This is a genomic window from Nostoc sp. NMS2 (assembly GCF_017115105.1).
Taxonomy (GTDB): Bacteria; Cyanobacteriota; Cyanobacteriia; order Cyanobacteriales; family Nostocaceae; genus Nostoc.
In genome coordinates, this window is record NZ_JABXKH010000125.1 from 1 (window position 1) to 55,222 (window position 55,222).

Here is a 55,222-nt window from a genome sequence, read left to right on the forward strand (position 1 = left end):
AAAATGAATACCGCTCTGGTGGTCGTCAAGTCTATTGGTACGAAGGTAAAAACAGCAGCGCGATCGTTGCTGAGTTCCACGCTCAGTTGATGCTGGGTAAAAAGTTGATGATGGCCAGCGATAGCAAGCGGTTTGTCAAAAAGTTGGAACGAGCGCTCAATGATGGTTCAGCAATTGATGATAACGACGAAACACCGGAATCAGCCGAAGACCGCAAGTTAAGGGTGTGGGCTATTCATTCCGAGAACAGTGGCAGTGAGGAGAATGTCATCTTTATCCGAGAGATTAACATTGCTATTAAAGATATCGACGCTTTTTTAATTACTCCCAGTCTCAGTTCAGGGGTTGACATTTCCAGCTATCATTTTGATGCCGTGTTTGGCGTGTTTCATGCTGTCTCGCAGTCGGCTACAGAATGCGCCCAGCAATTATGGCGGTATCGTCCAGATGTCCCCATGTACGTTTGGGTTGCTCCTCGTCCTCCATTTGGTTACGCCGAAACCAATGCCCGTCGCATTAAGGAAAAGATTCTCCAGAAGAATGAAATGACTGCCTTTCTCATCCGCATTAACCGAGAAACGGGCAAACGTGGTGCAGAGAAGGATTGGGCATTGGATACCTCTTGCCAAATTGAAGCACAGCGCAATTGGTCGATCAATAATCTTCGGGCTGATTTGCGATCGCTTCTGGAGGAAATGGGCAATACAATTATTCCTTTGGGCAACGCTGATGATGAAAGTACTTCGCGGTGGATGAAAGCGGCGGGTATTGCCATTGATGAGGAACATTACCGTAAAGTTGCTAACGCCAAAGATATTGACAGAAGGACTTACAACAGCAGGCAGCATCAGGATTATCTCAAGCCAGAGGAGGTGCTGGAGTGTGAGAAGTTTCGCATACAAGACACTTATGGCATGAGCGTAACCCCGGAACTGGTTGAGCAAGATGACGGGGGGCGGTTAATTAAAAAGATTGTCGCACTTGAAGCGATATTGGCCGCACCTGGGGAAATGGTCACTGATGACCAGGGGCGCGAGTTTATTCCACCGCCGGCTATTGTTGCCGAACGCGATAAATCGGAACGGGAGCGATTAGCCATTTGCACTGACTGGAGCAATCATTCTACCGCGTGGTTAATGCGTCATCGGCTGGGACTCAGGGCTGTGCTGGTGGATCTGATGGCTGGGGTTGAGATTAAAGGCGACGAAGCGATGATTCAGGCTTTGGCTGAGTTTTCAAAACGCAATGCATCTCATGTTAAGGGGATTCTCAATCTGACCATCCCCTTATCGGAGTCTCCGATGTGGATTTTGGGGCAGTATCTTTCACAACTTGGTTTGTCCACTGAATCGCGGCGACCGATGGAGGATGGGCAGAGGGTTAGGTATTATCGGCTCAATACTCTTGATGTCGAGTTTATCCAGAAGGTTCTGGAGTATCGTCAACGGCAGAGGGAGGAGAAGGAACGGAAGCGGCAAGAATCACTTGAGCTTCAGGCGGCACATAAAGCTAGGATGCAATCTCAATATGGGATTAACCCGCCGTCCACACCCCCCATTAATGAAGATGGAGATAATAATTGGGGGGGGTATGGACACAGAGGCAGAACTCAGTGATTCTTGGTGGGATAAAGTTAAATATTATGCTCGACTGGCGATTGAGCGGGTGGAATGCGGGGTTGATGCTGTGAAAGAATTACTTAGTACCCTAACCAGTGATGAGCGCTGTGGTGTGATGTTGGAATTCGAGGATGCTAGCCCAGACAGATTTGCTCAATTGGTGACAGATGCGCCGCAGTGGACTGAGTGGATGGCGTGAGAAAGTTGGGTAACGCAACGCTTTGTGTTGTTCCGTCAAAATTGAAGATGTCCACGCCTTGAGTTCTAACTGTGCTTAAATCTCAACCCTTAAATACTGATTAGACAGCTAGAGGTCTGTCTGCAAACACGATTTTATAAAGAAATTTTAAGAAATTAACATTCTTCAGAAAAGAAAAGACGTAATGCTGAAGTAATCCTCAAAAGTTCAGAATCAGAGATTTTGTAGTTTACACACACAAGCGTGTCTGAAAAGCTTACATAGCTTGCGTCTGTAATGTACTTCATCGATGTCGAAACCTAATTATTAGTTTTTCAATTTTTTGGAGGAGAGGATAATGTTGAAGTTCACCTGTTTGATGATTGTCGGGGCAGTATTGTCGATTAGTGCGCCCGCTGTCGCTGAAAGTCGTGCGGTTAATATCAGTATTGGCAGTATTGGTGGTGCATTAGATAATGGAGCTTTGAGAACAGTTCGTCAGATTATTGGGTTTGGGGTTGGCACTGGCACTGTTGATAAATTCATTGTATATAGTCCCAGTACCGGATCTATTCCCATCGAAGGAGGTTTATCTGCTTGTGCTGAAGCTGGCTTCGGCACAAGCAATACAACATTTAATGCTTTTATCCAGCAGTTGCGTTCAATTAATCCCAAACCTGGGACTTTCTACAATGTAGAACTTACCGCAACCTGCAAACAGAAATAAGCTAGAGCGGTAAAACTTGCTAGAGGTAGGTTAGAAGCATAGTAAACTCGTTTGATATTTTCTAAGACGCATACGTAATTAAGCCTTTAGTCTCACCTCTTCAGTTAGTTTTGCCGTTCTAGATAATATTTTATTTTTATTTACAACCCATTTTAATCATATCTGAAAGACTGGAAGAGGTTAAAGCTGAAAATGCACTACTGAGCCACACTGTACAAGGCGATGCGAGAGCTAAGTCATCAGCGATCGCGGTCGTTCATGTCAGCACAAAGTTATTCATCCTCATCTTCCTCCTCTTCATAATCTGCATAATCTGCATAGTCTTTCCCGTGTTGTTCGTACCACAAACGTTTGTTAGGTAAGTGTAGATAAGATAAAGCTTTAGAGGTTGCCCTTAAACTGTTATGATCTTGTTGACTTGACAGTGACTCAAAGCAAATTATCACTAACCACCACAAGCATGAAGATTTAAAACTACCTTTCCATCAAAACGCTTATGTATGCTTAATTTTGCCAGTTTTGCCGAAATTGATCTAGGCTCTTATTTTGGCAAAGGTCTTGATAAGAATGATCATTTTCCCAAACCCTGATTTTCAGTTAGGTATTTTCATTAATCTATAACTATTGAGAATCAGTTTGTAGAAAAAGTTACATTGTTTGGTTGTTTGAGAACTCACCGTGAAAATTTAGGGTATCTGTAATATCCACAGCTACACCATAAGAGTTTCGCCAATAACACTAGAGAAACAGAAAGCGGCAGCAGGATTACTGGCACTACCAATAAACTCGAAATTCTTTACGAACATATCTGTCGTTCCATTGTTTACTGTATAGAAGCCATTGCTATTGGCGCTACCTGAGACAGTGTAGGTTCCAGAGCCAAAGAGCAGCTTATCGTTGCCATTGCCCCCATCAAAGCGTCCAGTCCCAAATCCTTTGATGATGTCGTTGCCCGTTCCGAGAAGGTAAATGCTACTGTCATTCTGATTCTGATTACCAAAGCCACCAGTGAGAGCATCAATAATGTCGTCGCCAGCACCAGTATCGATAGTGCCGTCATTGCTGATGCCGGGTTGTGTTGTTACTAAGCTAATACCAGTAATAATATCGTTACCAGCACCAGTATTGATGGTGCCGCTGATGCCACTGCTGTCGATAACATTGGCGATGCCAGTGCTGCCGATACCAGTAATAATGTCGTTACCATCACCAGTATTAATGGTGCGGAAGTTAAAGATGCCAATGTCACTGCCTCCACTGCCAGTGATCCAGTCATCGCCAGTACCAGTATCGATGGTGCCGCTGTTAGAGATTCCAGTGGTAGCTGTGCCATTGCTAATGTTGGTGCTGCTTGTACCAGTGATTTTGTCGTCTCCAGCAGCAGTATTGATGCTGGAATTGATGTTGTTGAGGATACCGCCGTTACCAGTACCAGTGATTTTGTCGTTGCCATTGCCAGTATTGATAGTGCCTCCGCCTGTGTTTAATATGGCTACCTCATTACTACCAGTGGCAGTGATAGTGTCGTTACCAGCACCAGTATTTATAGTGCCGCTGTTATCGATGCCGCGTGAGTCGTCAATGCCAGTACCAGTGCCAGAGATAGTATCGTCTCCGTTTCCTGCATCAATAGTGCCACTGTTGCTGATGCCAGTCCCCGTCCCGCCTGACCCGCCGTTGGTGCCACTGCCGCCAGTACCAGTGCCAGAGATAGTATCGTCTCCGTTTCCTGCATCAATAGTGCCACTGTTGCTGATGCCAGTCCCCGTCCCGCCTGACCCGCCGTTGGTGCCACTGCCGCCAGTACCAGTGCCAGAGATAGTATCGTCTCCGTTTCCTGCATCAATAGTGCCACTGTTGCTGATGCCAGTCCCCGCACCGCCCTTGGTATCGGTGCTATTGCTGCCATTACCAGTGCCAGAGATAGTATCGTCTCCGTTTCCTGTATTAATAGTGCCACTGTTGCTGATGCCGTTGGCCATAGCAGTGCTGTTGCGGGTGTTGCCACTGCCGCCAGTGCCAGTGCCAGTAATGGAGTCATTACCGCTACCACCATCAATACTGCCGCTATTGCTTATACCTATGCCGATACCACCATTAATATTGCCAATGCCGATGCCAGTGATAGAGTCTTTGCCTCTGCCACCATCAATACTGCCAAAGTTTCTGATACCTATGCCGAGACCAGTACCGCCGCTGCCGATGGTGTTGATGCCAATGAGTGTGTCGTTTCCAGTGCCAGTATTGATGGTAGCGTCGTTGAGGATTTGGATTCCGAAGACACCACCTGTGCCAATGAGTGTGTCGTTTCCAGTGCCAGTATTGATGGTAGCGTCGTTGAAGATTTGGATTCCGAAGACACCACCTGTGCCAGTGATTGTGTCATTACCCCCTAATGTATTAACGGTGACACCTGAGAGAACCTGGATACCAGAAACATCAGTGGTATTGACAGTAACTATATCTCCAGAGTTAGTCCAGTAGCCTAACAAAGTCGAAGGGTTCGTGTCTAAGTACCAACCCAAGAGGTTTAAATCAACCGTGTTTGAATAAGTCATAGCTTGCTTACCGTAAAAGGATTAACATATTATTAAACTCCAAGGCTTATAAGCTTTACCATGTGGATGTTTCAGCGAAATGCAGGGATAGGATAAAAGAACCTCTTAATGGGCATTTCCGCAGAAACCGCTTACTACCTTATGTATATAAAATAAATTTGAAAGCTTGAATCAACACTTAATAACTACCAATAATTAAGTATTTGATACAATCTCTCGAAAGACATAGAAAAACACATGAATTTGCAATATTGCAACTGTTTTTGAATGAAGTAATACTAGCATACATAGGATTTTTCCGCTTATTACATATCAGGATGAAATTCTTATTTTCCCTAGCAATTATTTTTCAGGCACTCTAGATATATTTTGATTATTCGTAATGAACTCGAATTTAATCGTCCTCTTCATCTTCTTCCTCATAATCTGCGTAATCAGCATAGTCTTTCCCGTGTTGTTCGTACCACAAACGTTCTTCTTCTTGAGCCGCTTCCCTCTGTATTCTTTTCCTTTCGGCAATCTCCGCCTCTATTGCTTCTTGCTCTAACTTTGCCTTCTCAAACTTTTCTCGCTTCAGCCTTTCTTGTTCCTGGGTTTCTTGCTCTACCCTCTCCCTCTCAATTCTGATTAATCGCTGCTCGATTCGCCAACAGTAGAAATCCAAAGCCTTGCCCGTCGCGGCTCCGGTAACTGTACCACCGACTAAAAAGATCAGTCCAGTTTTCCAGCCTTGAATAGGGCCACCACTCAACTCCAAACTTTTTTGATTCAGCCACACCAGCACAGAGAAGACAAAAATTCCAACTACTGTGTTGATGAGCGCAAAAATTCTGGGTGTGATCTCAGTCTGTCGCAGTACCAGCCACTGTCCCAGCCAAAGTATTGCACCAAAGATGACAGCAGCGATCGCACTCATGACAACATGATCTGGATATCTGAACGGATCTAGTGTCATGTTGATAATCAGTGGCACAAATATCAGCGCACAGAGCAAAAAGCCAATTAATAAGCCAGCAACACTTATCAGGCTCCAGTAGCGACCAAGATAACCAAGGCGGAATTCCAATATCCACTCTTGTACGGGAAGCATTGTAATGTAAAACGCGATTCCTGCACTGACGTAATCGAGCATTGGCAGTTGTTTTACCCGTGTGTTGCTTTGTATTCTACACAAGTTTCTGTACGATTCCTCAAGCGCCCACGCCGAGGCAATCGCTTTGCGAGAAAGAGAGCGAAAATTATTGAACTGATAATCCAAATGAATCCAAAACAATTAGAAGGCTCCATTTTGAAAGCTGTCTCTGACGCGATTACAAGAGTTTGGGCAAGTGAAGAAAAAGAGTTTATTCAGAACGATTCAGAGCTACAAAATAAACTTGAACAATGGCTAAATAAAACATTTAAGTGATACTTGTTGGCATCCAGAAAACTATAGAATAGTCCGAGACTTAAGCACCCTTTCAAGCTTCAGTCAACCCATGAATTTCTTTGAAGATATTCCTTTTTGAAACTTCTTGTATGCGTCTGGCACTTGGTTACGAGGCTGGTAACGCTTCGCGTAACTTTTGTGAACATTACAAAAATTTCGGAGAAATACAATGGATATTCAATCAACACTTACCCAAGCTATTGAAGTTATTGTGATGAGCTTTGTTGCTCTGATGATTTTCGATTTTATTGACAGACTTTATGTTGTGCCATTACCAGCTATTACAATTGCACAATTCAATTCCAGTTCCGAATCCGCAATAACAGCAACTCAATTTGAGCCACTATCTAACACTGAAAAACTAGAAGTCAAACCTCAACAAATCCCCTTCGTTACATCACAGTTTGAGAAAATTTCTGACCCCTGGACATTAGAGCTAGAGCCTCACAACAGTTCTACCGAAACTCAACCAGTTATACTCCAATTCTCTTCACTAAGGCTGCTACCACCAGCAACAGGAGGACAACCAAAAGCTAGGGCAACCAGGAAATCCACCGCCAAACCAAAATCCACTACAACCAAGAAATCCAGCAAACCTACCAACAAAGCCGCGACTCCTCTTCGTTCTGACTCTGGCAAGAAGTCCGTGGCATAATCCACAGCTTGGTTTATCAGAAAGAGCGATGGCTGTGCCAACGCTAAGGGCGAACGCACCAATAGGACTGCGATTGCTTCTGAAGAGAAAAAATAAATTCCAACTCGCAATCAATAAAGCTCAATTTGCATTGGCGTAGCAACAAGCGGCTACGCCAATTTTTTGTGAAAATCAATTCCTTATACAGTCATGGTCAGCCTAATCGCTACACAAGGATGTCTCTTCGACCTGCAAACAGTTCTGGACTACGGGCAATCTGTTGTGAACGTTGCCCAAGAACTTGTTAAATTATTAATTGAAAATCGTCCTATCTCCACAAAAACTGTTTCTACCCAGATGAATCGTTACTTCAACGGCACAGCGGCACAGGGGAAGTGGCAGTGGAAGGACGGATACGAATCTGTAGAGGTTGCATTAATCTTATACTTGCGGCAAAAGGGGCTGTCAGAAAATCCCTTAGAGCAATTGCAACAACTGGAATCACTTTGCCCCACACATACCCGCCGCAGCGAGGAGCAACTAAAACTTCAGCAGTTCTCAACTCCATTGCCATTAGCCTACTTGATAGCGTTGGCGGGACAAATCAGCAGTAACGATCTTGTCCTTGAACCATCTGCTGGAACCGGGATACTTGCACAATTCGCCAAATTGAGAAATGCCAGCCTCATGCTGAACGAACTGGCAGAAGACAGAAGAAAAATCCTGCGGCGCTTATTCCCCGGTGTTCCACTATTCCAGTTTAATGCCGAGCAGATCAATGATTATCTTGCAGGGCAGACAAAGCCCTCTGTGGTGCTGATGAATCCACCCTTCTCGGCATCTCCAAATATAAGCAATCGCAACAGTGAAGCTACAGCCCGTCACGTCAATGCGGCATTACAGAGGTTGGTTCCGGGTGGGCGGTTAGTGACGCTGACTGCAAATTGGTTTTCACCCACCGCAAAACCTTGACTGGCAGCAAGCCTTTACCAAGATACAAGAGACAGCGCAAGTAGTGCTATCAGTGGGAGTCAACGGGAAAGTGTACTCCAAGCACGGGACGCAGATGGACACCCGGATTACCGTAATTGATAAAGTTCCGGCTGACTCCAGTGACATTCCTTGCATACATCAGACATTAGAACTTGGCGAAATCCTTCATTTAATTGAGCAACTTCCACAGCGCGAGCCGTGGCATCATTCTACTGGCACTGTTCAAGCCCATACCAGGAAAGTTGTTACATTACCAAAACGGATTGTAATCGCACAACCAGAACCAGTTTCAGAACTTTTAGATGTGGTAGTTCTAAATTATGAGCTTGTGGAGTGGAATGGTTCGGAGGGATTGAAAGATGCCCTCTACGAAAGTTACCGACCACAACGTTTGATAATCAAGGATGCTTTACCCCATCCATCCCTGTTGTGCGAAAGTTCAGCCCTAGCACTCGTTTCACCTCCCGCTCCCACATATAAACCATATCTTCCTCAACATATCGTTACACAAGGTTTGTTGTCCGAAGCACAACTTGAAAGCGTTATTTACGCAGGTCAGGCACACTCTGAACTTTTGTCCGGTTCCTACTTGGTGGATGATTCACTCGACAACGTGACAGTCGCGGCAAACAATGAGGAGAAGGCACTTAGGTATAGAAAAGGCTGGTTTCTTGGGGATGGCACAGGTTCGGGAAAAGGTCGGCAAGTAGCAGGCATCATTCTCGATAACTGGTGTCAAGGACGCAAGAAAGCCATCTGGATTTCCAAAAGCTCTGCTTTGATAGAAGATGCCCGACGTGATTGGTGTGCCTTGGGTGGTAGCGAAAACGACATTATCGACCTCGGCAATATCAAACTTGGTGATCCAATCCCCTTTTCGCAAGGTGTTCTCTTTGCTACATATTCTACCTTAAGATCCCAGAAGGGTGGTAAAAGCCGACTCAAACAAATCATTGAGTGGGCTGGCATTGAGTTTTCAGGAGCGATCGCCTTCGATGAATGCCACGCGATGGGTAACGCGATGGCACTTGAAGGTAAGCTGGGTATGGTCAAAGCATCAATGCAAGGTATTGTTGGGTTACGGCTACAAAATGCACTACCTCTTGCACGGGTTATCTACGTGTCAGCCACCGGAGCGACCAAAGTCTCAAACTTATCTTATGCGAATCGTCTGGGGCTTTGGCAGACTGGCGACTTCCCATTTACCTCCCGTGAAGATTTCGTGGAATCCATTGAAGTTGGTGGCATTGCTGCGATGGAAGTGGTAGCCAGGGATCTCAAGGCTTTGGGACTGTATCTGGCGCGGAGTCTCAGTTTTGAGGGCGTAGAATACCAAACTCTCGAAATTGAACTTACTCCTACTCAGGAAAGAATCTATGACAGTTACTCCGAAGCTTTCCAAATTATCCACAATAACCTTCATAAAGCATTAGAAGCTTGCAATATCTGTGGCTCAAAGACTTATAACCGTGCTGCGAAAATGTCTGCGATGTCTCTGTTCGAGTCGCATAAGCAACGATTCTTCAATCATTTGCTGACCGGGATGAAATGCCCAAAACTGATTAAAGCCATTGAGCAAGACATCACCCAAGGTCATGCTGTTGTAGTCCAGATAGTTTCTACAAATGAGGAACTATTGAAACGCCGACTTAATGAGGTTTCGCCCCTTGAATGGAAGGACTTGAATCTTGACCTGACTCCACGGGAATATCTCATGGATTATTTGATGAGCGCTTTTCCAATTCATCTCCATGAGATACATTCAGGTGAAGACGGGGAAGAACGTTCCGAACCGACTTTTAATGCCGATGGTTCGCCCGTTATTTCTCAAGCTGCACTTGGATTGCGTTCGGCACTGGTAGATAAACTTGCTAGTCTTGACCCTATCCCTGGCGCATTAGAACAATTGCTGTGGCACTTCGGTCATAAACAAATAGCTGAAGTTACAGGACGAAGCAAAAGGGTACTGAAAGACGAAGCTGGGCGTTTGTTTGTCGATTCACGCGGTGGTGGCGCGAATATTGCTGAAACCACCGCATTTATGTCTGACCAAAAGCAAATCCTTATCTTCTCTGACGCTGGCGGCACAGGTCGTAGCTACCATGCAGATTTGAACGCCGTCAACCGGAAACGGCGATCGCACTACTTACTTGAAGCCGGCTGGAGAGCAGATAACGCAATTCAGGGGCTTGGGCGATCGCATCGGACGAATCAAGCTTCTGCACCAGTGTTTAGACCAGTGACTACTAATGTCAGAGGTGAACGCCGCTTTATCTCTACGATTGCTAGACGGCTGGACAGTTTGGGTGCATTGACTCGTGGGCAGCGCCAAACTGGGGGCAATGGAATATTCGACACCAAAGATAACCTAGAATCCCAATACGCAGAGTACGCACTGTATGAGTTATTCAAGCAGATATTCCAAGGTCGATTTTACGAAGTGCCTTTAAGAAAATTTGAGGAAATGACGGGGTTATCTCTGACTTCAGAAGAAGGCGGTATGAAAATCGACCTCCCACCGTTGCGACAGTTCCTCAATCGCCTGCTGGCTTTGAGAATTGGGATGCAGAATATCATTTTTGAGAGGTTCGAGTTGCTGTTGAGTCAGCAGATTGAAACAGCGATCGCTCAGGGGATTTTTGAGGTCGGGGTAGAAATACTTCGAGCAGAACGCTTTACGGTTGTTAGCACAGAGACTGTTTATACTCATCCGGTTAGTGCTAGTACTACCAATTACTTGAAAATCGAACGAGTTCAAAAGGCTGACATTAAAACTGGTATTGAAGCGGTGGATTTAGCGACAAACTACCGGGGACGGCTAATGGTAAATGATAAGTCTAATAAGGCGGCTGTCTGCATTCCCACACACAGCATCTTTGATGCTGAAGGTGGAGTTGTACCAAGGGTTTTGTTGGTACAACCACAAAAAGAAATGCGCCTACCTCAAGAAAAGTTACAAGCCTCTCAATGGAGGGAAGTTTCAGTAAACGAGTTCGTCGCAACTTGGTCTAAAGAAGTTCAAGAATTGCCTAAGTTTACAACTGATTATATTCATCTTGTAACTGGCATTCTTCTGCCTATTTGGAAAACCCTACCAAACAAAAACAATCGAGTATTTCGATTGCAAACCAGCAATGGGGAGAAAATTCTGGGGCGAGTGGTTGATGCTCAAGATATTCGTACTGTTGCCGAACAATTGGGTATGAAAAATAAGCTGCTTTCTCCAGAAGAATTAGTTTATTTGGTACTGAATGAGCGGTATTCAGAGCAATTACCCGGAGGTGTAACTTTGCGTTGTTCTACTATTGCAAATGAGCGCCGTATTGAATTAGTCAATGCTTTATCGTTAGCTGACAGATTTGTGACTGTGGGATGTTTTACTGAAATAATTCAGTGGAAAAAGCGAGTATTCATTCCGGCTAACGACAAAGCTGCATCTATTCTGGCGGCTGTGATTGAAATTCTGAGATGAAATTTATAGCCACTTGACAAAAGTGGCTATTTTTTCGATTTGGCTATCCTACTTTCAACCCCAAGCAAATCCTTATAAACTTCATAATCTCGAAAAAGGTCTATAATCAAACTTCTAGTAAAAGCACAGTAAATCATATTTCCTCGCGCCTCGTACAAACCAAAAGCTTTAAACAAATCTTTTTTAGCACCCTCAATATCGCCCAGATGAAATCTGACTGTCCCTCGTCCACAGTATGCTTCTGCTTTTGGCAGCATCCAAAGATAATGCCTTTTCTAAATCAGAGAGTGAACTTTCTAATTCCCCACATAAAAAATAAATATTCGCCCTATTTATATAGGCTGATAAACAGTTTGGGTCAAGTAAAATCACTTGATTGTAATCTAAGATAGCTGCTGGATTATCACCAGTTAGATTTTTATACGTATCAGCCCGATTTAAATAAGCTTGGACTAAATTTGGATTCAGGGCGATGGCTTTAGTGTAATCTTCAATCACCTTGGGGAATTCTGATTTATGACAGATTTTTGATCGAGCTAGTCCCCGATTATTATAAGCTTCAGCAAAGTTAGGATTCATTGCTAATGCGTTATCGAAAAGTTGAATCGCATTCTCATATTTTTCAATTTGAAACTGAATCATCCCTATAGTATTGTGAACTTCCGCAAAATTAGGATAAAAATAAAGTGCATTTCTGAAGCACTCCATTACTCCAGATAAGTTTCCTGATTTGAGATGTTCCAATCCTTTTTCATACCACAGTTGCCCTTGTTCTACATCAATCTCTTCCATTAATTTCACCATATATTTTCTATTGTGATTTATAATTGCTGAAATATTCATCAACTCGGATCTTTGACCGACTAAGTTAATTTATCTGTGTATTTCTAGTCCTTGACTTTTATTTTGCGCTAAAATTTTATCTATCTGACTATTCGCATCCTCAAAAGTTTGCAATATCTGTGGAGTTAGTTTATTAGTCTGCACCTGACCCGATTGCAAGTTTAAAATTACCTCTCCATTTTTCTGCGAAATAGTTAAATCCCTCTGCTGGGTATTGAAAGCCAAGTCATAAATTTTTCCCAAAACTTGAGTACCATTTTCATTAGGCTTACCCCAAACCATGCCAATCCTTTGAGCAATTTGAGTCAGCCGACTAATGGCTTCAAGCTCAGATGTATCTTTATTCATTACTGTCAAGGCTTGGGCTGATAATTGCTCACCAGATTTAAACCCATTTGCCACCTGAATAATGCGTTTTTTGTAATTTTCTGACTTCCCTAACTTATCGGCGGCATTGTACCAATTTCTCAAGTCATCAATAGTGACTGATTGAGGTTGAACTTCTTGGTTGGGTACGGCTCTATTTTTTGGTTCAGGAAACGGGACTATAAAACCCTCCATATAATCCCCCAAGGGTTCAAGATGTAGCCCCCAGACCTGCCCTTTGCCCGTGAATAATTCTGGTAATGCTTTGGGTGAGTGCTTTTCCATACCAGCCCATTGCTGTTGATAAACAGGGTCAGCAATCATATCAGGTGTGATTTGATACTGCTTACCGACTCGAAAGGCGACTTGCTTATCAATACCTGTCGCCAGAGCAATATCGCCTTCCTTAAATCCATACTGTTTGTAAGGCTCATAAGCTCTAGTAGTGTGAGTTCTGCCGTATCCGCGCATGGCATCAATGCAAGTATTTACAGGTAGTGGGTTCGGCTCACCATGCATCTTTAGAGGGTAGTTCATGGGAATTGGTTTACCTTTGATGACAGGAGGGATGACATTTTGAACCTCTTGGTTTGGGTGGAGTTGAGCGCTTTGTTGAGGCGGGGATTGTGCTGATTGAGATGGAGGTTTTAAAAACTGCGGTCGTGTGGCGAGGGAATTAACTCTTTGTTGATACTCACTATCCGTTTCAATAAGTGACCCAAATTTCTTGGTCATATTATCCAAAGTTTTAGGAGGAATTGAACTGCTGACTAAGTGAAATACTGCTAGACCTTTCTTAGTTTCCCTGATAACATCTTCTGTTGGTACTTGTTTGCATTCAACTTTTTGAGCAGTTAACCATTTAGTTACAGTCTCAGCTTTCTGGTTGTCAACAGCCAAGCCCATGACTCCAAGTTTTTTGTTTTCTTGGGTAGAAAATAAGAAAGTTGGACGCTCTTTAATATGATGTAGAATTTTTGCACTACTATCAATCATATACAGTTGTTGAGGGTTAACCGATTGAGTCCCAAAGATAAGAAATTCCTTCGTCCAAATAGTAGGATATTCAACGGTATTAGGGTCAATTTGAGCGCAAATAACAGAGAAATTACTTTGAATAATAGCGGGCGCAGGTGTCAGTTGTCCGGTTTTGAGTAGCCCAAGTTGTCTGAGCGCGTCTTTGTCTTTCTTGAAATGTAATACCCCCAAGGGTTCACCATTCAAAAACACAGCATCTCTAGTTTTAGAAGCTGAGGTTTCGAGAGTCAGTTTTCGGTAATCTTGATCATTAAATGTCTGACCAGAAAAATCATAAAAGTTAATTTTATTGATTTTGAGGAGGTTCCCATTGGGAGACTCACCCAGCACAAAAGCTTGATCTCCAGTTTCGGAGATTGACGTGAGCTTTAATTTTAGGGGATTACCATTTTTTAAGTAATCAACTTGTTTTAACTGCTGGACAGAATCACTGTCTAACTCACCCAAAGTCAAAGCATCAATTTTGATTTTTACTGTTTTGTCAGTCATCGGCACAGTGCCAAATTCTAAGTTGACCGGTTCGGCGTTAAAAACAAGTCCTGTGTAAGAGAAGTTTTTAAGTTCGCGGATAGTAATTTCAACCGGCTCAAATCCTGGCAGCCCAATAGTTGCTTTGGCAGTAGCAGGTTCTACCCCAACCATACTGGCTTGTGCTTTCGTACCAATAGGAAGCTGTGCGGTTCTGGTTTCAAGCATGGCGAATTCCTTATATTCGCCGTCAGCATCCTGGACAAACATTAGTCTGGAAACGTGGCGTTCATGCCCCGGTGGGTGATGAGAGGCTCTGATTTCTATGGGGTGTTTTTCGTCTGGGTTCCACTTTCTGCCCAAAAATTGATTTGCTTCATTATTAAGTGTGACTAACTTCGGTTCGCTAAATTGCAGTTGCTCCAGGCGGGAGATAATTTCATTGGGGAAAGCAGCGAAGGCGAAATTGGAAACTTTTTTAGCGATCGCCTGGGGGTTTGCGTTTTCTTTTCTTGCAACTTCAAGTTCATCCTGGCGAGATGCACAGATGCTCCAAGCGGCGGCAGCAGATGCAAGTTTTTCTGACTCTGGGATAGAAGCGTAAAATGCGAGAGCCGTCTCCTGTGCCTTGTCGAACAGTAATTTAGTTTGGCTTCTAGTAAGTTCTGGTTTTAGTTCTAGGAGTTTAGCTCCCTGCATGGTCATCCCCGATTTGAAGTTGTGGTCAGTCACAGATTGTTGGCTAACTGTCCCCAGGTTCCGGTAAGCGGGTTTTCCATCCTCCCCAATCTCACCATTGATTTGTGCAACTGCTAGTAATTTGTGGGGGCGTTCTTTAGTTCGCCATTTCTCTGGTATTTCGTCTAGGCGAATGTTCAACGTTTGGGCTTTCCAAATCAGAGGATGTTCGTAATGGGTGAGATTAGTAATTTCGAGTTGGCAAGACTGTGGAGTTTGGATGATTGCGGATGGCCCTTTCTCGGTTTCCCGCCGTCGCTCCATACGTACCGCAGCGTTGAACTTCAGATCAAACTCGTACTTGGCGGCGATCGCTGCAAATTTTTGCTGTGGTGTAAATTCTACTCCTTTGAACAAGTCTTTAAACTGGACGATGGGACGCGATTCTAACTGCGATTCTTGGAAATATTTATTGGTTTGGCTAATTAATAATTCTACTGGTGAGTAGCCCTTTGGTGTTATACCTGTGTTTAAATAAACTGAACGCGACTTTTTATCTTTAATATAGTTAACATCACGATACAAGTAGCGGTTGTTTTCCCTGATTTTATCCATCTCAGGTTTTTTAGCACTTTTGAATAAATCAACCGCTATTTGGTTTTGATAACATCCCTCTTCAATCATGCTCCGGTACATTTGACGGTTAATGTCCATTGCTTGCTGGATAATTTTGGGAGTTCTTTGAGAATGAGCAAGTTCAACAACCCCTTGCATATAAGGCTTGTATTCTTCTCGAATTAACTTTGGATCTTTCTGGCGTTCTTGCTCAAACAGGGTTTCGTAATGGTTAGAAACTTGGTCTAGATAATTTGATTTCTGCTCAAAAGTACCGTAAGTCTTTAGTACCTCAATTTCTGATTCTAATGCCTCCAGTGCTGTCACTTGATTGTTGATTATGCCTACGCTGATACTATCGCTCATGTGAATAGCGATTTTTTCAAAAGGGGGCTGGCTTCCATCGCTGGGATCATAAAATGACTGTTTTTTGAGCTTAACCGTGGGTGAATAGGCGTTTTGGGGAAGATTCCTTCGCTCTGCCTCTGCTGTTAAATTGGGATATAAGCTAGCTCTTGCCACACCAATGCAGTCACCGTCAAAATCTCGTGCTTGGCGTTCTGATTCGGTTTCGGCTGGGTCAACTTCATCAACATCAATACCTTGCGTTTCTAACTCTGTAATTCTGGCTTGTATGCGCTTGTGGTCTTCGTCATTGACTACAATTATGCCTTCTAAATTTTGACCGTCTGGTGCTAACCTGTCATCAACATATTTATTTAATGATACGCACAGACCATTTGAGTTTAGAAATGGTGAGCGAAAGTTAAGTACCTTGTCCCCATCATTCATCCAAGGTACACATATTTCTCCATTCTTCAATTCCTTAGATGGAATGATCATGGCTCGGTCAAAAGTTAGAGTTCTTCCCAGCGCAATATCTCTCCATTCTTTTTGAACAAATCTACTTAACTCTTGCTTGACCTTTTCAGTTTCTAAAAGTTGATTGTGTCCACTAACTAAGTCTGCTTTAATGAGTTTATACATTAATAAATCTTTTTTGGTATCGTCTTCAGTAAACTCCTCATCTTCTAAATCATTTTCTGCTTTGAAGTCTGTAACAAAAGGTGTTTGCTGTTGAGTAATTTCTTGTTCTGTATTAGCTTTTGCTTGCTTTAATGATTCTTTGCGCTTCTCGTACTTATCGCAGTAAAGTTGAGCGACTTTCCTGGGATCGTTCTGAGTTTCGGCTAGTTTTTGAGCTTGAGCCTCTAACTCCTCAGCAAAATCCTTAATCCCTTGGGGGAATGATGCCAGCAGTTGAGATATTGCTGTATGACCTCGCTCTGATTGTGACTTCTCGCCTAACCAGATTTTCTGTTGATACAGTCCAGGTTTGATTTGGGGTTTACTAGCCCCTTTAGGATTATCTTTGTCTGTGCCTTTGAAACTAGATATTGGGATTATCAGGTCAATTTTAGGTGTACCTTTGCTCCAAGATAATTTTTCCAAATCATGAGGGCGTAAAGTTCCTTTTCCAAACCGATACTGCTTATCTTCTCCATCTCCTTCTTTCCAGCCGAAACGATGCTGAATTACTCGATAACTTTTATCTTTCTGCTCATCTCGTTTAGTCAACTTATCATAAACATCAGTTGCAATCTGTCCATAACAGTCTCCTACTAGTTTAAAAGCATCTTTATCTTTAAGAAATACTCCATTTTCTCCTGTAGCATCATCTACAATTAATATATTCAAATTTTCATAAACTGCATTTTTACAAGCACCTAGAAAGATGGAACCGTAAGCACCTCGGTCTTTCCTATCTGGACAAAGTTTCTCAATTTCTGTTAAACATTCTGAAGAACCGTAAAGTAGTCTTGTTTTCGAGGATAGTAACAGAATATGTCCATTTGGATGATTCTGTAAATCTTCTGGTTTACTGTATTCATCAATATGACCAAAAGAAAATTCTCTGTCGATAAAGTAAAACTCTAGTAGAGTATTATCTAATTTCTCAGTTAAAATTGACTGAAGATTTTTCTGTTCACTGTCAGTATGAATCCATTGATTTAACCGAGTCTCAAAATGTTTAAACTCTAAAGTCATAAAATATACATTAATTTTAAGTATAAAAACTTTTCAGGAGTTAAATATGTCAAGATTAAGGCGTTGGTTGAATATGTATCAAAAGAAAGTCAACCAGAATGGTGATTTTAAAGAAGAGTACATTCAAGAATTACGCTCTGATGATTTTGATGAAGATTATATCGTTGAATATGCTCTTAAATTTAAGAAAGAGTATGAACAACTAAAACACTTAGACGAAACCGACCCCGAACCTTGGCCCATCTTTACTGCATACGACTTCTTCACCAATGAAGAAAAACAACAGTTTAGTCCAGATGGTTCTTTGCGACCTGAATATGTGGAATCAGCACTCCGTAGTGGCATCAGCGAAGGATGGCTGGAAGAAATGGAGAGGCGCAAGAAATTGGAAGTCGATAACTATAATCAAGTGTCTGCCAGATACGCAGAGCAAGGGATTAACTTTGGTGAGCAAGAGATGAATAGAATACGTGCTTCCAGCAGGACTTACGTGCAGCGCCGCACTCAAATGGAGGTGGACTTACGAAATTTTGAAGACGATGACAGCCTACCTTTTGATAGGAACACACCATTCTAATGTTCACTCCAAGCGATCGCACTACTGATCTGTTGCTCTGAAAGCTTCACAAGTGGTAACTGAACACTCAACTTCTGAGTATAAACTTTAGTCAAGTGTTGCACATCCTGCCTTTAGGCGATCGCGCTTCCAATTAATCAGTGCTTGCTCAATGGCATTTTCTCTTTCATCTCTGGTCAACTGGTGTGGTATTTGAATGTAAAAGCAGCTTTTGCAAGTAACTCTACTGTGACTTAGACAAAAAACACCCAGAGAAGAGTTTTAAATCTACGTACAGACGTTGACATCATTTCACTTGGCTTATTGATATATTTGGGTTTCAACCATTTTTGAGTAGTTGGTGTGTTTTCCTTACCATGCAAGAGTTTGAGGCTTGTTTCTACCTTAAAAATATTTAAGTCCCGTTAATCTACTCTGAAAATAAATTTTCATCAGTAGTGCTGAACTGAAAGTCCATAATCCACTAAATACCACTATTTAATAATTGTTAAAGAAAAATTGCGTTACAGTCCATGAAACTGCATAATCAAGGGATATCCTACACAAAACCTTGATTTGACCAGCTCAACCATGCCGCAAGATATTGCCTGTCAAAATTTTAGAGGTCACTCCTTCAAAGGTCAAAACCATGAAGGTGCTAGCTTTAGCGATGTATGTAACTGTAGTGTAAATTTTACTGACACTATCTTGATAGGGGCAAATTTTAAAGATACTAAAGCTGGACTACAGAAAGCACTATTTCAAATACTATACGTGGCGATTAAAAGAATATTCATAATAGTTTTAGTTTTATTATTTTCTTGGGGTTACTTTATCCCAGCAAGTATATCAAGTACTATATCTTCTTCATCTGAAAAAGTAAATATTAAAAATAATACAAGCCAGTTCAAGACTAAATTAGACTTTGTTGATAATGATGAGTTTTATTCAAAGCTAACTAATCATTTAAAGGCTGGTAGAGCAATTGAAATCATTACAAATTATAATAATTACTCAGAATTTCCTGATAGATTCAAGAAAGTTTTTATTCCCAAGTTAAATAATGAATTAAGTATAAATACTAAGTTATTAATAGCTTATCAAATTTATTCTAAATCTCTTACAGCCAAAACTCAGAATATAACAAATAGTATACTTGGAGGAGCTATGTTAGCTTTAGGTGTAGAAGCTTTTACTATCTGGCCAACATTATCGTTACTTCATGACTCATCACAAACTCAAAAGGAACAAAATCATAATGAGTCGATTGTGGTTGCTGATGATTTTGATAAATTGATTTCCAACAATAGTTTTGATAATATGGCTGTTTCTACTGGTGCATCTATTATTAAAACTAATAATTATCGTGCTGTATTAGCTAAAGTGGAGAATGGCACTTTCTTGAAAGTTTTAATTACTCCAGAAGCTATTTCTTGAGTAGAAAAGTAAAACTAAATATTTTATATATGCTATCTATTATTTAAAAACATGATTACAGAGATTCAGAGAAAGAAAATCAAAGAAAAAAAGGATTTAAGAGGAGAAGATTTTAGTAAAGAAGATATCCGAGGATTAGATTTTACGGGCATCATTCTTGAGGGAGCTATTTTTAAAGAGGCTAAGGCTGGGATACCAAATTGGTGGATGATTTTACTGATAATATGCTCAATGTTATTCTCGTATCTATTTGGATATTTCTTGAGTTTTATCGGATATCCAATTGGTGTTTTATGTGATAAAGTTCATCCAATCAATTGTAATAATGGTAAATTTGCCTTAATAACACTCTCAATCTTCTTAATCATTGCAGGCTATCAAGGTTTTAAACTTAGTTTAGGAATTTCTGTTTCATCATTTTCTTGCCTAATAATATTTGTTTCTTTTTTAGATAAAATATTTCCTGAACAAGAAAATATGTTAATTGATAGTGTTCATCAAACATTTTCTTATATTACATTTATTTCAATCTCCTTAGTTATATTTAGTATTTTTGCTTGTTCTATTGTTTTTGCTATTTCTTATTCTTTACCAAAATATAGATTTGTCATAGGATTTATTAGCTTTATTTTTTACTTTTATCGTGCGGCTTTGTCTGCAAGTCCTCCTGCTATTAGTCAAGCTATTGATACCGATCCAATATTTGTCAATTTATTGGTAATTGTCTTTACCTTTTTTTTATCGCTTACTAGTGCATATATAGGATGGAAGGCTATAGATAAGGACGCAAATGAAAAATATAAATTTATTCAAGATATTGTTATCACACTTTCTGCTCTACATGGTACAAGCTTTCGCAATTCAGACTTGACTGATGCTGATTTTACCGGAGCTACTCTCAAAAGTACTGATTTCCGAGGCGCTACCTTAATTCGTACTCGTTTCCAGAAAGCTAAAATGCTTGACTATATTCGTCCTGGTCAAACTTATCTTCAAAGAGCAGAAGTACGTCAATTACTAGTCACAGGGCATGGACAAGACAATAACTTTGACCGTCTTGACTTGCGAGGAGTATATTTTCAAGGGGCTAACCTAGCAGATGCCAGTTTAATTGGCACAGATTTAAGCAAAGCCAATCTACAAGATGCAGATTTATCCAGAGCGAAATTAGTACAGACACAGCTTGACGGAACCAATTTTACAAGTACAACTCTTACTGGAGCCTTTATTGAGGACTGGGGCATTACCACTAGTACTAAATTTGACGGAGTAAGATGTGAGTACGTTTATATGCGCCTGCCCACAAAAGATAATCCAGACCCTCACCGCAAGCCGGACAATAGACAGGAGGTTTTTGCAGATGGTGAGTTTGGCGATTTCATTAAGCCCATCTTTGACACTCTCGACCTTTACCATAACCAAGGGATTGATCCCAGAGCGATCGCCATTTCGTTCAAGCAGTTAGCTGAGAATCACCCCGAAGCAGATTTGCGGATTGTGGGAATGGAAGTGCGAGGCGAAGATAAGTTCTTGCTTCGTGCAAAAACAGCAGCGATGGCTGATAAGTCTGAACTGAGCGCAGAATATTTTGACACTTATAATCAGATAAAAGGTTTGCCGGAGCGAGAGATTAAATTACTGCTAGCAGAAAAAGATAATCAAATCCGCAGATTAGAAAATATGGTGATGACGGCGTTAGAACGTCCTAGCTTTTATTCAAACGTTGAACAGGTAGGTTTTATGACAAACAATCCCGGTGGCTTTTCAGTTGGTGGTTCAGTTGATGGCGATATTAATAATGTTCAGGGTGAAAATAACCAACAAAGGGTAAGTAATAAAAGTTCTAGTTTTAACTTACAAGGCGCTCAATTTGCTGGTGGTCTAGTCAATGCAGACACAGTAACCGCAAATCAAATCGGCGGCAACATTACCAACTACAACCCTGAACAAAAGCAGAACCTTGCCCAAGCCGCAGCAGACATTCAGCAGCTTCTCAATCAATTGGGGCAGACTTACCCTACTAATACTCCACTAGAAAAACAGATAGCAGTAACAGAAGCACTCAAGCAAATTGATGGTAATCCTACTTTGAAAGCGCGGGTAATTGGGGCGTTGAAATCTGGTGGAACTGAGGCATTGAAGGAAATTGTGGATCATCCTCTTGTTAACATACTTTTGGCAACTTTAGAAGGTTGGCAGGATGCTGAATAGTTCAGTTGCTACAGATGAAGCAGAGGGGTAACTGGTGATGGCAAATGAGGAGCATTTGGCAATACTGACCAAAGGGGTGGAGGTTTGGAATGAGTGGAGAGAGAAAAATTTGCGTGTTAATGCAGATATCAGTGGAGCTAACCTTAATGGAATAAATCTCAGTGGGGCTAATTTCAGCGGAGCTTTTCTTAACAAGACCAACCTTAGTAAAACTAATTTTAGTAGGGCTAACCTCAGCAGTGCTAATCTTAGCAGAGCTTTCTTCGTTGAAGCGAATCTTACCAATGCAAATTTTAGTGAAGTTGACCTGATTGAAGCCGACCTCACCCAAGCTGACTTTAGTGGAACTAACCTAACGGGAGCAAATCTCACTGGAGCTAATCTTAGCAAAACCAACCTGAGTCAAACCAACCTCAGCCAAGTAAAACTAAATGGAGCTAAACTTATCGAGGTTAATTTTAGCAGAGCTAATCTCAGAAAGCTTGATTTAAGTGGAGTTGATCTTAGCTGGTTTAACTTTAGCGAAGCAGACCTGAGCGAGGCCAAACTAATTAGAACTCAAGCACTTAATACCAATTTTTGTAAAGCAGTATTAACAGGAGCTTGTATAGAGGATTGGCATACTAACAGCACTACTAATCTTAAAGGTGTAATTTGTGACTATATTTATCTACAAGGCAATCAAAAAGAACGCCGCCCTAGTAGTGGAAACTTTGCCCCTGGAGAATTCACCAAACTGTTCCAAAAATCCCTAGAAACAGTTGACCTAATCTTCCGCAACGGCATCGACTGGGATGCTTTCGCCTACTCGTTCAAAAAATTAGAAGTCGAAAACCAAGGCGCAAAATTGGATGTCCAAAGCATTGAGAAGAAAGGCGACGGCATTCTTGTAGTCCGAGTAGCTGTTTCCCCTGATGCAGATAAAGCAAAAATCCACAGTGAGTTCATCCAGGGCTATGAATTTGCAGCTAAGGCATTAGAGGCGCAGTACCAAGCAAGACTTGAGGATAAAGATAAAGTAATCAATCAGTTATTTTCTTCAATTAATCAGTTAAATAGACAACTAGCAGAAACTTCTGGTAAAGTCTCGATTTATTACCAACCTAACTCGCAGTTTGCAGGTGGCATAGTAGATGCCATTAATGTTAATACAGAGCAATTAGGCGGTAACATTAAAAACATAAATAATCAAGAAACCCCAGGTTAACCTATGCCGGATTCTGAAGACCCAAAGCAAGTCTCCAGCAACGACTTACGAAATTCCCAGTTTGGCGGTGGGTTTATCAACGCTGAGTCCGTAAATGCTCAGAGAATTGGTGGAGACATCTGGAATATTTTCTTAGGACAGCAGATAACACCAGTAGGCAACCCCGCTCGACCAAAGAATGAGCAGTTATTACTAGCCAGAGTCAAAGAAGAAATTACAGTTCGGTTAGAGCAGTCCCTTCATAATGCGGTATTGATTAATTTGGGGAAGGAGTCGCAACCGCAAAAAGTAAAGCGGACTTGGGATGCAGAGATAAAAATTGGGCTAAAGCGTTTTAAGCCTTTACCAGAGACAACAAGTATTTTGGAAGTGTTTGATTCAACAGAAATTGCAGGTAAACTGTTAATCTTGGGTGCGCCAGGGTCGGGCAAGACAACTACACAGTTAGAACTTGCTCAAGCTTTAGTTAAACGTGCAGAAGAACAACCGGATTATCCCGTTCCAGTTTTATTCAACTTGTCTTCCTGGAAAGATAACAAACAACCCATACACGACTGGTTAGTAACAGAATTAAAGTCAAAATATGGGGTACAGAAAAATATTGGCTATGACTGGGTGAATAATCGCCAAATATTGCCAATGCTTGATGGGCTAGATGAATTACAAAATAGTCGTCAGAAACCCTGTATTAAAGCAATCAACCAACTAGTACAAGGAGAATACCATCCTCAGTATTTAGTTGTTTGTAGTCGTAGTGAAGAGTATACTAATTATAAAACTCGTCTCCAACTTAACGGTACTATCTATCTACAACCTCTGCATAAAAATCAAATTTGTAAATATCTTGCTGATGTTAATCATACAGATTTGTGGTTTTACATTAGCAATGAACTAAATTTATTAGAGTTAACTAAGATTCCTTTAGTGCTAAACATTGTTATCCTCGCTTACCAGGAAATATTCAGAAATTCATGGGAAAATGTAAGTGAGGAACAATGGGACAATATGTCTACTAAAGAATGGATTCAAACGCCCTCCTCAAATTCGTTCAATCTTGAGTACTTGCTAATTTCTTACATCCAATTAATGCTGAAATGGAACATTAACAGCAAGGTATACATCAAGCAGAGATTACCTACGGCTCGGCAAACCAAATTATGGCTTGTCTGGTTAGCTCAACAATTAGATAAAGAATCTCAAACAGAATTTTTTCTAGAGAGTATTCAACCTACTTGTTTAAAGAATAACCGACAAAAATGGATATATCGTTTCGTATTTATACTAAATATTGGGCTAAGTTCTGGTTTAATTGGTTTGATTTTTGGAAGTATAACTTTTGGTTTATATAGTGGTTTGGGTGTAGCCATATTTTTTGCTTGTATAGTCACTTTTAATTTAACCTCTGCATCATTTTCTAATTTGAAAAAACATAAAAACACTCAAGATTTAAGTGGTATTAGGAAAGATATATTAGATTTTTTATCAGATATTTTAGAAAACAAATTTAATATTGACAACCCTATTCTCCCCGTTGGATATTTACATTGGTCGTGGAAAAAGTTTCTTAGGGCTGTAATGGTTAGTTTAATTCGAGGATTTTTAGCAAGAAAGGCAGAAGGCAGAGGGCAGGAGGCAGAAGGAATACTGCCCTCTGCCTTCTGCTGCGACCAAAGGGAGCAAGGGTTTAAGCCCCACTCCAAAATCTCTGATTTGGTGTCCTGCAATCAGTGTAGGTCTGAAGCCTACACTGTATTGCAACCTTCTGCCTTCTGCCTCCTGCCTCCTGCCTTCTTCACTTTGGACATTTTTAGTCTCTATTTTTCAACAGCCAATGACTTCTGCATTAGTTTTTATATGCGTTTTCATCCTGGTTGATTTGTCAATTTCAGCTTCAGGAGTATTTGATAAGCCTGATATAGAAAGGCAAATAAATTTTAATCAAGGTATTCGGCAATCAATAATAACTGCTGGATTGGTTGCTGTATTTACTTGTTTTAGCTTTGTAATTCCTTTCTGGATTAATAAGGTTTGGAAAACTAGCATTATTACTGAATTAGTTTTAATTGTTGGATTACTATTTGGTGTATTTCGCTGGCAAGCTACTGGTGGGTTATTTTGTATCCAACACTTCTCTTTACGCCTCGTTCTGTACTTCAACGGCTATATCCCCTGGAATTACGCCCGTTTTCTCGACTACTGCACCGAGCGTATGTTACTCCAGCGTGTTGGCGGCCGCTACCGCTTCATCCACAAACTGCTGCAAGACCACTTCGCACAAATGGATTTCAAGCAAGATTAAGAAAAAATTTGCATCTATTGTCCTAAAAAACAATGGTGATATTATTTACAACAATGTCGCTTAAACCTGCTCAAGCTTAACCCATGCCGGACTCAGAAGACCCAAAGCAAGTCTCCAAGAACGACTTACGCAATTCCCAGTTTGGTGGTGGGTTGATTAATGCTGAGTCTGTGAATGCAGGGCGCATAGGCGGCGACATCTACAATACTTCAAATATCCACATCACCAATTATTCTTACCGTGAAGATATTCGAGTAGCTGCTGTTCAACCTGTGTCAAATGCTTTTAGTGATGAAAAACTTCCATGCCCTTATCGTGGCTTATATCACTTTAGTCCAGATGATGCCGAATACTTTTTTGGTAGAGAAGTATTTATAGAAGAACTGTTTAAAGCAACTCAAACTCGAAATTTTATCCCTGTGCTGGGTGCATCAGGAAGTGGTAAATCTTCTGTCGTATTAGCAGGATTAGTACCAAAACTGCAACAAACAGGTCACTGGTTATTTACTCATTTTCGCCCTGGTTTTAACCCTTTCTACGGTTTGGCTGAAGCATTAGTTCCACTCTACACGCCTGAAAAAGATGATACGGATCGTATTGCCCAAACACGCAAGTTGTCCAATTATTTCTCCAATGGCGATGTTCTTCTTGTTGATGTTATTGCCAAAATTAAGCAAAACCATCCTCACCATCGTGTGTTACTAATTGCAGATCAGTTTGAAGAGTTATTTACCTTATGCAATGATGAAAAAATTCGTCATAAATTCTTAGACTGCTTGCTAACTTTTATTCAATCTCCCATTAGCAAATCGCTATCAGCAGTATTTGTTGCAACTATGCGTGTGGATTTTTTAAGTTACACACTCTTATATCCAGAATTTGCAGACCAATTGAAATCTGACATCAAAATCAGGTCAATGAATCGATCTGAATTAACAGATGTAATTGCCAAACCTGCACAAAAGCTGGGAGTAACATTTCAAGATGGGTTGATAGAACGCATTTTAGATGATGTAAAGTCCGAACCAGGGAACTTACCTGTACTGGAATTTGCTTTGACATTGCTGTGGGAAAAGCACCAGAGCAAACAATTAACTCATGCAGCTTATGAGGACATTGGGAAAGTAGAAGGTGCGTTAGCCAGCTATGCAGATAAAAAATATGACAATCTCACTACTACTGAGCAGGAAAAGGTACGCCACATTTTTATCCAACTAGTGCAACCTGGTGAAGGTATAGAAGATACGCGCCGACTGGCGACAAAAGCAGAACTCGGTGAGGCAAACTGGGAATTAGTGACGAAACTGGCAGATGCGCGATTAATAGTAACAAGTGACAATGCTAGTGGTGAACAGACAGTAGAGGTTGTTCATGAAGTACTGATTCAGAATTGGGAGAAATTGCGGCAATGGATGAAAACAGATCGTGAATTTCGAGCTTGGCAACAACAGTTGCGGGTTTCAAAACACCAATGGCAGAAAAATTATAAAGATGAAGGAGCATTATTACGAGGGAAGGCATTACTTGAAGCTGAAAACTGGTGGGAGATAAATCAAGACAAACTGTATGCAGAACAGGAGTATATACAAGCGAGTGTAGCACAAAGAGAATATGAAGAAAAAGAAAAGGAAAAACGCATACAACAAGAACTAAAACAGCAAAAAATAAAAGCTAGGTGGGCTACCAGTACAGCTATATTTGCAATTATGGCACTAGGGGCTGGAGGATTTGCTTGGCTACAACAGCATCAAGCTGAACAATCACTTCAATCTTTTATGCTTGGTGTTGAGCCACCTACATCAGAACTATTAAATAAGTTACCTAGCTATCTAAAACAGGCAGATAAACTTAGTCAGCATAAAGGAAATGAAAAAGATATAGCTTTGTCAATTGGATATTATCATGCTATTTTGGAAAGCACAACTAATCTTGAGAAGAGAATTGCAGAAAATTCTCAAGAATTCTCAAATTTAGAACAGGTGAGACAAGAAATGAAATCTATTTCGATAAAAACTTTAAATTCTTTGACTGGTGTTATTTTAAGAGAACGATTCTTCTTGATAGAAGAAGATATGAAAAAAGGAAAATTTGGAAGATTAAAAACGCTAGAAGAATTAACACAAAGACAGCAGTCAAAATTAAATTCAGGAGACAAATCTTTTGAAAAGAATCAAAACAAAATATCTGATTATCTTAATTTAGAGAATAATTATACAGATGGCGCTATAAAGAAAACGTATGAAATTTTAATGACCAAATTTGGATTCGGAGCTGATGTCAATAGCAATGGTTTGTTAGATCAAGCAGAAGCTAGCAGAATTCCTTGTAGAATTTTCAAAAAAATAGAAGAACTATGGCGAAATCAAACAAAAAATCGCTGTGGCTGGTATGGTAGTATATCTGAAATATCTGCTCCAGAGTGTAATGAATTAGACTCAAAATCACTAATTTTTACAATATTTGTACCTCCCTACGATATTCCTTTGGAACGTCTTGACCAATGCCGAATTACTTCAATTAAAGATTAATAAATATGCTAAAAAATAAAAATTTATATCAAGTAAAGTTTATATATCATATAATTATACAACTAACGATTCTACTCATTACTCCTATTTTTAGTCTATTAATAACTAGCAAAAGCTACGGAGGTTCTAGAATTCCTGATGGTGCAAGTATTTATAAAGTTCAGGGGAAAACTATTAATAACCGTTCTTTAACTGTTAGACATGAAGGTGATAGTAGAAGTATAAGGAATTATATCCCAGGAATATCAGAAGTGCTGACATATAGAGATGTTCTTGGTATACCTGCTAATAAAAACTTAATAGCTACTTTAGATTTTCTCTTTCAGCAAAATGATAAATGGGACTCTTCTGGTTATAGAGTAAACACTGTTCCAAAACCAACGCCATCTGAATATAGATTTCCATGTAGAGTTAGTGGAGGAACATTTACGCTAGGTTGGCGGAATGCAGGAGAAAATATAGATAGAGGATGTGCGTCAGGAGTAAGAGTGGGAACTAATTCTGTGAAAAGTTCCCTATTACCTGCTTTAAATATTTTTAACTCTGCATCAATAACAAAATCAGTTAAACAAGATCAAACTGTTAATGACGATTCTGTACTCTACTGTGGTGCTAATCCCAAATCTGGTTTTTTTGTAACTTACTCAGGAATTGCAGATGATAGTTGTCAGCAAACTATCGAAAAGTGTATATCAGAAAATGGAAGTAGCGAGTGTACTCTTGCAAGTATGGGCGAATGGAATTTGAACGATCTAGAATTAAATGCAGAACTATTATGCTCAAAAGGGCCAATTAGACGGCATTCTAATGGCTCTGAAATGAGCAATTTATTAGATGAATTAACACAATGGGTTGTCTCTCAAGAATTAACTGATTGTGCTTTTAATGTTTACACGCCAAGAGAGCAAATTATTAGACCAGGCAATGGACAAACTCTGATTCGAGGAATTGATACTGGAAGTGATATTTTGATTGATGTTTTAATAGGAACAGTTTATATTACATCAATTAACAATACTTTGGGGCTTCCCGTTAAAGCAGGGCAAAGATATTCTATAGCAAACAATACAACTGCAAAAATTAACCCTCAAAAGATTGCTGAATCTCCTGAAATTAAAAGCTTTTTAGACCCTAAACAATCTATTCCTCCTAATCTTCCAGTGAATATTAGGGAGGAAATAGCAGCTCAAATAGCTAACAGCCGGACTGCTTTGAAACTACCTCCAATAGCTCCTTTTTCAAGCTACTATTTACGAGTTATCAGTGGCTCTGGTAGTATTAAAAACAGTAATGTGGCTGCGGTTTCTGTAGGGACAAGCGTCAGTGAAGTTGCTGGAGGTTACGATCCATCTACTCGCGAACTAATTCTAGATATCGCAGGCAGGCAGGTAGGTATAGTTTTAAGTGCGCCTTTAAATGACAATCTAACTATTCCCTTTAAGGTTATTGGAGTTAAACCAAGAATAAGTGGCGAACCCTCTGTTTCAAAATTTCCTAAATTAGTCGAAAATGTTTTGGGAGTTTTAGGAGTTGAAGGTGGAGGAACCTTAAAAAAACAAGGGAACAAAATTCAAGGGAGTTTTACTGTAGAAGGAAAATCGTCCATAGGAAAATTTATTATTGGAGGTAATAATTCAGTGTTTGAGCCATCTTCTCCACTTACAGAAAGTACAGGGCTAGTAAATGGTACTTTTTCATTAAATGTGCAAATTGGAACCTCATCTAACCTCCCTCTTAAAACCTTCTATTAAAGCAATAGAATTATTCTATACTTCTTAGCAGCTTTTATGTTATTATGTTTAGGATTTTTTATTAGTCCCTTACTACAGTTAAAAGTATCGGAATTGGAATAAGAAGCAAGAAACAAAACTTCAAATTACTATATTGCTAACTCTCAGTTTAGAGGTGGCATAGCAGATGCCAACACTGTCAATGTAGTCTAGATAGATAGGAACATTTATAACAACAACGCTTAAACCTGCTTAAACCGACCCATGCCCGACTCACAAGACCCCAAACAAGTCAATAACAACGACTTACGCAATTCCCAGTTTGGCGGCGGGTTGATTAATGCTGGCACAGTGAATGCTGGGCAAATTGGCGGTGACATCTACAACATTCACCTTAGTGAAGAGGCGGGATCAGGTAATTCAGTCCAATCACAGAGTCAACGACAGCGATCGCTCTCTGAAAAAGATTCACTTGAAAAAGCCTACACCCTTCAAAGCCAGAAAGTTGCAAATCTACGAACAGCGTTGGTTATTGAAACCGATGTATCCCGCAAGTTTCAATACGAACACCAGCTTCAGGTAGAAGAAACGACACTCAATGAGCTTGGTGACAAATTAGATGCAATTGAACAACAGTTGCAAGCCAGTAATTTTCCTCAGAGTAAAAAGGAAGAAAAACAAGAACAGTTACAGAAGGAGCTAGAACAAGAAAGGGGAAAACTCAAAGATGAGAAAGAAATCTTCATCTCCTATGCTTGGGGTGGAGATAGTGAAACCTATGTTGATCGCTTAGATGCAGTTTTACAATCCAAAGGTATTGCCATTATTCGAGATAAACGAGACTTGGGTTACAAAGGACTAATCAAAGCTTTCATGGAAAAGATTGGACACGGGAAATGTGTCATTGCTGTGATTAGTGATAAGTATTTAAAATCGCCAAATTGTATGTTTGAATTGGTGCAAATTGCTAAGAATGGTGATTTTTATGACCGAATTTTTCCAATTGTTTTACCAGATGTTCAAATTTATAAACCGATTGAAAGAATTAAATATATTAAATATTGGGAAGAGCAAATTAAAGAATTAGACGAAGCGATGAAAGGTGTTTCCGCCGCTAATTTACAGGGGTTTAGAGAAGAAATAGATTTATACACCGAAATTCGTCACACCATTGCTGAACTTACTAATCTACTCAAAGATATGAATACACTAACTCCAGACATTCATAATGAGTCAGATTTTCACGAATTATCAAAGGCGATCGCACAGCGTTTAGATGAGTAATAATAGACAATTTCTGAGTTGAATTGCTTGCTAAATAGAAGCTGAGGGGTTAGGTGGCAATGGCGAATGAGGAGCATGTAGCGATACTAAAAAAAGGTGTAACAACTTGGAATAAATGGCGAGAACAACATCCAGAAGTAATACCAGATTTAAGCGGTGATCTCATAAATTCTTGGTATTGGAAAGAAGCTGAATTTAAAGGGATTTTAACTAATCAGTGTAGTCATATTTCAGATAATAAATGTAATTTTCTTCCTAAAAAACTAGTTAATATTAACTTTGAGAATGTTAATTTAAGTAGAGCGGATATTAGTGAGGTTGATTTAAAAAAAGCTAACTTAAGCAGAGCTAATTTGAGCGGAGCTAATCTAAATGATGCAGACTTAACTGATACTAACTTAACTAATGCTGATGTAACAGGTGCTTTAATCAATGGAGCTATCCTAATTAGAGCCAATTTAAGTAATGCGGATTTAAGCGGTGCTGGTATTGTGTATTGTGATTTTACTGAATCTATTTTAGATGGTACTAAATTTGCTAGAGTTAAGTTTAATGTAGATGCTATTCATCTTCCAAAAACAGATTATTCTCCTTCATGGAAATTTGTATTTAAATTTAACCTAAGTAAAGCAAATCTAAGTGAAGCAGATTTAACAGGCTATGACCTTAGTGAAGCTAATCTGTTAGCAGTTAATTTAAAAGGTGCTAATCTTATTGATGCAAACCTTAGCCATGCCAACTTAACTAAAGCTGACTTGACTGAAGCAAACCTCACTAGAGTTAAAGCCTTATCGACAGATTTTACTTCTGCAAGTTTTACTGGTAGTTGTTTAGAAGATTGGAATATTAATAGCTCTACAAAATTGGATAGCGTAATTTGTGACCACATCTACCTCCGCCAAGGTCAACAAGAACGTCGCCCCAGCAATGGTAACTTTGCTCCCAGAGAATTCACCAAGCTGTTTCAAAAAGCTCAAGAAACAGTTGACCTGATTTTTAACAATGGTATTGATTGGCAAGCATTCCTGACTTCGTTTCAAAAATTACAGGTTGAATGTGGCGGTGAAGAACTAAGCATCCAAGCTATTGAAAATAAGAATGATGGTGCTTTTGTAATTCGGGTGAATGTTCCTACCGATGCTAATAAAGCTGAAATCGAGAAGTATTTAAAACGAGAATATGAATTTGCACTTGCCGCAGAAAAAGAGAAATACCAAGTTCAGTTACAAGGTAAGGATGAACAAATAGAGATTTACCGTAAGCAAAGTGCTAATTTAAACGAGATTATAAAGCTCTTGGCAGGCAAAACTACTTATGACCTACGAGATTCTCAATTTGGTGGAAGCTTTATTAACACAGAGACACTCAACACCGACCAAATAGGTGGTAATATTCACAACAATAACGCTTAAACCTGCCCAAACCGACCCATGCCCGATTCACAAGACCCAAAGCAAGTCTCCAATAGTGACTTACGCAATTCCCAGTTTGGCGGTGGATTGGTTAATGCTGACACAGTGAATGCTGTGCGAATTGGCGGCGACATCTACAATATTCACCTTGGGCAGCAGACAGCGACATCAGGTAATTCAGTCCAATCACAGAGTCAACGACAGCGATCGCTCTCTGAAAAAGATTCACTTGAAAAAGCTTACACCCTTCAAAGCCAGAAAGTTGCAAATCTACGAACAGCGTTAGTTATTGAAACCGATGTATCCCGCAAGTTCCAATATGAAAACCAGCTTCAGTCAGAAGAACGCACCTTGAAGGAACTTGGTGACAAGTTAGATGCAATTGAACAACAGTTGCAAGCGGCTGAGAACTCTGGACTAAGGGCTGACACAATTATATATATTGAAAGACCACCAATTGAGGACAAATCCTATAAAGCAATCGTGCAACCAGGGGCATTGATTCGTCTCAAAGCCCCGCAGAGAATGGGTAAAACATTACTGCTGGAGAAAACCCTAGACTATGCAAGACACCAGGGTTATCAAACTGCGAAAATAGATTTACAACTGGCTGATATAGATGTTCTGGCTAACTTAAAAACATTTCTGCAATGGTTATGTGTTGATGTTGCTGACAGTCTGGAGCTAGAACCCCAACTAGAAAAACATTGGCAAGAGGTTTTTGGACTGAATAAAAACTGTACCCGTTATTTTCAAAAATATTTATTATCACTTACTGATACTCCCTTAGTTTTAGCCATAGATAACTTTGAGAGACTGTTTGATTTTCCAGAGATTTTTCCTCAATTCTGCTTGTTACTGCGGGGATGGTATGAGGCAGCGAAACAGGGAGACAAGATTGGTAATATCTGGAAGAAGCTGCGGTTAGTAGTAGTTCATTCAACTGAATCTTATCCTTCATTGGACAGTAATCATTCCCCGTTTAATGTGGGATTGGCGATTGACTTACCCGAATTTAACTTGCAACAAGTAACAGAACTCGCCAAACAGCAAGATTTAGGATTACTGAAAGAACAAGACTTGGCTCAGTTGATGGAGTTAGTTGGGGGGCATCCTTACTTGGTACAATCTGCGATTGCCCATCTCAAAAGCCAGCAAGTGACCTTAGAAGAACTCTTGAGACTTGCGCCAACAGAGCAAGGAATCTTCAGCGATCACTTGCGACAACAACTGTGGCATTTACAACATAATCCTCTGATTGAAATAGGGTATAAAAAAGTAGTAGTGGCGAATGCACCCATGAGGTTAGATACTGAAGTTGCGTTTAAGTTGCACAGCTTGGGTTTGATAAAATTTATTGGTAATGATTGCGTTCCTGGTTGTGATTTGTATCGTCAGTATTTCTCAACTCGTTTGGAGTAGGTAAATCGTGGTTGACCAATACATATTCTCTGGAAGTTTACCTGAAAATGCCAGCACCTATGTCAAACGAGAAGCTGATGCACAGTTATATGAAGGGCTGAAAAAGGGAGAGTTTTGTTACGTACTGAATTCGCGCCAGAGTGGAAAATCCAGCTTGCGTGTGCGAACCATGCAGCGATTGAGAGATGATGGCGTACAGTGTGCAGCTGTTGACCTTTCTGCTGGAGGTATTCAGAATGTCCCTCCCGAACAATGGTATGCAGATTTAATTGACACGCTTATTGATAGTTTTGGATTAAATTTAGATTTTGGTGATTGGTGGGAGGCGAATCAGTTAAATTCGCTAGTTACAAGATTTCGCAAGTTTTTGGAAGAAGTACTACTTGTTGAAGTTCGAGAAGATATCGTTATTTTTATTGATGAAATTGATAGCGTACTCAGTCTGAATTTTCCCACAGATGACTTTTTTGCATTGATTCGTGCCTGTTATAACAAGCGTGTTGATAATCCTGAATATAATCGTCTCACGTTCTGTTTATTGGGAGTAGCATCACCTAGTAATTTAATTGCAGATAAACAGCGTACTCCGTTTAATATTGGTCAAGCTATCTCTCTTAAGGGTTTTCAATTAAATGAAGCTGAAGCATTAGAAAAGGGTTTGCGTGGTAAATTCAGCAGTCCCCACGCAATAATGCAGGAGATTTTGCAGTGGACTGGGGGGCAACCATTCCTGACTCAAAAGCTTTGTCAGTTCATGGTTGAAGAATCGGAACAAGATAACCCTTGTTCAGTTGAACAAATTGTCAAATCACGGATTATTGAAAGCTGGGAGTCTCTTGATGAGCCTGAGCATCTCAGAACCATTCAAGCCAGAATTTTGCGTTCGGAACAACGGGCAGGTTACTTACTAGAACTTTATCAACAAGTTCGGCTGGCTGAGGAGCAATCCCAAGTTATAGCGGATGATACTTTAGAGCAGAGCGAATTACAACTCTCAGGATTAGTTGTTAGACAGCAGGGTAAGCTGAGAATTTATAACCAGATTTATCGGGAAATATTTGACTCCAGTTGGATTGAAAACCAACTAAAAAATCTGCGTCCTTATTCAGAGAGTTTTCGCTTTTGGGTTGCTTCTAGAGGTGCTGATGAATCACGGCTACTGCGAGGGAAGGCATTACAATCAGCAGAACAATGGGCGCAGGATAAAAATTTAAGTCATCAAGATCAGGAGTTTTTAGCAGCTAGTAGAAGGAAAGACGATGAACAAAAAGCAGCTTTGGAACGGGAGACAAAAGATAGGGAATCACTAGAGGTAAGAAATAAATTGCTCAGTGAGGCTAATAGTCAAGCTCAACGAACGATTAGTATTGGGACTGTTGTTTTGGTTGTAACATTAATAGGAGCAGCAACTGTCGGAATATCTGCCAAAAAACAACTTGATGAAACTCAACAAGTTGTTACAAATGTTCAGAATTTAAACAAACTAGCTGGAGAATTAGAAAAAAAGACCAACTCTAACTCTGAAGAGATTACGTTTGATTACAATGAAGCTTTAAGGTTATCTGCTTTATCTTTTAGTGTTGATAATCACCAACTTAAACAAGCATTAGTTTCTTCTGCTGAATCACAAGCATATCTACAACTAAAAAAAATAGAAGAATCACAGAGAGAGATTAAATTAAGTGAAAAATTTTTAGCTGACACTGATAATAAAGCATTAGACTCTAATCAGGTATTACAAATTCGAGTATTACTCTACAAGAGCAAAGGTGATTTACTAGCCAAAAATAAACAAAATCAAAAAGCTATAGAATCTTACACTACAGCATTTCATATTTTAACAACTCATCCATCTGAAACTGATTTTACCAAAGAGAACCAGTTGCTCACAGGCGAAAATATTGAATCAGTTTATCGAAGTTTAATTAAGCTGAACCCTCAAGATAAAGAAGTTAAAGCATCTCTTACTAAACATTTATATGCTCAACTTGAATATTTTTTGAAAGCTAAAAATTGGCCGTTGGCTGATAGAGCAACATCCAAACTCATGCTCAATATTGCTAAAACGCAATTCCCAGGATATTTAGATGCTGACAACATCAATAATTTCTCTTGTCCAGACCTAAAAAAAATAGACCAACTTTGGGTTACTAACTCAAACAACCGTTTTGGCTTTAGTGTGCAAAAAAAGATATGGATTAGTACTCATAATAGATTGGGTGCAAAACCGCAAGACTTCAATGAAAAAGATGTTGAAAATTATCTTCGATTTGCCAAGACAGTTGGATGGTATGATCTAAAAGCAACTGGACACAATCAAGAACTAGACCGATCAGAAAGTGGCTACTTGTCACTCGACGAACTGTACGATCATATAAAGGACAAATCGGACAGGTATAATGGTAGTCTACCTACACTTCAATCAAAGGGTAGATTTTACTATATTGATGTAGACACCTCTTTAACTCGCGCTCTATTTATTACCCTCTTCAACACGTGCAAAGTTTAACATTAAAGGCTTTTAGAAGTTTGTAAACATTTATCACGTTCTCTTTTTCCACGCAAGAATCAGCATTTCATAAATCCGATACCTGGCACTGGTGGCTGATAATAATTCGCCTGGATAAATTTTTCTGCTACCTCATCTACCTCCCTACTTTCAGTGACTTCAAGGGGCGACAATCGCCTTTAAAGCAAGCCAGCTAAAGGTTTTGGACGTACAGACCCCTTGAAAAAAGTGAGTACTTATTGAGAATTAACTGTACAGTTATTAAGCAGCTACCTGTAGGGTACATTTTAATGGTAAAAAAGAACGGTCTCGTAATTTGATCAAGACCGTCGTCAAAATGCTAGCATCATTCTACCAAAACTTCTTAGAAAAATACCTAAATAAAGCACAGTTAATCACCCTAAAGATGTTGGTGTGGTTGTTACAAAATCAGAAACAAGTGAAGATAGAAAGGCTGGCAGCAACCTTACCTCTACCAATACAACAAAACAGTCGTAGACGGCATATACAAAGGTTTTTAACACTGAATGCTTTGAGTGTAGTCTTATTGTGGTTTCCCATCATTGAAGCAATAATTAACCAACATTTTAAATTAGGGTCACAATTAACCATTGCAGTGGATAGAACCCAGTGGAAAGAAAATAATGTGTTGATGGTGAGCGTGATTTATCAAAAAAGAGCTTGGCCAATATATTGGTGTCTGTTAGAGAAAGATGGTTGCAGTAACTTAGAAGAACAGCAAAAAGTATTACGTCCAGTAATTCGCTTATTAAAAAAGTACAAACTAGTAATTATTGGAGATAGAGAATTTCACAGTGTAGAACTGGGACAGTAGCTCCACAAGCAGAACATGGGTTTTGTACTCCGCCAGAAAAAAGACACTACTTTTCGGGAGAAAAGACAGAAATTTCAGTCGTTAAGTAGCATTGAGATTTATCCTGGTATTCGTCAATTTTATCCCAATGTTAAGTTGACTCAGAAAAAAGGTTTTGGTCGGTTTAATTTAGCAGTCTACTGGAAAAGAAAGTATAGAAGTAAACAAGAAAAGGAAGCTTGGTATTTATTAACTAATTTGCCTGATTTAAATACTGCCCTCAAAATATATACTCAACGCTTTGGGATTGAAGCCATGTTCAAAGATTGTAAAACTGGTGGCTACAATTTGGAAAGCTCTCAAGCCAATCCTGATAGACTTGTACGAATAATATTCTTAATCGCTTTAGCTATAACCAGTGCTTGGTTACATGGACAAAGGACTAAATTTCAAAAACAAGAATCATATATTTGTCGTAGTCAAGAAAAAAATAGAAATGAGAAACGTCACAGTAATTTCTGGATAGGTTTATATGGTCAAAATTGGATAGTTGCTTGGCATGAGTGTCAAGCATGGGTCGAGGAACTGGTCGGTTTCAGTCGCAATAAGCAAGCATATTATCAGCGAGGTTTAAGGGCTATGAAGCTTATACAGCAAGCTCTTTAACTCGCTTGTCGCCCCTTGAACAGATTGACCCTGTTCTACTTGCCCCGGTGTTTGATTAGCGATCGCTGAACTTAAAGATTTCTCATTTTCTGCAACGGGCGCGGCGGAACAAGCACCTTCATAACAGTCTTTCGGCTCAACACCACAGTCCTGGTTTTCAAACAACGAAGCGCGATTACTCAGTGCATCATCCACAAGCGCCAGCGATGTACAGTCCGTTACCGCAGGTAACTCTTCCTCCAACTCTGACACGCTTTGAACAATCTGAGGCGACGCGCCCTCCAAGGGCGCATGAGCCGTCTCCTCTACACGCGAATTTTCGGGTTGCGTGTCAGAGATACACCTCACAATCTCTTTTGAAGAGATTGTGAGGTGTTCCTGAGTAGTTTGTGAGGTTTCCTGGAATCCTTGTTCTGACTGCTTTTGACCTAAAATAGACGCTTTGTACAAAGCACCCATTTCTTCAGAGCCAGCATCTATCTCTGAATCCCCAGCATTTGGTTCTCGTTTTTCAGCAGAGGGTTCTTGTTTTTCAGCATTGGCTTTCTCCCAAAATTCCTTCATCCGGCTACCGTGTAAATTCTTCACCATCCAGCTAGCAGTCTCCCGGCCATCCTGAACCGACTTGTCCGGTTTAAAAATGAACAAACCACTGTCGGAGAGAATTTTCTTCGCAGAGATAAAAGTACTGTATCCTAAAGCACTTGTTAGGGGCATCCACCGAGAACCATAAGGGTCAGCCGTCCAGCACTCCTGCCACAATTGTGTAATTGAGGGTCTTTGCTGGGAAGCCCAGAGCATATCTTCGATAGGGATAATCACATGAAGCCGCTTGTACGGTGACTGTGGTTTACTAGCAGCAGTCTTTTTGAGCTTGGGTCTTGTAATAGTTGCGGTCATTCTACAATCTCCTGTTATGTTGACGCACGGAAATTTCCCCCACTGTGATGCGGGGCTTGGTACTTGCATTTGCTTGTCTAAAGAATTACTGGTATGGGCAACAAATCAGTTAGCCTTGCCAAAAGCGCAATTCATCTCGGAAATACCTATCAGTCTTTTTCGATTGCTCCTTCCAACCATTCCAAGCAACCACCAACTCTTCGCCCAAATCCTCTACAACTTCACCCCTCTCGACATACAAAGTACGGTATGGGTCAGCATGAGACACGATAGAACCAACGCCAATGATGTCCGGTTGGGAGGATGCGTTCTGGAGTGCAATAATTAAATCAGTCTCTTCATTGGTCAATTCCGCCCAGTAGTCCGATTTAATTACCTCGTACTCTTGGGCAACATTCCAAAACTCTTGCCAAGTACACTCAGGTTTTGTAAGTACCTGCCGAATGTCAGTAACCGCTTGGGGAAGCATTTCCAGTTGTTCAGCTCGATATGCGATCGCAGTTGGTGTCGGCTCACTGCCTAAAATGATTGCCGCAGCCTCTAACGCTTGGGTATTGTTCATAGCACTGGCGAGGTTTTTCAATGCCATACCCATGAGTCGCAGACATTCCTGGGCATTTTCCTTGGGGGGTTCCTGGGCCAGTGATCGCAGATCAATAGTTTTCTCCAAGGCAAGCTTGACTTGCTTGTTCAAAACTTTGGTCGCTTGGTGGCTCATGGTATTTCCCCATTGTTGAGAAGGGCGCTGTTGTACGGCGTGTTCCAATTCTTGGATACGTTGCTGGAGTTGTTGATTCTCAATCTCCAGTTTTCTTAAGCCCTCCATCTCATCCAAACGCTGCTGTAACTGAACGTTTTGCTCCTTCTGCTGCTTATACAGGTTTTGCAAGGATGAGATTTGCTCTTGTACCTGGGCTTCGGCTTTAGCTCCTGCTTCTGCCTGTAGCCCAACTCTCAATTCCTGAGAAAGTCTCTCTAGTTCGTGTTTATGCTGTTCTTCGAGTGCTGCGATCGCCTCAGAATATTCTTTTGGGTAAGTCCGCCCACTCGATTCAGACACAATTGCGTCATTTAAATCAGCATTGTTAATCAACAACCTTTCGCCATCAGTAAAGGTAACAATCTGCTGATAGTTATTCGGAGCCGAAGCCTCAATCACTCCTGATTCGCCATAACGAGGGTGTGAAAGGGAAGAAACAGTGACAGAATTACACAATTGCGTTTTGACTTTTTCTTGTTTTGTGCTAATGGTTCTAGTGGGTGACGTATTTTTTGGAACAACCTTCTGAACTGCTTTAGCAAAATCGGCAGCAGCTAGGAAGGGTTTTTCTTTGGCTGCGATCACAACAGCTTGTTCTAACTCATCGGCAGTTTTGACCAACCGGAGTAGGGGGCGAGTTTGGGAAGTTTTGGTGATCTTGTCCTTCAAATCTTCTGCTAGGATATCAACTTGCTACCCCTGATTGATTTTTAAAAAATTAAAAATATTTTGTACTAAAATACATGAATTTTAAAAATTTTTCCGAGTTACATGACTTTATTCGTCGCTACAATTCAACATCGATTTTGGAGATTGGATCTGAAAAATGCTGGCAGAACTGGGAATCAAAATACTCAAATTCTTCAGATAAAATATACGGTAATATTGAACGCAATTATACTGTCCGGCTGATGTTACTAGCGAGTACGGGGAATCCTCATCGGCGTGGAAATATTAGTGTTCAAGCGTTTAATAATTTAATTCAGGCTTACCACAATTTGGATGGGCATACTATTTCTAATAGTCATATTCTTGAAGGAGAAGCAGAAATTCTATTAAAATCTATCCAAGATTGGGAAATTATTAATGAAAGAATAGTACGTAATTGGTCGTTAAAGTTAAGCAGTATTTTGGATTTAAAAGTAATTCGTTCTCATATAGGCGGTTTATTTCTACAGCGTGTAGGAGCTTTCCAAAACGCGGGTTTTGGATATCCCGTTTCTCGTATAAAGCGAACAATCAAGCTGATTGAGTTACTAGATTATAGCTCCAATCAAAAATTTTCAAATGATTTGGCAGTTCATATAGGTTTAAGTCCGACAAATTACTTTAGACAATTTTTAGCTTGTTTAGCTATATTTGGCTGGCTTTCTGGCAAAAAAGGATTTTGTAATCTATCTCAGCTCCCGGCTATAGATAATCAAGTTCAAAATCTTGGTGTTAACTTAGATGATTTAAAAAAGTTTATTAAGCAGAATAGTAATTTCTTTAGTAAAGAAGAGGATACTTCATTTCGTAGTAAGGTAAAAAAAATACTTAATAATGTTCCTGATTACTATCAACCGTTTTTGTTCAATTATTTTTTGGAGTTACCCTTTATTGAATTAAAAAATGAAGAATTCTGTTTGCCAGACCCTTTTTCTTTTACCGAATCCTGTTGGAACCAAGTGAGGAGTATTGTTTTTAAAGAGGATAACAGAAAAAGATATGAAGATTTACTAAGTCGTACATTTGAAAATTATCTTAACAATGTACTATTCCCTTTTATTGCTCCTAACTGTTTTGAGAGAATTCCTGAAGTCAAAAATCCACAATCTAATAAAGATAAACGGGCTGATTTTCTTATTAAACTTCCAAATTACTATATTGTTGTAGAATGCAAAAGTAGTATTATGTCTTCCGATACAAGCGCTTATTTTCAGGCTGATAAACTAGCTGATCTTTGGTGTCGTATCCACTCTGCATTTGAGCAAATCAGTATAACAGTAGATGTTCTCAATCTTCACGATAAACCAGTGATTCCTCTCATTATAACTTTCTATGATAGTGTTGCTGCATCCGCAGTATTTGAAGAGATAGTAAGGCAAAGTGATTATTGCCCTCGTATGGGGGTGAATATACCACCGATTGTCTATTCTTTACATGAATTTGAACATTTTATTTCCAATAGAAGCCTAAATAATTGGTCAGAATTAATTCTTTCACAACAGAATGCTAATTCTTCTGTAAAGCCTGACAATCAGGGGCATAATTATGAACACTTAAACGATATTTCCATTCTTTAAACGTGAAAAAACCGTAGTAAAGATAAGAAAACTATCATTATAATGTTACTGGTATAATGTTACTGGTTTTAATAAATAGTTAGGGTTAATGGCCATGATAACAACTCGCCCGTTGCTACCTCATGCACCTCCGTACTTCCGTCACCCTTTGCTTGTCCCAAGGTAAACTCATCTGCCCAGGCTATATAAGCATTCAAAAATTGAGGCTACTGTTCTAAAACAGTTGTAATATCACCTTGGAGAACTACATAATCTGGTGGTGTCTCGCTCCACAAATCATTTATAAGTTCACGAGTAATTCCATCTCCACTCTGTAAAGCACTAATTAAAGATCGTATACGTGGTGGAAGTTGTCGCTTAGTATTTATTTTAGGTAAGTCTGGAATATCTTCACGAAAATCTCTTTCTTCTGGAACCTCAAATAACCTCTGTCGTAAAGCTTGTGCAAATGCACACGCACGAGTAGCTATGCCCTGTGATTCATCTGGATAAATTCCAGGACAACAAGCAACGCAATGCCACGGTACTGAAATTGGTAGTAAATATTTGACGGAATGTCGCTTCCTTTTATGTAGTAACAGCGTATTCCAAGCATCGGCAAGTGTACATCCCCAAAGTTCGCTTCTATTACCAAAGCTATGACAAAACCAGTTAGGGCTTTGTGTGCCTGGAGTCCAATAGTTATAAAAACAGTAGAGTGGTGTTACCTGATAATAAATAGCGTAGTTGAGCAAACGTTGAATTTGGGGATAACCATTAGTATCAGATTGATCGATAGAGTAAATCAGATTACGCGAAAGAACTTTTGCTTGAACAACAGTACCAAAAAAAGAATTTTGCTGGATAAACCACCATTCCCAATCGGCTCCAGTAATCGCATTTTCCTTCTTTGCTGTGAAATCAAACACTAGAAAACGATTTGAGTTGAATTGATAAAGTTCTTGAAGATTGAGTGCAGTAATTCCATCTTCTCGAAGGTGAACAGGTGTGTTGTGATTATTCTTGACAAGTGACCAAGTACGAGCAGCTTGTAGTTGAAAAGTACTACATAAACTATCAAAAACAGGGGCTGTGATATTTTGCATATAGTGAGGTAAGGTGCGTTTCCCCTGGTTCCCATAAATATTGCTACTCACTACACTTTACCAGCACCCCATCGGCACAAACAATCCCCCACTGCGGAAACTTCGCCACCAGCTTCTTGATCACAATTTGCAAAGCCGGGTCATCATCCCAACACTTCTGCAAGAAGTCAAACCCCGGATTCTCCCCTGAATTTGCTGCTCGATTCAGTTTTTCCCTTCTTACAGGTCGCATATTTGACCTTGCTACAATCGCCTCATGCGACCATTTTTCAGGATTTGACACAGGTGCGGCGGAACTTTCACCCTCATCAACTGCTTTGATTTCTACGCCCGAAACCGAGTTTTCAACCAACAACAAAGCAGAGTGATCCTGTTCTACCTCCTCTTGTGTTTGATTAGCGATCGCTGAATTGAGAGATTTTTCATTTTGAGCGACGGGCGCGGCAGAACAAGTCCCTTCATGACAGTCCCTCGCTTCAACGCTACAATCCTGGCTTTCTCCTATCAACAAAGCAGATTCACCCTGTACAGCTTCCACAAGCGTTAGCGATGTACAGTCATTCGCCGTAAGCGATTCTTCAAGTTGCAAGGCGCTTTTCATAGGTGAAGGCGATGCACCCCTCAAGGGTGCGATCGCCGTCTACTCACATTGTAAATTTTCGTTTGGCTTGGAAGAAACCACTTAGTTGGCTTACATCCTTAATCTTAAATTTCGCTAATCATACTTTAGCAACCACAGATGCTTCAAGCTTACCACCTGTCTGTTCTATGGCATTATGCACTAGTTGACGAATTTGTTGTAAAAATTCTTGACTACCAATATTCATGATTGGAGTGAGTTCTGGTGCGGCAGTATCATAGATGACTTTTATATCTCTTGCTCTAAGCATAGTAGAACCTTTTCCACTGTGCTTATAAGCCGTTACCCAAACAGCTAAAGGTTCTTTTACTAGACGGTTAGTGGTAAATGAATGTAGTTCTGCAAAAACCTTTTGACGAATGTTATTAACTGCCTGTTCAGCTTCTTCCTCTGATTTATTCTTCATAGTCCATTTACTAGGGTTATCTAAAAATTTTGAAATGGACTCATTGAGACGTGCTAACAAATCTGCAACTGGCTTTAATGTATCATATTCTACATCAGTTTCTTCTGATATACGTCTATTAAGCGCCCGAACGCGAGTCCAATGTTCCTTATAAACGCCATCCAGTTCTCCTAGCCCAAGAATTGCATCCCATCTTTTATGAAAGTCTCTTGTTGCTTGCTGAAAAGCAAACAATAATCCAGTAGGATCGTATATCGGTGCTACCTCTGGTAAAACTTGTGGTTTAATCGCATCTTCACAAAATTGTAAAAGACGTTCTAATTCAATCCTGTTAGTTCTGCGTTTTTTGACTTCTTCTAAAGACTTATCTAGACCACCCATCATAAAACAGCGTTGTTCTAAATTTCGCTCAATTGCCCTGATTATAGGTTGACCGAGAATATCTCGCAAGCTAGTCAAACCGTTAGTTATTGAAGCCATAACATGAGCTTTTTTGTCTTCAAACTTAGGTAAGTTATCTCCTTTTACATTGTCAAAATGTGTAAATGCGATTGCTAATTTATGTTGATAGCCACTGGTAGCTATTGCTCTAATTACTGACAAAGGAGCAGCTTGCATAGGCTGTTGGGAGTTATCAACCAAAAGAATAACATCAACAGCTTCAAAGCGACTGGTAATGTGAGTCGTCACACTAGCTGAGGAATCAGGAGTGTGTCCAAGCCCTTGCCCATCCATAAGAATTAGACTTCGCTTCTCATCTGTGAAAATTGGATCAAATGCACCTTTAACCCTTATTCCCTGAACTAATGGTGTTAATAATCGACCAAATGAACGTGCATAGTTACTAGAAAATTTCTTAATTTGAGAAATAAATGCTTCTCTATCCTCAATTTCATAAGTCCAAACTTCTGGCCAGCCAGTTCTACGTTTAATAAGATTACCAATAGTTAGTAGCTCAAAGCGTTGTTGTATTTCCTCCATAATATCGTTTACTAGTTCATCAAAAGCATCCAAAGCTTGGATTTCTTCATCAAAAAGTTCTTCTACTACTTCACGGTCTTTGCCTCCGTAACTAATAATGTCTACTTCCAATATTTTATTGATATTTTGAATTGTATCTTCAGTCATTTTTCGGATGCGTTGAACATATTCTTCAAGTATTTTCTGCATTTTGACGCGTTCATCTAAAGTAGGAATTGCCGTATCGCTAGCATCTACTACTTCCGAATCATTTATTGAGGAATCTTCTTCATCTTCCCAATTATCATCATCATCATCATCATCTATGCTATCGATTTTTTGCCAAGACCCAAGGATATAGCTAAGTCTAAACTTCTGGTCTTGATGATTCAGTAAACGAGTTATTAATTTCTCATCAGAGAGTTTATCCCAAGCAGCTAGGCAAGCATCTGCTACACACTCACGTACACTAGTACGAACTGCCCACTCAGAGAAAAATGTAACTACTGCCTGATAAGATTCATCAGATGTGATTATTTCTATATCTGAAGTAGTGGTCTTTGCAGTAGAAGTTGAAGGGAAACGGTCTTTTTGAGGATCTGTTCCAATTAAATGTCTTAATAGTGAAGTTTTACCTGCTCCTGTTGTACCAACCAATAAAACCTTAGAGTATCCATCTTCTTTTGTTGGCAATGGAAGATGTTCTTCACGTAACTTCCAAGGATCTAGAGGTGGGTTTTCTATACCATCATAGAAAGCATCAACTATTACTGATGAAAACTGACGAGCCGCTTCCGAACGCATGGATACTCTGTAAAAACTTTCATCAGCTAACAACTCATTCATCTGTGCTACAAGCTTGTCAGCTTCTACCTCATCTGATGTTCCTAGCCCACGCCGAACTTTTAAACCTTGTTCAGTCCGAGGATCAGTACGCAAAGGATGTCGGAAGGTAATTGCCCATGCTGACCTTCCCTGTGAACGAGTTTTTGAAGCAGTATAATGTTTAGTAGGCATTCTAGTTGTTCCTAGTTGTTCCTGATAATTATGATGTATTCAAATTAACAGTACAAAATTTCTTTGTCAAGAGTTTAGGAACAACTAGGAACAACCTCTAATTTTTCTTTCTAGAAGCATTTCAGTGCTATGCCCCCAGAAAAAAGTTATGGATCTAAATTTGATGCTCATTCCTAAGTCATTGAGTTTTAGAAGGTTGTAACCCTTTCTGTTTAGGTTCTACTGTCAAAGGATTTATGGACTCTGTAGGAAAACTATAATGGTCTTTGTAAGCCTCATAATCACCCTTACGTAATACAAAAATACGTCTTGTGAACTTATTTCTACCTTTTTTAGTGGGTGGGGCATCATTTTCTAGTTCCACATAACCCACGATTTGTTCTTCGGCATATCTTCGATGGTTAGAGATTATCGCTTTAGTAATTCCCTCTCTTTGGGGAAAATCTGAGAATCTTTCTCGCAGCCAGGGATAGTCTTTTAAATCATAAAGCCAAACAATATTTTTCTCTTGCGTAAGGTCTGCTGTCATCCTCTTAGTGCCTCTGTTTGTATTAATACAGCATACTTAAAAAATCAGTGTATCGCAAGGCGTATAGTAGTATAAACCAGCAAAATATAGTATTAAGTTTTACATTCGTGGCACTCTTGATTGTAATTAGTTTTCATAACAATTGAGTTTTCAAAATAAGCGACCGAATCAGTTTTGAAGCTATTGCAGCAATCGCTTTAGCTGCACGATATTCTGAGACAGTGTGATTTTTACCTTTCCCAATCCACCAACACCCCATCCACAATCGCAACCCCCCACTGCGGACACTTCGCCAGCAATTTCTTGATCACAATCTGCAAAGCCGGATCGTCATTCCAGCATTCCTGCAAGAAGTCAAATCCCGGATTCTCCCCTGAATTCGCCGCTCGATTCAGTTTTTCCCTTCTTACAGGTCGTACATTTGACCGTGCAACAATCGCCTCATGCGACCATTTTTCAGCATTGGGCACAGGCGCGGCGGAACAAGTACCTTCATGATCTGCTTTGACTTCTACACCCGAAACTGAATTTTCAACTAACAACGAAGTGGGATTACCCTGTTCTAACTGCCCCTGTGTTTGATTAGCGATCGCTTCCTTGCCAGAAAATTCATTTTGAGCAACGGGCGCGGCGGAACAAGCACCTTCATCACAGTCTCTCGGCTCAACACCACAATCCTGGTTTTCAGCCAACAACGAAGCGGATTCACTTTGTGTAGAATCCACAAGCGTCAGCGATGTACAGTCCGTTACCGCAGGTAATTCTTCCTCCTTCTCTGATACGCCTTGAACAGTCTGAGGCGAAGCGCCCCCCAAGGGCGCGTGAGCCGTCTCCTCCTCACGCGAATTTTCTGTAAGCGTGTCAGAGACACACCTAACGAACTCTTTTGTAGAGTTCGTTAGGTGTTCCTGAACAGTTCGTGAGGCTTTCTGGAACCCTTTCTCTGACTGACTTTGATCTGAAATAGATGCTTCATACAAAGCACCAATTTCTTCAGAGCCAGCATCTTTGTCTGAAATCTCAGCATTTGATTCTTGTTTTGTAGAATCTGGTTCCTGATTTTCAGCATTGGGTTTCTCCCAGAACTCCTTCATCCGGCTGCCATGCAAATTTTTCACCATCCAGCTAGCAGTCTCCCGTCCATCCTGAATTGACTTGTCGGGCTTGAAAATAAACAACCCGCTTTCAGCAAGAATTTTCTTCGCAGAGATAAAAGTACTGTAACCCAAAGCTGAGGTCAAAGGCATCCACCGGGAACCATAGGGATCAGCCGTCCAACACTCCTGCCACAATTGCGTAACTGAAGGCTTTTGTTGCGATGCCCAGAGCAAATCTTCAATGGGAATAATCACATGAAGTCTTTTATATGGGGATTGTGGTTTAGTGGCAGCAGACTTTTTGAGCTTGGGACGAGTAATAGTTGCAGTCATTCTATAATCTCCTGTTATGTTGACGCACGGAAATTTCCCCCACTGTGATGCGGGGCTTGGTACTTGTATTTGGTTGTCTAAAAAGTTACCGATTCAATAAAAGCCTATTGAGGTTGCCAGAATCGCAATTCATCTCGTGAATACCTGTCAGTCTTTTTCGATTGCTCTTTCCAACAATCCCAAGCCACCACTAACTCTTCGCCCAAATCTTGCACCACCTCACCCCTCTCGACATACAAAGTACGGTATGGGTCGGCGTGGGCAACTATAGAACCAACGCCAATAGTGTCCGGTTGAGAAGATGTGTTCTGGAGTGTAGTAATTAAATCAGTCTCTTGGGTGGTCAATTCTGTCCAGTAGTCTGATTTAATCACCTCGTACTCTTGGGCAACATCGCAAAATTCCTGCCACGTACATCCAGGTTTAGCCAGCACTGCCCTAATATCACTAACCGCTTGGGGCAACATTTCTAATTGCTCGGCTCGATATGCGATCGCAGATGGTGTCGGTTCACTCCCCAAAATGATTGCCGCAGCTTCTAGTGCTTGGGTGTTGTTCATCGCACTGGCTAAGTTTTTCAAAGCCATGCCCATTAACCGTAAGCATTCCTGGGCATTCTCTTTGGGTGGTTCCTGGGCTAGCGATCGCAAATCAATTGTCTTTTCTAACGCCTGTTTAACTTGCTTGTTCAAAACTTTGGTCGATTGCTGGGTCATGGTATTTCCCCACTGTTGAACCGGATGCTGTTGTACGGCGTGTTCTAATTCCTGAATACGTTGTTGGAGTTGTTGATTCTCAATCTCCAGTTTCCGTAACCCTTCCATTTCATCCAGCCGTTGCTGTAACTGGATATTTTGCTCTCTTTGTTGCTTGTAAAGGTTTTGCAAGGATGAGATTTGCTCACTTACTTGTTCTTCGGCTCTGGCGGTGGCTTCTGACTGTAGCCCAATCCTTAACTCTTGCTGTAAACGCTCTAACTCCTGCTGGTGTTGCTTTTTGAGTGCTGCAATCGCTTCTGTATATTCTGCGGGGTAAGTGCGTTCTCTGGGAAAGGGAACGCTTGGGGCATCCAAATCAGCATTGTTGACCAAAAGCCTTTCACCATCAGGAAAAGTGACAATCTGTTGCCAGCGATTCGGTGCGTCTGCCTCAATCACTCCCGAATCCCCATAACGAGGATGCGAAAGGGAAGAAACAGTCACAGAATTACACAATTGCGTTTTATGGTTTTCGCTTTTTGCAGTGCGTTTAGTTCTTGGTGCGACTTGCTGGACTGCTTTAGCAAAATCGGCGGCAGTGGGGAAGGGTTTTTCTTTGGCTGCGATCGCTACGACTTCCTGTAACTTATCAGGAGTTTTAACCAGCCGGAGTAAGGGGCGAGTTTGAGAGGGTTTAGTAATCTTTTCCCTGAGTTCCTCTGGCAGAGTATCAACTACTTTCTTGGCAGATAGCAAATCTCTGACCCGGCGATATCCCCCGTGTTTGGTCAACTCATTTTCGCAGTAAGCTTCAAAGCTCTTGTGTCCACCATCTTCGTAATAGCCTTTATCTCGCATCAGTCGAAGTTCATCGGATGCTTGCCACTCGAACCGGTCAATGGCGGTGAAGGTTTCCTGGATGCTGGTGTTGACAACACCATAATCTAAAAGCGATGTTGTTCCGGGGTTGTAGTCAATACCGGTATTATCCTCTGTGCATGGTGCAAGAAGATTTGATATTGTTTGATTAACCATAAACCTGAGCGTTTGTGGAACTACCCTCAGCGCCTGCCTCGAAAACAATCGCTGGGGGTTTGAATTTGTCAGCATAATTGCTTTGAGTCTAGCATTAGGCTAGCCACAAAAGCAACTGGGCTAGACAGATATCACCACCCTTTAAAAGCTTCGCCCCCTATTGTTCTATAGGAGGCGAGTTTGTTGCTAGATTTATGAGATTTTTGGCGCTGGCTAGCATGTGTTCTAGCTGACTCTTGAGTTGTTGATTTTCTGCGGCTAGCCCGCCCTTAATTTTCCCAGTTCTGCTTTAATCTCCGCTATCTCTTGTTGTTGTCTTTCTATAACTTGCCTGATATCAACAACATTAGTTTCACTCTCTTCTCTACCGAGTCTACCTCTAATGTAGCTTTCTATATCTTCAGTCATACTTGTTCCTTCTTTTTCTAGCAACTCCTTATACTCAACGTACAAGCTCTCATCAAGCCTTACATTCATCTGAGCGCCACGCTTCCTAGTAGAAAGCTTTCTTTCGTCTGCCATCTTTTCTTCTTTGAATTTAAACAACTATTTACACTATAAAGCACGGTCTAGCCAGTGGCTATAACTTCTACTAATGTCTAAAGCCTATGTAGATCAGTTAATTGGCTAGATTGTGTCTTGACAGTGGCTAGCCAAAATAGTATATTAGATTCATGAGATACAAACAAAAGACGATCACCCTGTCTGGAAAACTAGCGATCGCCTTTTGTGAAAAACCTAACCCCATATAGAGGCAGGAGATCCTCATTATGACGCAATCTGTTTACACACAACAAGCACCCTCAAGCTTCAAACTCAATCAAACAATAATTGCAGATACTCCCTTCAAAGACGAGCAAGCGATAGCCCAAGCTGAACTCGACACCCATCTCGAAACCCAAGCCGAAGCTGTAGCCCCAACCAAAGACCCCTTAACATCTCGTGACCGCCGCATCATTAGCGAGATTATTCAAGTCGAACCGGAATCTGTTCGGACAATCTGGATCGAAGGCGGGATCACCGTATGGGTTCAGTTCGTGGAAGGCGGACGACTGCCATTTGATAGGGACTGGTTCGCAAAAAGAGTTGCAGAGGTTAAAGCGACACTTCCCGAAACTCCATTGGAGCGCAATGAACGCCTCAGCGATGAATTAGAAGAAGCTTGTGTCAAGTTCAATCTGTGGCATCCCCAGATTGATTGGTTATCCTTCAGTACTAAACTTTACCGAAATAATCAGCTAGTAGGCTACATCGGTTGCAATCTTGAGGGTTGGTATTCTAGACCCCGCACATACGGCATGAACAGATTCGCATCGAGTGCAGAAGAAGCGATTACGTTTTTGGGAGTCCGATCAGCTGTAGCAGCGTAGCCACTGACATTAAAAGGGCGATTGCATATCAAGACAATTGTAATCGCCTCTACAGCGTAATAGGTAACAAACATCACAATGGCATACACCACAGAAACTACGCCCTCTCTTCAAGTAGCCGAGTTGGATGATTCACCAGAGAAAATTTTTCTACCACCAACAGACCCGAATGCAGAGATTATCGAAATCTCTGGTTACACGCTCGTTTACGTCAATGGAGCCTGCCCCAAGAATTATCGGGTCTATAAAGATCATTCAATGATTGGGGTGATATTTCAGCACATCACCCATTGGTCTAACGCTATGGATCAGATTCGGTACGCTCAAGCAGCAGAAGCAGCAGTTGGGTTGGATGACTTCATGAAAGTAGCAAAGAAATCCAGAGTTACAGATAAAGCCATAGCAGCATAGTTAACTTCACCAATTACAACCATGCAATCAACAATCACCATTCCTCAAGGCTGGAAATACCCCTGTTTCACCTTGAGACAACGTGCAGAACAAGGACTGATCATCGGCATCAAGTATTACCCAAGCGATAGTCTTTTAGCATACGAATATGGCGAAGGCTGGCGGTATATCGTCATGCCTGACATCAATTCTATTGATGAAGGAAATCACTTAGAGAACGAGATTAAATTACTGACACCGCAGGAATTGAGAGCAGAGATTCAGGCTGAAATAGAAAAATGTCTACGCCAACTTGAACTGCTTAAGTACGAATTAAAAGCAATTCCTGGAGGCATAGCTCATGCCTAAATCGCCCAAAAACTGCTCTGACCTCACAGCTGCTAGCTTACTGCTTTTCTTGCGCCGCTATGGTGGTTCTGCTCCTTTGCACAGCATTAATTTCTCACGAACAGTAATCCAATCATTACTCGATAGAGAACTAGTACGAGTGCAGAATACCAAACACGGTTTTTTACTGACAATTACACAAGATTCCGACAAATTGCCGACTAACTAAGCCCATTAACTCATTCAAATAAACACAGCCATCACTTTGCACACATGGAAACTATCAAAATCAACAACAGTGTTTTTCTCATCCCACCCAGCCAACCTAAACTGCAAGCCAATTGCGCTAAAGAGTACGGGCAATTCCTTTTAGATTGCCCTCCAAAAATCACAATCTTAGAAGCGCAAGCTGGAGGATATCTCAAAGGTAACAAGGCAGACTTTGCGATCGCTATATCCCGCCCAGACCGTCTACTCACAATCAACGAGAACTTCACCAATGAACCATTTACCGAATTGTGGGTGATTCCAGTGACAGGCGGACTTAAAGACCAGTTCAAGGGGCCAGCTTCCATGCTTTTGAGTTTTCTGATGCACCGCCGGAGTAAGGATTCATTTGCTGGACTGTACAACCATTACGCTCATCGTGCTTTCCAACAATGGTGTGAGGATGGAATGCCCGGAGATCCGAAAGAATTCTGCTACGCCGCGATCACATCTGTCCTCAAAAACTACATCTTCTGCGCCGAGTTCCAGAAGGTAGAAGGTGCGTTGGGAACGTATTGGTTCATTCAGTGGTCGTACCGTAACCCTGAGTCCGACTTTGAAAAGGACGCTTTAGTTGCAGCAGAGATGATTCGCTCTGGTGCGGAGTCGGGGGCGACATTGCAATGGGTGACTAACGAGACTTACGAACGCTGGGCATCAAACGCGATTGTTACCGCGCCTGCATTCCCGCCTGTTGCGGAAGCAGAGGCAAGAGCATCTTTACAGGCTCAAAATCACCAAGTATTGCCACAAGGTAACAAACGGTAATTAAGCATTATAAAGGCGATTCGCTCAAGAGTCGCCACTATATCAATTAGCAACAAAATCACTCCATGAAAATCGGTACTGTCTCAATTAATTATTCAAGAAAATTCAATTTAGGAAACTACGAATCTCTCGAAGTAGGCTGTTCTCTCTGGGCGCAAGTGGAAGATGAAGAAGATGCTTCGGGCGTAGTTCAATTCCTTTACCACCAAGCTAAAGCAGCAGTGAAAGAAGCTGCAATGCCAGTAATTAAAGCGTCGGAATTTCAAATCAGTAAAGCCAAATCTCAAAAGAAGGTGGCAACTGATTCGGGTGTTGGGGAATTGGAGGATTTATGAAACAACTAACAGGTTCTATGCCCATCGCTGCACTACCACCATCTACTGCGGCATCTTCTAAAAAAGAACTACTTGAAACAATCGATTGGCTCCAAAAAGAAGGAGCGGCAACTGAAACTAATCTCAAGTTAATAACTGCAATTATTGAATCAATTCTATGGTCTAAAGAATCCTACACTAGATTTTTGCAATGCGGGTTTGATGCTGCAATTGAACTATTTGATATTACTTCTCAAAACTGGGAATTTACAGAAATAAACTCATCACCTCACAACCCCAGAAATTGGGACGAATACAAGCGGCTAGAAAAACACAAATAAATAATATTTGTTCAGCTTCTTTAGTCATAAGAAGAATAAGAAATGAAACGAAAATGGACTCCTGAAGAATTAGAAATACTTGAAGAAATGTCTGAAGCATATATACCCAAGCAGATAGCGTATAGGCTCAGAATCCGAGGCTATCACCGCACAACATTAGCTGTTCATAAAAAGCTGTACTCCTTGGGTTATTCTGCACGTCCCACTTTGGACAATTATAGTTGTAACCAAATTGCTCAAGCCCTTTCATTGAACTCTTCTACTGTTGCTAGATGGGTAAGACTAGGTTGGCTTAAAGCCATGCGACGTTCTGCTAGAAATTATTTAGTCAAGAGTCGGGACTTAAAACGGTTTTTCAAGAATCCTCCACAATCAATCAAAAAGCGGATTGCTGCGATAGATCCGCAAGTTGTTCGGTATTTAGTTGGGTAATCAACTTCGCAAATAGCATAACTAAGTAGTTACGGAGATTAGATAGATGCTGCTAGGCTTTAAAACTGAATTGAAATTAAATAACAAGCAGCTTACAGCATTTTTAAAGCATTGCGGAGTAGCAAGACACGCTTGGAATTGGGGGTTAGCTTTGACCAAGCAAATATTAGATCACAACAAAGCTAACCCGGCAGAGAAGATTAAGTTTCCTAGTTATTTTGATTTGTGTAAATGGTTAGTAGCATTAGTCAAGAAAGAAAATCCTTGGTATTATGAATGCTCTAAATCAACACCCCAACAATCACTAATGGCATTAAGAATTGCTTGGGATAGATGTTTCAAGAAAATCTCACTCCGTCCTAAATTCAAAAAGAAGGGTAAGCATGATAGTTTTACTTTAGAGGGAACATTCAATATTTTAGGTAATCACAAAATTCAAGTTCCTAAAATTGGAATTTTAAAAACCTATGAGCGATTACCTCAAGTTCAACCTAAGTCAGTTACAATTAGCAGACAAGCTGACAGGTGGTTTATTTCCTTCAGATTTGAAGTAGAACCGACTCCTACTCTTAAAGCTGTGGAGTTTGTAGGCGTAGACCTTGGTGTTAACCATTTAGCTATATTATCAACTGGTGAAGTATTTGAAGGCGCAAAAAGTTACAAGAAATATGAACAAAAGTTGTCTCGTATGCAATGGCTGAATCGTCGCAAGCAAGTAGGCTCGAATAACTATAGAAAAGCTCAATTAAAAGTGGCTAGATTGCATCGTAAAATAGCCAACATTCGCAAAGATACATTGCACAAAATCACGACCTACATCAGTAAAAACCACGCTGTTATCGGGATTGAGGATTTAAACGTGCGTGGGATGTTGGCTAACGGCAAACTAGCTAAGGCGATTGCGGATATGAGCTTTTACGAGTTCCGTAAGCAGCTTGAGTATAAGGCTCAACTGTATGGCAGTAGTTTAGTAGTGGTAGACAGATTTTATCCCAGTAGTAAAACCTGCTCTCGTTGCGGGAATAAAAAAGAATCTCTCACACTCAAAGACCGAGTATTTAAGTGCGGGTGCGGTTTTGAATGCGACCGCGATTTGAATGCAGCGATTAATTTGGAAAAGGCGGCCAGATCGGTCGTGTCAGCCTGTGAACTGGGTAGCGCCGACGCTTCCAGGGTGAAGCAGGAAGAAAGTGTTAGCAATTGTTAGCATTTTCAAATCGGATAATCATTCCTCGGTCAAAAGTAACCCGTATTTCTCACAGCTTCAGGCGTTTGATGGAGCAGAGGGGCGGAGGGGAAAGAACTTGGTATTTGAACTCTCCCTCTAGCGAACCTGCTCCTCTGCACCCCTGCACAAGCGCAGGCTTTGAGAGGTGTGGTGAGAAATCCGGGAGTAAGCGTTTTCCCAACAGCAATATCTCGCCATTCACTCTGTAAAAATCGACTTAACTCCTGTTTGACCTTCTCAGTTTCTAATAACTGCTGATGCCCTAGTAAATCGGCTT

General features: G+C 40.7%; 45 protein-coding genes and 1 pseudogene. 31 read left to right on the top strand and 15 right to left on the bottom strand.

Annotated features, from left to right (window positions below; translation table 11 throughout):
• The 3 genes and pseudogenes from HWQ36_RS21795 to HWQ36_RS21805 form a co-directional block, all read left to right on the top strand.
• Window positions 1–1,616: pseudogene (locus HWQ36_RS21795) on the top strand (bifunctional DNA primase/helicase); the annotation flags it as partial.
• Window positions 1,591–1,818 (top strand): hypothetical protein, encoded by a 228-nt coding sequence (locus HWQ36_RS21800; protein WP_292706401.1) that lies wholly within the window; start codon window positions 1,591–1,593, stop codon window positions 1,816–1,818. The pseudogene HWQ36_RS21795 and the gene HWQ36_RS21800, both read left to right, overlap by 26 nt.
• 337 nt (window positions 1,819–2,155) lie before the next feature.
• Complete coding sequence (locus HWQ36_RS21805; protein ID WP_292706402.1) at window positions 2,156–2,524, top strand: hypothetical protein; 369 nt, start codon at window positions 2,156–2,158, stop codon at window positions 2,522–2,524.
• A 272-nt stretch (window positions 2,525–2,796) separates the two neighbouring features.
• Here HWQ36_RS21805 and HWQ36_RS21810 read toward each other — a convergent pair whose 3' ends face one another.
• The 3 genes from HWQ36_RS21810 to HWQ36_RS21820 form a co-directional block, all read right to left on the bottom strand.
• Window positions 2,797–2,970: a hypothetical protein gene (locus HWQ36_RS21810; protein WP_292706403.1), complete on the bottom strand. Its 174-nt coding sequence runs from the start codon at window positions 2,968–2,970 to the stop codon at window positions 2,797–2,799.
• 264 nt (window positions 2,971–3,234) lie between these two features.
• Complete coding sequence (locus HWQ36_RS21815) at window positions 3,235–5,082, bottom strand: calcium-binding protein (RefSeq protein WP_292706405.1); 1,848 nt, start codon at window positions 5,080–5,082, stop codon at window positions 3,235–3,237.
• A 394-nt stretch (window positions 5,083–5,476) separates the two neighbouring features.
• On the bottom strand, window positions 5,477–6,214 hold the full coding sequence (locus HWQ36_RS21820; protein WP_292706407.1) for a hypothetical protein: 738 nt from the start codon (window positions 6,212–6,214) through the stop codon (window positions 5,477–5,479).
• A gap of 126 nt (window positions 6,215–6,340) precedes the next feature.
• Between HWQ36_RS21820 and HWQ36_RS21825 the strand changes: the two genes are divergently transcribed.
• From HWQ36_RS21825 to HWQ36_RS21840, 4 genes are all read left to right on the top strand, one after another.
• A complete protein-coding gene (locus tag HWQ36_RS21825; protein WP_292706409.1) occupies window positions 6,341–6,490 on the top strand; it encodes a hypothetical protein in 150 nt (49 codons plus the stop codon).
• 190 nt (window positions 6,491–6,680) lie between these two features.
• Window positions 6,681–7,166 (top strand): hypothetical protein, encoded by a 486-nt coding sequence (locus HWQ36_RS21830; protein ID WP_292706411.1) that lies wholly within the window; start codon window positions 6,681–6,683, stop codon window positions 7,164–7,166.
• Window positions 7,167–7,355: 189 nt separating this feature from the next.
• On the top strand, window positions 7,356–8,117 hold the full coding sequence (locus HWQ36_RS21835) for a hypothetical protein (protein ID WP_292706413.1): 762 nt from the start codon (window positions 7,356–7,358) through the stop codon (window positions 8,115–8,117).
• Window positions 8,118–8,211: 94 nt separating this feature from the next.
• Window positions 8,212–11,610 (top strand): strawberry notch family protein, encoded by a 3,399-nt coding sequence (locus HWQ36_RS21840; protein ID WP_292706415.1) that lies wholly within the window; start codon window positions 8,212–8,214, stop codon window positions 11,608–11,610.
• A 192-nt stretch (window positions 11,611–11,802) separates the two neighbouring features.
• On the opposite strand, the gene HWQ36_RS21845 is transcribed toward HWQ36_RS21840, so the two are convergent.
• The gene (locus tag HWQ36_RS21845) at window positions 11,803–12,453 is read right to left on the bottom strand and encodes a tetratricopeptide repeat protein (protein WP_292706417.1); all 651 of its coding nucleotides are present in this window, start codon (window positions 12,451–12,453) and stop codon (window positions 11,803–11,805) included.
• A 30-nt stretch (window positions 12,454–12,483) separates the two neighbouring features.
• Complete coding sequence (locus HWQ36_RS21850) at window positions 12,484–17,667, bottom strand: hypothetical protein (protein WP_292706419.1); 5,184 nt, start codon at window positions 17,665–17,667, stop codon at window positions 12,484–12,486.
• A 46-nt stretch (window positions 17,668–17,713) separates the two neighbouring features.
• On the opposite strand from HWQ36_RS21850, the gene HWQ36_RS21855 reads away from it, so the two are divergent.
• The 14 genes from HWQ36_RS21855 to HWQ36_RS21920 all read left to right on the top strand — a co-directional run bounded on the left by HWQ36_RS21855 (window position 17,714) and on the right by HWQ36_RS21920 (window position 37,742).
• Entirely contained in the window at window positions 17,714–18,244 is a 531-nt protein-coding gene (locus tag HWQ36_RS21855) for a hypothetical protein (RefSeq protein WP_292706421.1), read from the top strand.
• Between the two features lie 570 nt (window positions 18,245–18,814).
• On the top strand, window positions 18,815–19,660 hold the full coding sequence (locus HWQ36_RS21860; protein WP_292706423.1) for a hypothetical protein: 846 nt from the start codon (window positions 18,815–18,817) through the stop codon (window positions 19,658–19,660).
• Window positions 19,661–19,711: 51 nt separating this feature from the next.
• A complete protein-coding gene (locus HWQ36_RS21865; RefSeq protein ID WP_292706425.1) occupies window positions 19,712–21,871 on the top strand; it encodes a pentapeptide repeat-containing protein in 2,160 nt (719 codons plus the stop codon).
• 37 nt (window positions 21,872–21,908) lie between these two features.
• Window positions 21,909–23,078 carry a pentapeptide repeat-containing protein gene (locus HWQ36_RS21870; protein ID WP_292706427.1) on the top strand — a complete coding sequence of 390 codons (1,170 nt, stop codon included), beginning with the start codon at window positions 21,909–21,911 and terminating at the stop codon, window positions 23,076–23,078.
• Window positions 23,079–23,081: 3 nt separating this feature from the next.
• Window positions 23,082–24,953, top strand: coding sequence for an NACHT domain-containing protein (locus tag HWQ36_RS21875; protein ID WP_292706429.1), 1,872 nt, complete (start codon window positions 23,082–23,084; stop codon window positions 24,951–24,953).
• Window positions 24,910–25,377 carry a hypothetical protein gene (locus HWQ36_RS21880; protein WP_292706431.1) on the top strand — a complete coding sequence of 156 codons (468 nt, stop codon included), beginning with the start codon at window positions 24,910–24,912 and terminating at the stop codon, window positions 25,375–25,377. Before HWQ36_RS21875 ends, HWQ36_RS21880 begins: the two co-directional genes overlap by 44 nt.
• Window positions 25,378–25,529: 152 nt before the next feature.
• The gene (locus HWQ36_RS21885; protein WP_366829458.1) at window positions 25,530–27,905 is read left to right on the top strand and encodes a hypothetical protein; all 2,376 of its coding nucleotides are present in this window, start codon (window positions 25,530–25,532) and stop codon (window positions 27,903–27,905) included.
• Window positions 27,906–27,910: 5 nt separating this feature from the next.
• Window positions 27,911–29,656, top strand: a complete 1,746-nt coding sequence (locus HWQ36_RS21890) for a hypothetical protein (RefSeq protein ID WP_292706435.1) — start codon at window positions 27,911–27,913, stop codon at window positions 29,654–29,656.
• 243 nt (window positions 29,657–29,899) lie between these two features.
• Window positions 29,900–30,919 carry a TIR domain-containing protein gene (locus HWQ36_RS21895; protein WP_292706437.1) on the top strand — a complete coding sequence of 340 codons (1,020 nt, stop codon included), beginning with the start codon at window positions 29,900–29,902 and terminating at the stop codon, window positions 30,917–30,919.
• A 59-nt stretch (window positions 30,920–30,978) separates the two neighbouring features.
• Window positions 30,979–32,331: a pentapeptide repeat-containing protein gene (locus HWQ36_RS21900; protein ID WP_292706439.1), complete on the top strand. Its 1,353-nt coding sequence runs from the start codon at window positions 30,979–30,981 to the stop codon at window positions 32,329–32,331.
• 18 nt (window positions 32,332–32,349) lie between these two features.
• Window positions 32,350–33,753: an AAA-like domain-containing protein gene (locus HWQ36_RS21905; protein ID WP_292706441.1), complete on the top strand. Its 1,404-nt coding sequence runs from the start codon at window positions 32,350–32,352 to the stop codon at window positions 33,751–33,753.
• Window positions 33,754–33,760: 7 nt separating this feature from the next.
• Entirely contained in the window at window positions 33,761–36,262 is a 2,502-nt protein-coding gene (locus HWQ36_RS21910) for an AAA-like domain-containing protein (protein ID WP_292706442.1), read from the top strand.
• Window positions 36,263–36,599: 337 nt separating this feature from the next.
• On the top strand, window positions 36,600–37,097 hold the full coding sequence (locus tag HWQ36_RS21915; RefSeq protein ID WP_292706443.1) for a hypothetical protein: 498 nt from the start codon (window positions 36,600–36,602) through the stop codon (window positions 37,095–37,097).
• A 15-nt stretch (window positions 37,098–37,112) separates the two neighbouring features.
• Complete coding sequence (locus HWQ36_RS21920) at window positions 37,113–37,742, top strand: transposase (RefSeq protein WP_366829461.1); 630 nt, start codon at window positions 37,113–37,115, stop codon at window positions 37,740–37,742.
• Here the strand turns inward: HWQ36_RS21920 and HWQ36_RS21925 are convergent.
• Both HWQ36_RS21925 and HWQ36_RS21930 read right to left on the bottom strand, forming a co-directional pair.
• On the bottom strand, window positions 37,707–38,642 hold the full coding sequence (locus HWQ36_RS21925; protein ID WP_292706444.1) for a hypothetical protein: 936 nt from the start codon (window positions 38,640–38,642) through the stop codon (window positions 37,707–37,709). The two genes, HWQ36_RS21920 and HWQ36_RS21925, sit on opposite strands and share 36 nt — an antisense overlap.
• A gap of 109 nt (window positions 38,643–38,751) precedes the next feature.
• The gene (locus HWQ36_RS21930) at window positions 38,752–40,071 is read right to left on the bottom strand and encodes a hypothetical protein (RefSeq protein ID WP_292706446.1); all 1,320 of its coding nucleotides are present in this window, start codon (window positions 40,069–40,071) and stop codon (window positions 38,752–38,754) included.
• A 74-nt stretch (window positions 40,072–40,145) separates the two neighbouring features.
• On the opposite strand from HWQ36_RS21930, the gene HWQ36_RS21935 reads away from it, so the two are divergent.
• Window positions 40,146–41,687: a hypothetical protein gene (locus HWQ36_RS21935; RefSeq protein WP_292706447.1), complete on the top strand. Its 1,542-nt coding sequence runs from the start codon at window positions 40,146–40,148 to the stop codon at window positions 41,685–41,687.
• Window positions 41,688–41,893: 206 nt separating this feature from the next.
• Here HWQ36_RS21935 and HWQ36_RS21940 read toward each other — a convergent pair whose 3' ends face one another.
• The 7 genes from HWQ36_RS21940 to HWQ36_RS21970 form a co-directional block, all read right to left on the bottom strand.
• Window positions 41,894–42,823, bottom strand: a complete 930-nt coding sequence (locus tag HWQ36_RS21940) for a DUF6615 family protein (RefSeq protein ID WP_292706449.1) — start codon at window positions 42,821–42,823, stop codon at window positions 41,894–41,896.
• Entirely contained in the window at window positions 42,816–43,373 is a 558-nt protein-coding gene (locus HWQ36_RS21945; protein WP_292706451.1) for a hypothetical protein, read from the bottom strand. The genes HWQ36_RS21940 and HWQ36_RS21945 overlap by 8 nt, the downstream gene beginning before the upstream one ends.
• Window positions 43,374–43,491: 118 nt before the next feature.
• Window positions 43,492–45,795: a hypothetical protein gene (locus HWQ36_RS21950; protein WP_292706453.1), complete on the bottom strand. Its 2,304-nt coding sequence runs from the start codon at window positions 45,793–45,795 to the stop codon at window positions 43,492–43,494.
• A 178-nt stretch (window positions 45,796–45,973) separates the two neighbouring features.
• Window positions 45,974–46,324, bottom strand: a complete 351-nt coding sequence (locus tag HWQ36_RS21955; protein ID WP_292706456.1) for a DUF6009 family protein — start codon at window positions 46,322–46,324, stop codon at window positions 45,974–45,976.
• A 230-nt stretch (window positions 46,325–46,554) separates the two neighbouring features.
• Window positions 46,555–47,754 carry a hypothetical protein gene (locus tag HWQ36_RS21960; RefSeq protein WP_292706458.1) on the bottom strand — a complete coding sequence of 400 codons (1,200 nt, stop codon included), beginning with the start codon at window positions 47,752–47,754 and terminating at the stop codon, window positions 46,555–46,557.
• Between the two features lie 104 nt (window positions 47,755–47,858).
• Window positions 47,859–49,487, bottom strand: coding sequence for a hypothetical protein (locus HWQ36_RS21965; protein ID WP_292706460.1), 1,629 nt, complete (start codon window positions 49,485–49,487; stop codon window positions 47,859–47,861).
• Window positions 49,488–49,745: 258 nt separating this feature from the next.
• The gene (locus HWQ36_RS21970; protein ID WP_094345164.1) at window positions 49,746–50,009 is read right to left on the bottom strand and encodes a hypothetical protein; all 264 of its coding nucleotides are present in this window, start codon (window positions 50,007–50,009) and stop codon (window positions 49,746–49,748) included.
• A 248-nt stretch (window positions 50,010–50,257) separates the two neighbouring features.
• On the opposite strand from HWQ36_RS21970, the gene HWQ36_RS21975 reads away from it, so the two are divergent.
• From HWQ36_RS21975 to HWQ36_RS22015, 9 genes are all read left to right on the top strand, one after another.
• A complete protein-coding gene (locus HWQ36_RS21975) occupies window positions 50,258–50,857 on the top strand; it encodes a hypothetical protein (protein WP_292706468.1) in 600 nt (199 codons plus the stop codon).
• A gap of 78 nt (window positions 50,858–50,935) precedes the next feature.
• Window positions 50,936–51,268 (top strand): hypothetical protein, encoded by a 333-nt coding sequence (locus HWQ36_RS21980; protein ID WP_292706470.1) that lies wholly within the window; start codon window positions 50,936–50,938, stop codon window positions 51,266–51,268.
• Between the two features lie 21 nt (window positions 51,269–51,289).
• Entirely contained in the window at window positions 51,290–51,616 is a 327-nt protein-coding gene (locus tag HWQ36_RS21985; RefSeq protein ID WP_292706471.1) for a hypothetical protein, read from the top strand.
• Window positions 51,609–51,824, top strand: coding sequence for a hypothetical protein (locus HWQ36_RS21990; protein ID WP_190963272.1), 216 nt, complete (start codon window positions 51,609–51,611; stop codon window positions 51,822–51,824). The genes HWQ36_RS21985 and HWQ36_RS21990 overlap by 8 nt, the downstream gene beginning before the upstream one ends.
• 44 nt (window positions 51,825–51,868) lie before the next feature.
• Entirely contained in the window at window positions 51,869–52,630 is a 762-nt protein-coding gene (locus HWQ36_RS21995) for a hypothetical protein (RefSeq protein WP_292706474.1), read from the top strand.
• A gap of 65 nt (window positions 52,631–52,695) precedes the next feature.
• Complete coding sequence (locus HWQ36_RS22000) at window positions 52,696–52,965, top strand: hypothetical protein (protein WP_292706475.1); 270 nt, start codon at window positions 52,696–52,698, stop codon at window positions 52,963–52,965.
• Window positions 52,962–53,285 (top strand): hypothetical protein, encoded by a 324-nt coding sequence (locus HWQ36_RS22005; RefSeq protein WP_292706477.1) that lies wholly within the window; start codon window positions 52,962–52,964, stop codon window positions 53,283–53,285. The genes HWQ36_RS22000 and HWQ36_RS22005 overlap by 4 nt, the downstream gene beginning before the upstream one ends.
• Window positions 53,286–53,327: 42 nt before the next feature.
• Window positions 53,328–53,717 carry a hypothetical protein gene (locus tag HWQ36_RS22010; RefSeq protein ID WP_292706479.1) on the top strand — a complete coding sequence of 130 codons (390 nt, stop codon included), beginning with the start codon at window positions 53,328–53,330 and terminating at the stop codon, window positions 53,715–53,717.
• 46 nt (window positions 53,718–53,763) lie between these two features.
• A complete protein-coding gene (locus HWQ36_RS22015) occupies window positions 53,764–54,924 on the top strand; it encodes a transposase (RefSeq protein ID WP_292706481.1) in 1,161 nt (386 codons plus the stop codon).
• Window positions 54,925–54,953: 29 nt separating this feature from the next.
• On the opposite strand, the gene HWQ36_RS22020 is transcribed toward HWQ36_RS22015, so the two are convergent.
• On the bottom strand, window positions 54,954–55,222 hold a 269-nt coding region (locus HWQ36_RS22020), incomplete at its 5' end, for a hypothetical protein (RefSeq protein ID WP_292706482.1).

Excerpts from the sequence above, each read along its gene's own strand:
- HWQ36_RS21800 (WP_292706401.1), top strand. The coding sequence starts at position 1,591 with ATGGACACAGAGGCAGAACTCAGTGATTCTTGGTGGGATAAAGTTAAA.
- HWQ36_RS21805 (WP_292706402.1), top strand. The coding sequence starts at position 2,156 with ATGTTGAAGTTCACCTGTTTGATGATTGTCGGGGCAGTATTGTCGATT.
- HWQ36_RS21815 (WP_292706405.1), bottom strand. The coding sequence starts at position 5,082 with ATGACTTATTCAAACACGGTTGATTTAAACCTCTTGGGTTGGTACTTA.
- HWQ36_RS21820 (WP_292706407.1), bottom strand. The coding sequence starts at position 6,214 with ATGCTCGATTACGTCAGTGCAGGAATCGCGTTTTACATTACAATGCTT.
- HWQ36_RS21825 (WP_292706409.1), top strand. The coding sequence starts at position 6,341 with ATGAATCCAAAACAATTAGAAGGCTCCATTTTGAAAGCTGTCTCTGAC.
- HWQ36_RS21830 (WP_292706411.1), top strand. The coding sequence starts at position 6,681 with ATGGATATTCAATCAACACTTACCCAAGCTATTGAAGTTATTGTGATG.
- HWQ36_RS21835 (WP_292706413.1), top strand. The coding sequence starts at position 7,356 with ATGGTCAGCCTAATCGCTACACAAGGATGTCTCTTCGACCTGCAAACA.
- HWQ36_RS21840 (WP_292706415.1), top strand. The coding sequence starts at position 8,212 with ATGGACACCCGGATTACCGTAATTGATAAAGTTCCGGCTGACTCCAGT.
- HWQ36_RS21845 (WP_292706417.1), bottom strand. The coding sequence starts at position 12,453 with ATGAATATTTCAGCAATTATAAATCACAATAGAAAATATATGGTGAAA.
- HWQ36_RS21850 (WP_292706419.1), bottom strand. The coding sequence starts at position 17,667 with ATGACTTTAGAGTTTAAACATTTTGAGACTCGGTTAAATCAATGGATT.
- HWQ36_RS21855 (WP_292706421.1), top strand. The coding sequence starts at position 17,714 with ATGTCAAGATTAAGGCGTTGGTTGAATATGTATCAAAAGAAAGTCAAC.
- HWQ36_RS21860 (WP_292706423.1), top strand. The coding sequence starts at position 18,815 with ATGCCGCAAGATATTGCCTGTCAAAATTTTAGAGGTCACTCCTTCAAA.
- HWQ36_RS21865 (WP_292706425.1), top strand. The coding sequence starts at position 19,712 with ATGATTACAGAGATTCAGAGAAAGAAAATCAAAGAAAAAAAGGATTTA.
- HWQ36_RS21870 (WP_292706427.1), top strand. The coding sequence starts at position 21,909 with ATGGCAAATGAGGAGCATTTGGCAATACTGACCAAAGGGGTGGAGGTT.
- HWQ36_RS21875 (WP_292706429.1), top strand. The coding sequence starts at position 23,082 with ATGCCGGATTCTGAAGACCCAAAGCAAGTCTCCAGCAACGACTTACGA.
- HWQ36_RS21880 (WP_292706431.1), top strand. The coding sequence starts at position 24,910 with ATGACTTCTGCATTAGTTTTTATATGCGTTTTCATCCTGGTTGATTTG.
- HWQ36_RS21890 (WP_292706435.1), top strand. The coding sequence starts at position 27,911 with ATGCTAAAAAATAAAAATTTATATCAAGTAAAGTTTATATATCATATA.
- HWQ36_RS21895 (WP_292706437.1), top strand. The coding sequence starts at position 29,900 with ATGCCCGACTCACAAGACCCCAAACAAGTCAATAACAACGACTTACGC.
- HWQ36_RS21900 (WP_292706439.1), top strand. The coding sequence starts at position 30,979 with ATGGCGAATGAGGAGCATGTAGCGATACTAAAAAAAGGTGTAACAACT.
- HWQ36_RS21905 (WP_292706441.1), top strand. The coding sequence starts at position 32,350 with ATGCCCGATTCACAAGACCCAAAGCAAGTCTCCAATAGTGACTTACGC.
- HWQ36_RS21915 (WP_292706443.1), top strand. The coding sequence starts at position 36,600 with ATGCTAGCATCATTCTACCAAAACTTCTTAGAAAAATACCTAAATAAA.
- HWQ36_RS21920 (WP_366829461.1), top strand. The coding sequence starts at position 37,113 with ATGGGTTTTGTACTCCGCCAGAAAAAAGACACTACTTTTCGGGAGAAA.
- HWQ36_RS21925 (WP_292706444.1), bottom strand. The coding sequence starts at position 38,642 with ATGACCGCAACTATTACAAGACCCAAGCTCAAAAAGACTGCTGCTAGT.
- HWQ36_RS21935 (WP_292706447.1), top strand. The coding sequence starts at position 40,146 with ATGAATTTTAAAAATTTTTCCGAGTTACATGACTTTATTCGTCGCTAC.
- HWQ36_RS21945 (WP_292706451.1), bottom strand. The coding sequence starts at position 43,373 with ATGAAAAGCGCCTTGCAACTTGAAGAATCGCTTACGGCGAATGACTGT.
- HWQ36_RS21950 (WP_292706453.1), bottom strand. The coding sequence starts at position 45,795 with ATGCCTACTAAACATTATACTGCTTCAAAAACTCGTTCACAGGGAAGG.
- HWQ36_RS21955 (WP_292706456.1), bottom strand. The coding sequence starts at position 46,324 with ATGACAGCAGACCTTACGCAAGAGAAAAATATTGTTTGGCTTTATGAT.
- HWQ36_RS21960 (WP_292706458.1), bottom strand. The coding sequence starts at position 47,754 with ATGACTGCAACTATTACTCGTCCCAAGCTCAAAAAGTCTGCTGCCACT.
- HWQ36_RS21965 (WP_292706460.1), bottom strand. The coding sequence starts at position 49,487 with ATGGTTAATCAAACAATATCAAATCTTCTTGCACCATGCACAGAGGAT.
- HWQ36_RS21970 (WP_094345164.1), bottom strand. The coding sequence starts at position 50,009 with ATGGCAGACGAAAGAAAGCTTTCTACTAGGAAGCGTGGCGCTCAGATG.
- HWQ36_RS21975 (WP_292706468.1), top strand. The coding sequence starts at position 50,258 with ATGACGCAATCTGTTTACACACAACAAGCACCCTCAAGCTTCAAACTC.
- HWQ36_RS21980 (WP_292706470.1), top strand. The coding sequence starts at position 50,936 with ATGGCATACACCACAGAAACTACGCCCTCTCTTCAAGTAGCCGAGTTG.
- HWQ36_RS21985 (WP_292706471.1), top strand. The coding sequence starts at position 51,290 with ATGCAATCAACAATCACCATTCCTCAAGGCTGGAAATACCCCTGTTTC.
- HWQ36_RS21990 (WP_190963272.1), top strand. The coding sequence starts at position 51,609 with ATGCCTAAATCGCCCAAAAACTGCTCTGACCTCACAGCTGCTAGCTTA.
- HWQ36_RS21995 (WP_292706474.1), top strand. The coding sequence starts at position 51,869 with ATGGAAACTATCAAAATCAACAACAGTGTTTTTCTCATCCCACCCAGC.
- HWQ36_RS22000 (WP_292706475.1), top strand. The coding sequence starts at position 52,696 with ATGAAAATCGGTACTGTCTCAATTAATTATTCAAGAAAATTCAATTTA.
- HWQ36_RS22005 (WP_292706477.1), top strand. The coding sequence starts at position 52,962 with ATGAAACAACTAACAGGTTCTATGCCCATCGCTGCACTACCACCATCT.
- HWQ36_RS22010 (WP_292706479.1), top strand. The coding sequence starts at position 53,328 with ATGAAACGAAAATGGACTCCTGAAGAATTAGAAATACTTGAAGAAATG.
- HWQ36_RS22015 (WP_292706481.1), top strand. The coding sequence starts at position 53,764 with ATGCTGCTAGGCTTTAAAACTGAATTGAAATTAAATAACAAGCAGCTT.